The sequence below is a fragment of the Bacillus sp. NPDC060175 genome (assembly GCF_042728695.1).
In the GTDB taxonomy this organism is placed as follows: domain Bacteria; phylum Bacillota; class Bacilli; order Bacillales; family Bacillaceae_G; genus Bacillus_A.
Genome location: NZ_JBHWYR010000030.1, coordinates 11,117 through 58,417, shown reverse-complemented (window position 1 = coordinate 58,417; position 47,301 = coordinate 11,117). Strand labels below are relative to the sequence as shown.

Annotated in this window: 59 protein-coding genes, 1 rRNA gene, 1 pseudogene and 2 other annotated features; all 61 genes and pseudogenes read left to right on the top strand. The window is 39.4% G+C overall.

The window, feature by feature from the left end:
• Positions 1 to 103: ribosomal RNA gene (rrf, locus tag ACFWDE_RS16315) — 5S ribosomal RNA — on the top strand; the annotation flags it as partial.
• Positions 104 to 314: 211 nt separating this feature from the next.
• Entirely contained in the window at positions 315 to 776 is a 462-nt protein-coding gene (gene ctsR / locus ACFWDE_RS16310; protein ID WP_002029353.1) for a transcriptional regulator CtsR, read from the top strand.
• A 169-nt stretch (positions 777 to 945) separates the two neighbouring features.
• Complete coding sequence (mcsA, locus tag ACFWDE_RS16305) at positions 946 to 1,494, top strand: protein-arginine kinase activator protein McsA (RefSeq protein ID WP_002159618.1); 549 nt, start codon at positions 946 to 948, stop codon at positions 1,492 to 1,494.
• 4 nt (positions 1,495 to 1,498) lie between these two features.
• Complete coding sequence (gene mcsB / locus ACFWDE_RS16300) at positions 1,499 to 2,563, top strand: protein-arginine kinase McsB (RefSeq protein ID WP_377893338.1); 1,065 nt, start codon at positions 1,499 to 1,501, stop codon at positions 2,561 to 2,563.
• A gap of 22 nt (positions 2,564 to 2,585) precedes the next feature.
• Positions 2,586 to 5,021, top strand: a complete 2,436-nt coding sequence (clpC, locus tag ACFWDE_RS16295; protein ID WP_215554956.1) for an ATP-dependent protease ATP-binding subunit ClpC — start codon at positions 2,586 to 2,588, stop codon at positions 5,019 to 5,021.
• Positions 5,022 to 5,115: 94 nt separating this feature from the next.
• The gene (gene radA, locus ACFWDE_RS16290; RefSeq protein WP_002159617.1) at positions 5,116 to 6,492 is read left to right on the top strand and encodes a DNA repair protein RadA; all 1,377 of its coding nucleotides are present in this window, start codon (positions 5,116 to 5,118) and stop codon (positions 6,490 to 6,492) included.
• A 3-nt stretch (positions 6,493 to 6,495) separates the two neighbouring features.
• The gene (gene disA / locus ACFWDE_RS16285; RefSeq protein WP_000392162.1) at positions 6,496 to 7,569 is read left to right on the top strand and encodes a DNA integrity scanning diadenylate cyclase DisA; all 1,074 of its coding nucleotides are present in this window, start codon (positions 6,496 to 6,498) and stop codon (positions 7,567 to 7,569) included.
• Positions 7,570 to 7,729: 160 nt separating this feature from the next.
• Positions 7,730 to 8,833 (top strand): PIN/TRAM domain-containing protein, encoded by a 1,104-nt coding sequence (locus ACFWDE_RS16280; protein ID WP_002063406.1) that lies wholly within the window; start codon positions 7,730 to 7,732, stop codon positions 8,831 to 8,833.
• A 16-nt stretch (positions 8,834 to 8,849) separates the two neighbouring features.
• Positions 8,850 to 9,530 carry a 2-C-methyl-D-erythritol 4-phosphate cytidylyltransferase gene (ispD, locus tag ACFWDE_RS16275; protein WP_002204581.1) on the top strand — a complete coding sequence of 227 codons (681 nt, stop codon included), beginning with the start codon at positions 8,850 to 8,852 and terminating at the stop codon, positions 9,528 to 9,530.
• Between the two features lie 113 nt (positions 9,531 to 9,643).
• Positions 9,644 to 10,120 carry a 2-C-methyl-D-erythritol 2,4-cyclodiphosphate synthase gene (gene ispF / locus ACFWDE_RS16270; protein WP_000488386.1) on the top strand — a complete coding sequence of 159 codons (477 nt, stop codon included), beginning with the start codon at positions 9,644 to 9,646 and terminating at the stop codon, positions 10,118 to 10,120.
• Between the two features lie 89 nt (positions 10,121 to 10,209).
• Positions 10,210 to 11,667, top strand: coding sequence for a glutamate--tRNA ligase (gene gltX, locus ACFWDE_RS16265; RefSeq protein ID WP_002113298.1), 1,458 nt, complete (start codon positions 10,210 to 10,212; stop codon positions 11,665 to 11,667).
• 47 nt (positions 11,668 to 11,714) lie between these two features.
• Positions 11,715 to 11,960, top strand: a binding site (T-box leader).
• Positions 11,961 to 12,090: 130 nt separating this feature from the next.
• Positions 12,091 to 12,756 (top strand): serine O-acetyltransferase, encoded by a 666-nt coding sequence (gene cysE, locus ACFWDE_RS16260; protein WP_002113299.1) that lies wholly within the window; start codon positions 12,091 to 12,093, stop codon positions 12,754 to 12,756.
• Positions 12,737 to 14,134, top strand: a complete 1,398-nt coding sequence (gene cysS / locus ACFWDE_RS16255; RefSeq protein WP_002091500.1) for a cysteine--tRNA ligase — start codon at positions 12,737 to 12,739, stop codon at positions 14,132 to 14,134. The genes cysE and cysS overlap by 20 nt, the downstream gene beginning before the upstream one ends.
• A gap of 2 nt (positions 14,135 to 14,136) precedes the next feature.
• Positions 14,137 to 14,544 (top strand): Mini-ribonuclease 3, encoded by a 408-nt coding sequence (locus tag ACFWDE_RS16250; protein ID WP_002204579.1) that lies wholly within the window; start codon positions 14,137 to 14,139, stop codon positions 14,542 to 14,544.
• Positions 14,541 to 15,284, top strand: a complete 744-nt coding sequence (rlmB, locus tag ACFWDE_RS16245; RefSeq protein ID WP_002091503.1) for a 23S rRNA (guanosine(2251)-2'-O)-methyltransferase RlmB — start codon at positions 14,541 to 14,543, stop codon at positions 15,282 to 15,284. The genes ACFWDE_RS16250 and rlmB overlap by 4 nt, the downstream gene beginning before the upstream one ends.
• Before the next feature lie 3 nt (positions 15,285 to 15,287).
• On the top strand, positions 15,288 to 15,800 hold the full coding sequence (locus ACFWDE_RS16240; protein ID WP_070140529.1) for an NYN domain-containing protein: 513 nt from the start codon (positions 15,288 to 15,290) through the stop codon (positions 15,798 to 15,800).
• Positions 15,801 to 15,867: 67 nt separating this feature from the next.
• Entirely contained in the window at positions 15,868 to 16,527 is a 660-nt protein-coding gene (locus tag ACFWDE_RS16235; protein ID WP_002009799.1) for an RNA polymerase factor sigma-70, read from the top strand.
• A gap of 128 nt (positions 16,528 to 16,655) precedes the next feature.
• Positions 16,656 to 16,802, top strand: a complete 147-nt coding sequence (gene rpmG / locus ACFWDE_RS16230; RefSeq protein WP_012260172.1) for a 50S ribosomal protein L33 — start codon at positions 16,656 to 16,658, stop codon at positions 16,800 to 16,802.
• A 23-nt stretch (positions 16,803 to 16,825) separates the two neighbouring features.
• Positions 16,826 to 17,005: a preprotein translocase subunit SecE gene (secE, locus tag ACFWDE_RS16225; protein WP_002009797.1), complete on the top strand. Its 180-nt coding sequence runs from the start codon at positions 16,826 to 16,828 to the stop codon at positions 17,003 to 17,005.
• A 131-nt stretch (positions 17,006 to 17,136) separates the two neighbouring features.
• Positions 17,137 to 17,670, top strand: coding sequence for a transcription termination/antitermination protein NusG (gene nusG / locus ACFWDE_RS16220; RefSeq protein WP_002009795.1), 534 nt, complete (start codon positions 17,137 to 17,139; stop codon positions 17,668 to 17,670).
• A gap of 168 nt (positions 17,671 to 17,838) precedes the next feature.
• Complete coding sequence (gene rplK, locus ACFWDE_RS16215) at positions 17,839 to 18,264, top strand: 50S ribosomal protein L11 (protein ID WP_002159610.1); 426 nt, start codon at positions 17,839 to 17,841, stop codon at positions 18,262 to 18,264.
• Positions 18,265 to 18,444: 180 nt separating this feature from the next.
• Entirely contained in the window at positions 18,445 to 19,137 is a 693-nt protein-coding gene (gene rplA / locus ACFWDE_RS16210) for a 50S ribosomal protein L1 (protein ID WP_002009792.1), read from the top strand.
• A 49-nt stretch (positions 19,138 to 19,186) separates the two neighbouring features.
• Positions 19,187 to 19,332: a sequence feature (ribosomal protein L10 leader region), on the top strand.
• A 39-nt stretch (positions 19,333 to 19,371) separates the two neighbouring features.
• Positions 19,372 to 19,872 carry a 50S ribosomal protein L10 gene (gene rplJ / locus ACFWDE_RS16205; protein WP_341307904.1) on the top strand — a complete coding sequence of 167 codons (501 nt, stop codon included), beginning with the start codon at positions 19,372 to 19,374 and terminating at the stop codon, positions 19,870 to 19,872.
• A 67-nt stretch (positions 19,873 to 19,939) separates the two neighbouring features.
• Positions 19,940 to 20,299 (top strand): 50S ribosomal protein L7/L12, encoded by a 360-nt coding sequence (gene rplL / locus ACFWDE_RS16200; protein ID WP_002091507.1) that lies wholly within the window; start codon positions 19,940 to 19,942, stop codon positions 20,297 to 20,299.
• Between the two features lie 76 nt (positions 20,300 to 20,375).
• Complete coding sequence (locus ACFWDE_RS16195; RefSeq protein WP_016103300.1) at positions 20,376 to 20,975, top strand: class I SAM-dependent methyltransferase; 600 nt, start codon at positions 20,376 to 20,378, stop codon at positions 20,973 to 20,975.
• Between the two features lie 292 nt (positions 20,976 to 21,267).
• Positions 21,268 to 24,798, top strand: coding sequence for a DNA-directed RNA polymerase subunit beta (gene rpoB, locus ACFWDE_RS16190; protein WP_002091509.1), 3,531 nt, complete (start codon positions 21,268 to 21,270; stop codon positions 24,796 to 24,798).
• A 37-nt stretch (positions 24,799 to 24,835) separates the two neighbouring features.
• A complete protein-coding gene (rpoC, locus tag ACFWDE_RS16185) occupies positions 24,836 to 28,447 on the top strand; it encodes a DNA-directed RNA polymerase subunit beta' (RefSeq protein WP_377893333.1) in 3,612 nt (1,203 codons plus the stop codon).
• A gap of 113 nt (positions 28,448 to 28,560) precedes the next feature.
• Positions 28,561 to 28,809 (top strand): 50S ribosomal protein L7ae-like protein, encoded by a 249-nt coding sequence (locus tag ACFWDE_RS16180; protein ID WP_000121833.1) that lies wholly within the window; start codon positions 28,561 to 28,563, stop codon positions 28,807 to 28,809.
• A 114-nt stretch (positions 28,810 to 28,923) separates the two neighbouring features.
• On the top strand, positions 28,924 to 29,346 hold the full coding sequence (gene rpsL / locus ACFWDE_RS16175) for a 30S ribosomal protein S12 (RefSeq protein ID WP_001142341.1): 423 nt from the start codon (positions 28,924 to 28,926) through the stop codon (positions 29,344 to 29,346).
• 29 nt (positions 29,347 to 29,375) lie between these two features.
• Positions 29,376 to 29,846 (top strand): 30S ribosomal protein S7, encoded by a 471-nt coding sequence (rpsG, locus tag ACFWDE_RS16170; RefSeq protein WP_002091511.1) that lies wholly within the window; start codon positions 29,376 to 29,378, stop codon positions 29,844 to 29,846.
• A gap of 206 nt (positions 29,847 to 30,052) precedes the next feature.
• A complete protein-coding gene (fusA, locus tag ACFWDE_RS16165) occupies positions 30,053 to 32,131 on the top strand; it encodes an elongation factor G (RefSeq protein ID WP_215554963.1) in 2,079 nt (692 codons plus the stop codon).
• Positions 32,132 to 32,248: 117 nt separating this feature from the next.
• Positions 32,249 to 33,439: an elongation factor Tu gene (gene tuf, locus ACFWDE_RS16160; RefSeq protein ID WP_002091518.1), complete on the top strand. Its 1,191-nt coding sequence runs from the start codon at positions 32,249 to 32,251 to the stop codon at positions 33,437 to 33,439.
• 400 nt (positions 33,440 to 33,839) lie between these two features.
• Entirely contained in the window at positions 33,840 to 34,148 is a 309-nt protein-coding gene (gene rpsJ / locus ACFWDE_RS16155) for a 30S ribosomal protein S10 (RefSeq protein WP_001040595.1), read from the top strand.
• A gap of 34 nt (positions 34,149 to 34,182) precedes the next feature.
• The gene (gene rplC, locus ACFWDE_RS16150) at positions 34,183 to 34,815 is read left to right on the top strand and encodes a 50S ribosomal protein L3 (protein WP_000160209.1); all 633 of its coding nucleotides are present in this window, start codon (positions 34,183 to 34,185) and stop codon (positions 34,813 to 34,815) included.
• A gap of 25 nt (positions 34,816 to 34,840) precedes the next feature.
• Positions 34,841 to 35,464 carry a 50S ribosomal protein L4 gene (gene rplD / locus ACFWDE_RS16145; RefSeq protein WP_001127261.1) on the top strand — a complete coding sequence of 208 codons (624 nt, stop codon included), beginning with the start codon at positions 34,841 to 34,843 and terminating at the stop codon, positions 35,462 to 35,464.
• Positions 35,464 to 35,754, top strand: a complete 291-nt coding sequence (gene rplW / locus ACFWDE_RS16140) for a 50S ribosomal protein L23 (RefSeq protein WP_001205557.1) — start codon at positions 35,464 to 35,466, stop codon at positions 35,752 to 35,754. Before rplD ends, rplW begins: the two co-directional genes overlap by 1 nt.
• Positions 35,755 to 35,782: 28 nt before the next feature.
• Complete coding sequence (rplB, locus tag ACFWDE_RS16135) at positions 35,783 to 36,613, top strand: 50S ribosomal protein L2 (RefSeq protein ID WP_002091520.1); 831 nt, start codon at positions 35,783 to 35,785, stop codon at positions 36,611 to 36,613.
• 60 nt (positions 36,614 to 36,673) lie between these two features.
• A complete protein-coding gene (gene rpsS / locus ACFWDE_RS16130) occupies positions 36,674 to 36,952 on the top strand; it encodes a 30S ribosomal protein S19 (protein ID WP_000124452.1) in 279 nt (92 codons plus the stop codon).
• Positions 36,953 to 36,969: 17 nt separating this feature from the next.
• On the top strand, positions 36,970 to 37,311 hold the full coding sequence (rplV, locus tag ACFWDE_RS16125; protein ID WP_002009773.1) for a 50S ribosomal protein L22: 342 nt from the start codon (positions 36,970 to 36,972) through the stop codon (positions 37,309 to 37,311).
• Positions 37,312 to 37,314: 3 nt separating this feature from the next.
• Positions 37,315 to 37,974 carry a 30S ribosomal protein S3 gene (gene rpsC, locus ACFWDE_RS16120; RefSeq protein WP_341307900.1) on the top strand — a complete coding sequence of 220 codons (660 nt, stop codon included), beginning with the start codon at positions 37,315 to 37,317 and terminating at the stop codon, positions 37,972 to 37,974.
• Between the two features lies 1 nt (position 37,975).
• A complete protein-coding gene (gene rplP / locus ACFWDE_RS16115) occupies positions 37,976 to 38,410 on the top strand; it encodes a 50S ribosomal protein L16 (RefSeq protein ID WP_215554965.1) in 435 nt (144 codons plus the stop codon).
• Positions 38,400 to 38,600, top strand: coding sequence for a 50S ribosomal protein L29 (gene rpmC, locus ACFWDE_RS16110; protein WP_002091523.1), 201 nt, complete (start codon positions 38,400 to 38,402; stop codon positions 38,598 to 38,600). Before rplP ends, rpmC begins: the two co-directional genes overlap by 11 nt.
• Positions 38,601 to 38,620: 20 nt before the next feature.
• The gene (rpsQ, locus tag ACFWDE_RS16105) at positions 38,621 to 38,884 is read left to right on the top strand and encodes a 30S ribosomal protein S17 (RefSeq protein WP_002091526.1); all 264 of its coding nucleotides are present in this window, start codon (positions 38,621 to 38,623) and stop codon (positions 38,882 to 38,884) included.
• Positions 38,885 to 38,927: 43 nt separating this feature from the next.
• Positions 38,928 to 39,296, top strand: a complete 369-nt coding sequence (gene rplN, locus ACFWDE_RS16100) for a 50S ribosomal protein L14 (RefSeq protein WP_002063420.1) — start codon at positions 38,928 to 38,930, stop codon at positions 39,294 to 39,296.
• A 38-nt stretch (positions 39,297 to 39,334) separates the two neighbouring features.
• Entirely contained in the window at positions 39,335 to 39,646 is a 312-nt protein-coding gene (gene rplX, locus ACFWDE_RS16095; RefSeq protein ID WP_000558201.1) for a 50S ribosomal protein L24, read from the top strand.
• A gap of 26 nt (positions 39,647 to 39,672) precedes the next feature.
• Positions 39,673 to 40,212: a 50S ribosomal protein L5 gene (gene rplE / locus ACFWDE_RS16090; RefSeq protein ID WP_002091528.1), complete on the top strand. Its 540-nt coding sequence runs from the start codon at positions 39,673 to 39,675 to the stop codon at positions 40,210 to 40,212.
• Between the two features lie 33 nt (positions 40,213 to 40,245).
• Positions 40,246 to 40,431, top strand: coding sequence for a 30S ribosomal protein S14 (gene rpsN / locus ACFWDE_RS16085; RefSeq protein WP_001085700.1), 186 nt, complete (start codon positions 40,246 to 40,248; stop codon positions 40,429 to 40,431).
• A gap of 29 nt (positions 40,432 to 40,460) precedes the next feature.
• The gene (gene rpsH / locus ACFWDE_RS16080) at positions 40,461 to 40,859 is read left to right on the top strand and encodes a 30S ribosomal protein S8 (protein ID WP_002091529.1); all 399 of its coding nucleotides are present in this window, start codon (positions 40,461 to 40,463) and stop codon (positions 40,857 to 40,859) included.
• Between the two features lie 32 nt (positions 40,860 to 40,891).
• Positions 40,892 to 41,431, top strand: a complete 540-nt coding sequence (rplF, locus tag ACFWDE_RS16075) for a 50S ribosomal protein L6 (RefSeq protein ID WP_002091531.1) — start codon at positions 40,892 to 40,894, stop codon at positions 41,429 to 41,431.
• A gap of 31 nt (positions 41,432 to 41,462) precedes the next feature.
• The gene (gene rplR, locus ACFWDE_RS16070) at positions 41,463 to 41,825 is read left to right on the top strand and encodes a 50S ribosomal protein L18 (protein ID WP_002009761.1); all 363 of its coding nucleotides are present in this window, start codon (positions 41,463 to 41,465) and stop codon (positions 41,823 to 41,825) included.
• Positions 41,826 to 41,846: 21 nt separating this feature from the next.
• The gene (gene rpsE, locus ACFWDE_RS16065; protein WP_002063426.1) at positions 41,847 to 42,347 is read left to right on the top strand and encodes a 30S ribosomal protein S5; all 501 of its coding nucleotides are present in this window, start codon (positions 41,847 to 41,849) and stop codon (positions 42,345 to 42,347) included.
• Between the two features lie 13 nt (positions 42,348 to 42,360).
• Positions 42,361 to 42,543: a 50S ribosomal protein L30 gene (gene rpmD, locus ACFWDE_RS16060; RefSeq protein WP_001085231.1), complete on the top strand. Its 183-nt coding sequence runs from the start codon at positions 42,361 to 42,363 to the stop codon at positions 42,541 to 42,543.
• Between the two features lie 33 nt (positions 42,544 to 42,576).
• A complete protein-coding gene (rplO, locus tag ACFWDE_RS16055) occupies positions 42,577 to 43,017 on the top strand; it encodes a 50S ribosomal protein L15 (RefSeq protein ID WP_002009754.1) in 441 nt (146 codons plus the stop codon).
• Positions 43,017 to 44,318: a preprotein translocase subunit SecY gene (secY, locus tag ACFWDE_RS16050; protein WP_002091534.1), complete on the top strand. Its 1,302-nt coding sequence runs from the start codon at positions 43,017 to 43,019 to the stop codon at positions 44,316 to 44,318. Before rplO ends, secY begins: the two co-directional genes overlap by 1 nt.
• Before the next feature lie 54 nt (positions 44,319 to 44,372).
• On the top strand, positions 44,373 to 45,023 hold the full coding sequence (locus ACFWDE_RS16045; protein ID WP_002091536.1) for an adenylate kinase: 651 nt from the start codon (positions 44,373 to 44,375) through the stop codon (positions 45,021 to 45,023).
• Positions 45,023 to 45,769, top strand: a complete 747-nt coding sequence (map, locus tag ACFWDE_RS16040; RefSeq protein ID WP_002091537.1) for a type I methionyl aminopeptidase — start codon at positions 45,023 to 45,025, stop codon at positions 45,767 to 45,769. The genes ACFWDE_RS16045 and map overlap by 1 nt, the downstream gene beginning before the upstream one ends.
• 68 nt (positions 45,770 to 45,837) lie before the next feature.
• A complete protein-coding gene (infA, locus tag ACFWDE_RS16035; protein WP_001029884.1) occupies positions 45,838 to 46,056 on the top strand; it encodes a translation initiation factor IF-1 in 219 nt (72 codons plus the stop codon).
• A gap of 35 nt (positions 46,057 to 46,091) precedes the next feature.
• Complete coding sequence (gene rpmJ / locus ACFWDE_RS16030; protein ID WP_000868344.1) at positions 46,092 to 46,205, top strand: 50S ribosomal protein L36; 114 nt, start codon at positions 46,092 to 46,094, stop codon at positions 46,203 to 46,205.
• A gap of 21 nt (positions 46,206 to 46,226) precedes the next feature.
• Positions 46,227 to 46,592, top strand: a complete 366-nt coding sequence (rpsM, locus tag ACFWDE_RS16025; protein ID WP_002091539.1) for a 30S ribosomal protein S13 — start codon at positions 46,227 to 46,229, stop codon at positions 46,590 to 46,592.
• 24 nt (positions 46,593 to 46,616) lie between these two features.
• Positions 46,617 to 47,006, top strand: coding sequence for a 30S ribosomal protein S11 (rpsK, locus tag ACFWDE_RS16020; RefSeq protein WP_002009745.1), 390 nt, complete (start codon positions 46,617 to 46,619; stop codon positions 47,004 to 47,006).
• A gap of 180 nt (positions 47,007 to 47,186) precedes the next feature.
• Positions 47,187 to 47,301, top strand: a pseudogene (locus ACFWDE_RS16015) (DNA-directed RNA polymerase subunit alpha); the annotation flags it as partial.

Genomic DNA, 47,301 nt, shown 5'->3' with positions numbered 1-47,301 from the left:
GCAGAGAGGTCACACCCGTTCCCATACCGAACACGGAAGTTAAGCTCTCTAGCGCCGATGGTAGTTGGGACCTTGTCCCTGTGAGAGTAGGACGTCGCCAAGCAACTAAAACACGAGTCATTTGACTCGTGTTTTTTCGTGTTTCTTTTTATAATTCATAGTAATTTAAAAAATCTTTACTTAAAGAATCGTCCTTTTGATTAAAGACAGGGAAATGTGGCTAGGATAGTGAATAAGCAAAAGAGTTGCAAATTTTTTTAATACGTATATAATTATAGTCAAAGATAGTCAAAGTCAATAAAGGTGGCGGATAAATGAGAAATATATCTGATATCATTGAGAAATATCTAAAGCAAGTTATTGACTTAAGCAATAATAATGCGATTGAAATCAAGAGGAATGAGGTCGCTGATCGATTCGATTGTGTGCCGTCTCAAATCAATTATGTAATCAATACCCGTTTTACGTTAGAAAGAGGATTCGTAGTAGAAAGTAAACGAGGTGGAGGAGGTTACATTCGCATTATAAAAGTCAAACTGCATGATGATATAGACATTATTGATCAAATGCTTCATATGATTGATCATAGCGTTGCACAAGGAAATGCAGAAAGCATGATTATACGTTTAATAGAAGAGGGTATTATAACAAATCGTGAAGCTAAACTTATGTTAAGCGTACTAGATCGTTCTGTATTATTAATGGATGTTCCTTCTCGAGATGAACTTAGGGCTCGAATATTATGCGCAATGTTAAGAACACTGAAATATAAATAAATATAACTTTTGTTAAGAATAATAACTAAGATAATGCAGTTTAATATTGTAGGAATTTTGAAAGATGACATGTGCTTTTACTAAATGGATTAAGGAAAGAGAACAATCTAGTAATGTATGAAAAGTATCATGAGATAGATCGTTCCTGTTGTAAAGGTGGGGGATAGCGATGACTTGTCAAAACTGTAATATAAGACCAGCAACTTTACATTATACAAAAGTAATCAACGAAAAAAAGGCGGAAGTTCATCTTTGTGAGCAATGTGCAGAACAAAGTGGCTATACGTCTTTCTTTCAATCGCCGCAGTCTAATTTTTCATTCCATGACCTATTAGCCGGATTATTGCATGGTGAACCAGCAATGTTTGAAGAAGGGCAAGATGCATTTTCAAATACAAATATATCAAGATGTCCAAATTGTAAGATGACATATGAACAATTTACAAAAGTGGGACGCTTTGGATGTGCTTCTTGTTACGATACATTTAAGGGGCATTTAAAACCATTGTTAAAACGTCTTCACGGTGGGCATACAGATCATTGTGGAAAAATTCCTGAACGTATAGAAGGAAATATCTACTTAAAGAAAGAATTAGATGAACTAAAACTCAATCTGAAACAATATGTACAGAAAGAGGAATTTGAGAAAGCGGCTGAAGTACGAGATAAAATTCGATGTCTTGTAAATCAGCTTAGTGAGCATAGAGAGGGGGAATAGTTCTATGTCACTGGACAGAATCATGAATGAAGCGATTAGTCCATGGATGAAGGGGGATGGCCCTGATTCTGATATTGTTTTAAGTAGTCGAATTCGTTTGGCTCGTAATTTTAAAAAATATCAATTCTCTACTATGCAAAACGAGGAAGAAGCTAAACAGATTCATGAGTTATTAAAGAAGAAGTTTATAAATAAACCTGTAGAACCTTTTGGGGAGTTTGAACTATTAAAAATGAATGAATTAAATCCTCTCCAAAGGAGAGTTTTAGTTGAGAAGCATTTAATTAGTCCGAATCTTGCAGGAACAGAATACGGAGCATGCCTACTATCAGAAAGTGAACATATAAGTATCATGCTTAATGAAGAGGATCATGTTAGGATTCAGTGCCTATTTTCGGGTTTACAGTTATCAGAGGCGCTTCAAAGTGCCAATCAAATAGATAACTGGATCGAGGAACAGGTTGAATATGCTTTTGATGAATCGCTTGGATATATTACGAGTTGCCCCACTAACGTCGGTACAGGATTAAGGGCTTCGGTAATGATTCATTTGCCGGGACTGGTTTTAACGAAAAGAATTAACCGTATTATACAAGTAATTCAAAAATTAGGGTTAGTAGTAAGAGGAATATACGGTGAAGGTAGCGAAGCGTTAGGTAATATATTTCAAGTGTCAAATCAAATGACACTAGGGAAATCAGAAGAAGATATTATTGCAGATTTAAAGAGTGTCATTCAACAAATCATCCATCAAGAAAAAATGGCTAGAGAATTAATTGTACAAAATTCAAGTATTGAGCTTGAAGATAAAGTATATCGTTCTTACGGAATACTAGCTAACAGTCGTTTAATTCAATCTGCAGAAGCAGCCACTTGCTTATCAGATGTACGACTTGGTATTGACTTAGGATATATACAAGGTATATCGAGAAATATTTTAACTGAGTTAATGGTTCTTACTCAGTCAGGCATTTTGCAACAATATGCAGGAGGACCTCTAGGACCAGAAGAAAGAGATTATCGAAGAGCAACCTTAATCCGTGAGCGATTACGAATTGAACAAAATTAAGCGCAAGTAGGAGGCGATTTCTATGATGTTTGGAAGATTTACAGAACGAGCACAGAAAGTATTAGCTTTATCTCAAGAGGAAGCAATTCGCATTGGGCATAATAATATTGGAACAGAACATATTTTACTTGGGCTTGTACGCGAAGGTGAAGGAATTGCAGCAAAAGCGTTAATTGCTCTTGGATTAAGTCCAGAGAAAGTTCAAAAAGAGGTAGAAGCATTAATTGGACGTGGAACGGAAGCTTCTCAAACAGTACATTACACACCTCGTGCTAAAAAAGTTATTGAGTTGTCTATGGACGAAGCTCGTAAATTGGGCCATTCCTACGTTGGAACAGAACATATTTTACTTGGTTTAATCCGTGAAGGTGAAGGTGTAGCAGCACGTGTTTTAAATAATTTAGGTGTAAGCCTAAACAAAGCAAGACAACAAGTGTTACAACTCCTTGGAAGTAATGAAGCTAGTTCAGGTCACCAAGGTGGTTCATCAACAAATGCGAATACACCTACACTTGACAGTCTAGCACGTGATTTAACAGTTGTTGCACGTGAAAATCGTTTAGATCCTGTTATTGGACGTGGTAAAGAAATTCAACGTGTAATTGAAGTGTTAAGCCGTAGAACAAAAAACAATCCAGTATTAATTGGAGAACCTGGTGTAGGTAAGACAGCAATTGCGGAAGGATTAGCACAGCAAATTGTAAATAATGAAGTTCCTGAAACTTTAAGAGATAAGCGTGTTATGACATTAGATATGGGTACAGTTGTTGCTGGAACAAAATATCGTGGTGAATTTGAGGATCGTTTAAAGAAAGTGATGGATGAGATTCGCCAAGCTGGTAACATCATTCTATTTATTGATGAGCTTCATACATTAATTGGTGCAGGAGGGGCAGAAGGTGCAATTGATGCATCGAATATTTTAAAACCATCTTTAGCACGTGGTGAATTACAATGTATTGGTGCAACAACTTTAGACGAATATCGTAAATATATTGAAAAGGATGCGGCATTAGAAAGACGTTTCCAACCAATTCATGTTGATGAACCAAACTTAGAAGAATCAGTTCAAATTTTAAAAGGTTTACGTGACCGTTATGAGGCGCATCACCGCGTATCTATTACAGATGATGCAATCGATGCGGCTGTAAAACTTTCAGATCGTTACATTACAGACCGTTTTTTACCTGATAAAGCAATCGATTTAATTGATGAGGCTGCATCAAAAGTACGCTTACGTTCTTATACAACACCACCAAACTTAAAAGAGCTTGAAGTGAAGCTTGAGGAAATTAGAAAAGAAAAAGATGCGGCTGTACAAAGCCAAGAATTTGAAAAAGCTGCTTCCTTACGTGATATGGAACAACGTTTACGTGAAAAGTTAGAAGATACAAAGCGTCAGTGGAAAGAGAAACAAGGACAAGAAAACTCAGAAGTAACAGTAGAAGATATTGCAAATGTCGTTTCCACATGGACACGTATTCCAGTTTCTAAACTTGCACAAACAGAGACAGATAAATTATTAAACTTGGAATCAATTTTACATGATCGTTTAATTGGGCAGGATGAAGCAGTTGTAGCTGTGGCCAAAGCTGTTCGTCGTGCGAGAGCGGGATTAAAAGATCCGAAACGTCCAATTGGCTCATTTATTTTCCTAGGACCGACTGGTGTAGGTAAAACAGAACTAGCGAGGGCGTTAGCGGAATCTATGTTCGGTGATGAGGATGCAATGATCCGCATTGATATGTCTGAGTACATGGAAAAGCATTCTACCTCTCGTTTAGTTGGATCTCCTCCAGGATATGTTGGATATGAAGAAGGTGGACAATTAACAGAGAAAGTTCGTCGTAAGCCATATTCAGTTGTCTTATTAGATGAAGTAGAGAAAGCTCATCCTGACGTGTTTAATATTTTACTACAAGTATTAGAAGATGGCCGTTTAACAGATTCTAAAGGACGTACAGTTGATTTCCGTAATACAATTGTTATTATGACGTCTAATGTTGGTGCAGACGCATTAAAACGTAATAAACATCTTGGATTTAACGTACAAGATGAGAGCCGCGATTATTCAGATATGAAAGGTAAAGTAATGGATGAATTGAAAAAAGCATTTCGTCCAGAATTCTTAAACCGTATTGATGAAATTATCGTGTTCCATATGCTTGAGAAAAAACATATTCAAGAAATTGTAACTCTTATGGTGAATCAGTTAGTGAATCGCTTAAAAGAACAAGAGATTGAATTGCACTTAACAGAAGGAGCAATTTCAGCAATTGCTGATAAAGGATTTGATCGAGAGTACGGTGCTCGTCCGCTTCGTAGAGCAATTCAAAAACATGTAGAAGATAGACTATCAGAAGAACTGTTAAAAGGTGCTATTGAGAAAGGGCAAAAAGTTATCTTTGATATAGAAGGAGAATCATTTGTCATTCATAGTGCGGAAAAGGTAAAATAAGTATAGACAAACAAAGAGGGCTACGCGATAGCCCTCTTTCTTGTACGAGAAGGATAAACGTTTGTAGATGAAAGTGAAGTGAACTATAAAAGATATGGCTAAAAAGAAAACAAAATTCACATGTCAAGAGTGTGGTTATCAGTCGCCAAAATATATGGGGAAATGTCCTGGGTGTGGTAAATGGAATACGCTTGTTGAAGAGATGGAACCAGTTGTATCATCAAGGCGCCTTAATTATGTCAATGCAATTCAATCAGAAGTAACAAAACCAAGACGCTTAACAGAGGTAGAAACAAATTCTGAGGCGCGTATTGAAACGAAATTTCAAGAGTTTAACCGTGTACTTGGTGGCGGGATTGTAGATGGATCTTTAGTACTTATTGGTGGAGACCCTGGGATTGGAAAATCAACATTGTTATTACAAATTTCATCGCAATTAGCAGATTCTTCATATGATGTACTATACATATCAGGTGAGGAGTCAGCAAAGCAGATTAAACTTCGTGCAGATCGTTTGCATGTAAAGGGTAGTAATCTATTTGTTGTAGCAGAAACTGATTTACAACGAATTGCAGCACACATTGAAGAGATGAATCCAGCTTTTGTTGTTATTGACTCCATTCAAACGATACATTTACCTGAAGTGACGTCAGCCCCAGGAAGTGTAGCGCAAGTACGTGAATGTACAGCGGAATTAATGAAGCTTGCAAAGACGAAAGGGATTCCTATTTTTATCGTCGGACATGTGACGAAAGAAGGGGCAATTGCAGGACCACGTATGCTAGAACATATGGTTGATGCAGTTCTTTACTTTGAAGGAGATCGTCACCATACATATCGTATTTTGCGAGCTGTGAAGAACCGTTTTGGTTCCACAAATGAAATGGGTATCTTTGAAATGAAGGAACTAGGTCTTGCAGAAGTACTAAATCCTTCTGAAATTTTCCTTGAGGAACGTCCAGTTGGAGTTGCAGGATCCACAGTGGTTGCTTCAATGGAAGGAACAAGACCGGTTTTAGTAGAAATACAAGCATTAATCTCCCCTACTAGTTTTGGAAATCCTCGAAGAATGGCGACGGGAATTGATCATAATCGCGTTTCACTTATTATGGCAGTGCTAGAAAAAAGAACAGGTTTATTGTTGCAAAATCAAGACGCATATTTAAAAGTCGCGGGTGGCTTGAAATTAGATGAACCAGCAATCGATTTAGCTGTTGCCTTAAGTATTGCTTCAAGTTTCAGAGATAAAGCTACTGCACCAACCGATGCGGTAATAGGAGAAGTAGGCCTAACTGGAGAAATAAGAAGAGTATCAAGAATTGAACAACGTGTACAAGAAGCAGCAAAATTAGGATTTCAACGTGCTATTATTCCTAGAAAAAATTTGGGAGGATGGACAATTCCAGATGGGATTGAGGTAGTAGGTGTTTCTAATTTAGGAGAGGCGCTTCGTTTGACATTAGGAGGCTAGGCTATGGAGGAAAACAAGCAACGTGTCAAAAGTATGATTAATATTCTACAGCTTGTTGCCCCAGGAACACCACTACGCGAAGGGATAGATAACGTACTTCGTGCACAAACTGGAGGGCTAATTGTTCTTGGGTATAATGAGCAGATTAAAAGTATTGTAGATGGAGGATTTCACATTAATTGTGCATTCTCACCGGCTAGTTTATATGAATTAGCAAAAATGGATGGGGCACTTATTTTAAATGAAACTGGGAGCAAAATTTTAATTGCAAATGCACAATTAGTTCCAGATCCATCCATTGATTCTATTGAAACAGGTATGCGTCACCGAACGGCAGAGCGTGTAGCAAAGCAGACGGCTAGCCTTGTTGTGGCTATTTCACAAAGACGTAACGTAATTACACTATATCAAGGGAACTTACGTTATACACTAAAAGATATAGGTGTAATTTTAACAAAGGCAAACCAAGCTATTCAAACGTTAGAAAAATATAAAGCTGTATGGAATGATGGGATTACGAATTTGGGCATTCTAGAATTTGAAGAGGTCGTTACAATGTCCGAGGTAGTTCACGTTTTACATAGTGTTGAAATGGTACTGCGTATTAAAAATGAAATAGTGAGCTACATTCATGAGTTAGGAACGGAAGGGAGGTTAATTCGTTTACAACTTACAGAATTACTAGCCGACTTAGAAGCAGAGGCAGCGTTATTAATTAAGGATTATTATCAAGAAAAAACGCAGGATCACCATCAAATTTTGAAAAAGTTACAAGATCTTGCAAATACACAGCTTTTAGAGGATAGCGATTTAGTTAAATTGCTCGGCTATCCAGGGCAAATGAGCTTAGAAGAAAGCGTGACACCGAGGGGATACCGAATCGCAAGCAAAATTTCTCGTGTTCCACCACTTATCATTGAAAATTTAATTAATCGATTTAAAACATTGCAAGGTGTTTGTCGTGCAACTATTAATGAATTGGATGATGTGGAAGGAATTGGGGAAGTTAGGGCGAAGAAAATACGGGAGGGCCTAAAAAGAATTCAAGAGCATCTCTATATGAGTAGACACAATTAAGAATATTACATTGATTCCATAATATAACGACACTAGAACATTTTTGTTATATGATATGGTATATTGGTAAATAAAACTATTTACAAAAAAACACGTCCGCTTTTGCATTCGGCGTTTTGATTAGCAAAACAATGGTTAATAATGAGTAGGAGGTGGTTGGATGTTAAAAAGGATCGTACAGCTCTTCTTTTTAGTGATCGGGGGAGCGTTAGGGATTTTTCTAATCCCAAAAGTTATTAATGTATTGGACGTCGGTGCTGTTCCTTTGCTTGAGGGATCGTACGTTCGTGCAATTATTGGTGCAATTATTTTATTTTTAACAACATTTTGGCTTGTGGATTATATTGTTCAACTTATTAAACATATCGAAGAAGCCCTTGTAAAGGCACCGGTAGCGGATGTTTTATTTGGTACATTAGGGTTGATCTCTGGTCTTATTGTTGCATATTTAATTTTGATACCAATTCGTGAATTCACGATTCCAGTCATTAGTACAGTATTACAAGTGTTCTTTACTCTTTTACTTGGTTATTTAGGATTCCAAGTAGGATTTAAAAAGAGAAATGAATTGCTAGGATTATTTACATTACCCCAGCGTGGAGGTAAGAAGAAAAACAATAGCGAGAACGAAGAGGTAGAGGTAGAAAAATCTACAACTCATTGGAAAATTCTCGATACAAGCGTAATTATTGATGGACGTATTGCGGATATTTGCCAAACGAAGTTTTTAGAAGGAACAATTGTGATTCCACAATTCGTATTAGAAGAGCTTCAGCATATTGCCGATTCTTCTGATGCTTTAAAGCGTAATCGTGGTCGCAGAGGATTAGACATTTTAAATCGTATTCAAAAAGAGCTACCAATTCCGGTGGAAATTTATGAAGGCGATTTTGAGGATATCCAAGAGGTGGATAGCAAGCTTGTAAAGTTAGCTAAAATCACTGGTGGAACTGTTGTAACAAATGATTTCAACTTAAACAAAGTTTCTGAATTACAAGGAGTAACAGTATTAAACATTAACGATTTAGCAAATGCAATTAAACCAGTCGTACTCCCTGGCGAAGAATTAAGTGTTTATGTTGTGAAAGATGGTAAAGAACAAAATCAAGGTGTGGCATATTTAGATGATGGCACGATGATTGTAGTAGAAGACGGTAGAGAATATGTCGGTTCGCAACTTAATGTACTAGTTACAAGTGTGTTGCAAACATCGGCTGGTCGTATGATTTTCGCAAAACGTAAATTATTAGAAAAAGCATTATAAGTAGAGGATTATTAATATGTATACGTTAATTATTCCAGCAGCGGGTCAAGGGAAACGGATGGGTGCTGGCAAAAACAAGTTGTTCTTACTTATAAATGGAGTACCTATCATTGTGCATACATTACGTGCTTTTGAAAAAGATAAAGCATGTAAACGTATTATCATGGCAATTAACGAAGAGGAACGTCCTTATTTTGAGGAGTTAATGCAGAAGTACCCGGTTGAAAAGCAGGTGCAATTTATTCAAGGCGGGGCCGAAAGACAAGATAGTGTGTATAATGCTCTTCAGTATGTGAGCGGAGTTGAGTATGTTCTCGTACACGATGGTGCGCGCCCGTTCGTAACGAATAAGATGATGCAAGATGTATTAACTGTAGCAGAGAAATATGGTGCTTCCATTTGTGCAGTGCCAGTGAAGGATACAATTAAGAAAGTAGAACAGGGTGTTGTTGTTGAAACGGTAGAACGTTCTCAGCTTAAAGCGGTTCAAACACCGCAAGGATTTTCTGTTCCTCTTTTATTAGAAGCTCATAGAAGTGCAAAGCAAAGTTGTTTTCTTGGTACAGATGATGCAAGTCTCGTAGAACGTGTCGGGAAGCAAGTAGGCGTAGTAGAGGGGAGTTACTATAATATTAAAGTGACGACTCCAGAGGATTTACTAATTGCTGAAAGTTTCCTTCATGTTCAGAAGAAATAGAAGTGATGGTATTATAGTAAAGAAAAGCTCGGCAGTTGCCGAGCTTTTCTTTATAGAGATAGCAATATAATATAGAATTCATAAAGTAGTTTAGATTGAGGAGGATGTAAAGAATGTTTCGAATTGGACAAGGTTTTGATGTACATGAATTTGCGGAAGGTAGGCCGTTAATTATCGGCGGAATTACAATTCCTCATGAAAAAGGATTAATCGGTCACTCGGATGCAGATGTATTGTTACATACGATTGCTGACGCATGTCTAGGAGCAATTGCAGCAGGAGATATTGGAAAACATTTTCCTGATACAGATCCTGCCTTTAAAGATGCGGATTCAGCTGTATTGTTACAAAAGGTTTGGGAATTTGTGCGTGAACAAGGTTATGAGCTAGGGAACCTAGATTGTACAATTATTGCCCAAAAGCCAAAAATGGCACCGCATATTGAAAGCATGCGTAAACGTATTAGTGAACTACTAGAAACGTCTATTGATAATATTAATGTAAAGGCAACAACAACAGAAAAATTAGGATTTACAGGTAGAGAAGAAGGGATTGCTTCTCAAGCGGTTGTTTTATTACAGAAAAAATAGTGGTTTTTAATTCGTAAGATGGATAATCACGTTTTTTTGGTGTACAATTATAGAATGTGTTGACATTAAGATTGGAAGGTGTACCAATTATGGAAAAGCAAGTGAGAGTGCGCTATGCGCCAAGTCCAACAGGACACTTACATATCGGAAATGCGCGTACGGCATTATTTAATTATTTATTTGCTCGTCATCAAGATGGTAAATTTATTATTCGTATTGAAGATACTGATGTGAAACGTAATGTTGCTGGTGGAGAAGAAAGCCAATTAAAATACTTGAAATGGCTCGGTATGGACTGGGATGAAGGTGTTGATGTTGGTGGTGAATTTGGACCATATCGTCAAACAGAGCGTTTAGATATTTATAAAAAATTATATGAAGATTTATTAGAGCGTGATTTAGCTTACAAATGTTATATGACAGAAGAAGAGCTAGAGGCAGAGCGTGAAGGACAAATCGCTCGTGGTGAAACACCGCGTTATGCAGGAAACCACCGTGATTTAACTGAGGAGCAAATTAAAGGATTTGAGGCTGAAGGCCGTATTCCAAGTATTCGCTTCCGTGTGCCGGCTGATAGCGACTACACGTTTAAAGATATCGTAAAAGATGAAGTTGCATTCCATTCAAATGATTTTGGTGATTTCGTTATCGTGAAAAAAGATGGAATTCCAACTTATAACTTTGCGGTAGCGGTAGATGATCACTTAATGGAGATTACACACGTACTTCGTGGTGATGATCATATTTCAAACACGCCAAAACAAATGATGATTTATGAAGCTTTCGGTTGGGATATTCCGAAGTTCGGTCATATGACTTTGATTGTAAACGAAAGCCGTAAAAAGCTAAGTAAGCGTGACGAATCTATTATTCAATTTATTGAGCAATATAAAGAGCTTGGATATCTTCCAGAAGCAATCTTTAACTTTATTGCATTACTAGGTTGGTCACCAGTAGGTGAAGAAGAAATCTTCTCTCAAGATGAGTTTATCAAAATGTTTGATGCAGCTCGTTTATCAAAATCACCTGCATTATTTGATTCTCAAAAACTAAAATGGATGAACAACCAATATATGAAAAAACAAGATTTAGATACGGTTGTTGAACTAAGCTTACCGCATTTAGTGAAAGCGGGTCGCGTAGGTGAAAACTTAAGCGAACAAGAACAAGCATGGGTTCGTGATGTAATTGCTTTATATCATGACCAAATGAGCTTTGGAGCTGAAATTGTAGAGCTTTCTGAAATGTTCTTTAAAGATCATGTTGATCATGAAGAAGAGGGACAAGAAGTATTGAAGGGTGAACAAGTACCTGAAGTACTTCGTACATTTGCCGATCAATTAGAAGCTTTAGAAGCAATGGAGCCAGCAGCAGTTAAGGCGGCTATTAAAGCAGTTCAAAAGGAAACAGGACATAAAGGTAAAAACCTATTTATGCCAATCCGTGTTGCTACTACTGGACAAACACATGGTCCAGAGCTTCCTAACGCTATTGCTCTTCTTGGAAAAGAAAAAGTTTTAAATCGTATTCAAAAAGTAATTGGTTAACATTTTCTAGGTTTAGCAATATAATAAGTATACCTAAAATCTAATAAGGAAAAGCGACGAGAAGGAGAAGTAGAAAATCAGGCTTTTTACAGAGAGAACCACCCTTAGGCTGGAAGTGGTTTATAAGCGGATTTTTGAAATGCCCCTTCGAGTCTTCTGTTGAACAGCGAAGTATTTCGCGGAACGTCTTAGGGCGCAAAGTAAACAGAAGCGGTGTAAACCGTTATCATGGATGAGTTTGAGGCTTCTTTAGCCTAAACAGAGTGGAACCGCGCTTAAAAGGCGTCTCTGTCTATATGACAGAGGCGTCTTTTTTTTATACCATGTAAATGGGTGTGAGTATAAGTTTTATCCTCTTGTATAAAGATTTAGGGGAAGTTAGTTCACTCGAAAAAAGCAGCCCATAAAGGGGAGGGAACATCGATGTTTAAGAGGCTTCGGGAAGATATTGAAGTCGTTTTTGAACAGGATCCAGCGGCACGAAGTTATTTTGAAGTCATTTTAACTTACTCTGGATTACATGCAGTTTGGGCCCATCGAATTGCACATGCTTTTTATAAAAGGAATTTTTTCTTTATGGCACGTTGGATTTCGCAAGTTAGTCGTTTTTTTACTGGCATTGAGATTCATCCAGGAGCAACTATTGGTCGTCGTTTTTTCATTGATCATGGAATGGGGGTTGTAATTGGAGAAACGTGTGAAATTGGCGAAAACGTAACAATTTATCAAGGTGTCACATTAGGTGGTACAGGTAAAGAAAAAGGAAAGAGGCACCCTACAATTCAGGATAATGTATTAATTGCAACAGGTGCTAAAGTACTAGGTTCTATTACTGTTGGAGAGAATTCTAAAATTGGTGCAGGATCTGTCGTGTTGAAGGAAGTTCCTGCGCATTCTACAGTTGTAGGTATACCTGGCCGAGTCGTTATTCAAAATGGAGTAAAGATTGGTCAAGAATTAAATCATTCTGATCTTCCGGATCCGATTTTTGATAAATTAAAGGTTATGGAAGCAGAACTTGATAAATTGAGAAAGCAACTCGAAGTAAAGGTAGAAAGGAAGGATAAAAATGACTATTCACATTTATAATACGTTAACGCGTCAAAAAGAAGAGTTTATGCCATTAGAAGAAAATAAGGTAAAGATGTATGTGTGCGGACCTACAGTGTATAACTACATTCACATTGGGAATGCAAGACCACCTATGGTATTTGATACAGTACGCCGTTACTTAGAATATAAAGGATATGATGTGCAGTATGTATCTAACTTTACTGACGTGGATGATAAATTAATTAAGGCGGCAAATGAATTAGGTGAAGATGTGCCAACAATTGCAGATCGTTTTGTTGAAGCTTACTTTGAAGATGTAACGGCACTAGGTTGCAAACATGCAACGGTTCACCCACGTGTAACGGAAAATATGGATATCATTATTGAATTTATTCAAGAACTTGTGAATAAAGGGTATGCATATGAATCAGAAGGTGATGTGTACTTTAAAACGAAAGAATTCGAAGGTTACGGTAAATTATCACATCAACCAATTGCAGACTTACGTCACGGTGCACGTATTGAAGTAGGAGAAAAGAAACAAGACCCTCTTGACTTTGCTTTATGGAAAGCTGCGAAAGAAGGAGAAATCTTCTGGGAAAGCCCTTGGGGGAAAGGACGCCCAGGGTGGCATATTGAATGCTCAGCAATGGCGCGTAAATATTTAGGGGATACAATTGATATTCATGCTGGTGGTCAAGATTTAGCATTTCCTCATCATGAAAATGAAATTGCGCAGTCTGAGGCGTTGACAGGAAAAACATTTGCACGTTATTGGATGCATAATGGATATATTAATATTAATAACGAGAAGATGTCTAAGTCGCTTGGAAACTTCATTTTAGTTCACGATATCATTAAACAATATGATCCGCAGTTAATCAGGTTCTTTATGCTGTCGGTACATTACCGTCACCCAATTAACTTTAGCGAAGATTTATTGCAAAGTACGAATAATGGACTAGAAAGAATTAAAACAGCTTACGGTAACTTAAAGCATCGTATGGAAAGTAGTACAGATTTAACGGACCATAATGAAAAATGGTTAGCTGAAATGGAAAAGTTCCAGGTTGCATTCGAAGAAGCGATGGATGATGATTTCAATACGGCTAATGCGATTACTGAATTATATAACGTAGCAAATCACGCAAATCAATATTTGTTAGAAGAACATACTTCTAAAGTTGTAATTGAAGCGTATGTAAAACAACTTGAAACATTATTTAGTATTTTAGGATTAGAATTAGCACAAGAAGAGTTGCTTGACGAAGAAATTGAAGCACTAATCCAAAAGCGTATTGAAGCTCGTCAAAATCGTGACTTCGCATTATCTGATCAAATTCGCGATGATTTAAAAGGACGTAATATTATTTTAGAAGATACCGCTCAAGGTACAAGATGGAAAAGAGGATAAGAATGATTGATGCAAAGCAATTGAACAGCTTAGCGTTAGCATATATGGGTGATGCGGTATATGAACAATATATCCGCTATCACCTCCTTCAAAAAGGGAAAGTTCGCCCTAATCAATTACATCGCTTAGGGACGGGCTTTGTTTCGGCAAAAGCACAGGCGAAAGTTGTTTATCATTTATTAGAGACGGCATTTTTGACAGAAGAGGAAGAGGCGGTATTAAGAAGAGGGCGTAATGCGAATTCGGGTACTGTTCCGAAAAATACAGATGTACAAACATATCGACACAGTACAGCCTTTGAAGCGCTAATCGGTTATCATCACTTGTTGAATAATCGTGAAAGATTGGACGAGATTGTATATAAGGCGATTGACGTTTTGGAAGAAAAGGAAGGGAGCACATCATCATGAGTAGTGAATATATTATCGGACGTAACCCTGTAATTGAAGCTTTAAGAGCGGGGCGAGATATTAATAAAATTTTGGTAGCGGAAGGTGCTGCCAAAGGACAAGTGCAGATTGTACTAGCATTAGCAAAAGAGAATAAGGTTATTTTGCAACACGCACCAAAGAAGAAATTAGATCAATTGGTTGAGGGAAATCATCAAGGTGTAATTGCTCAAGTAGCTGCATATCAATATGCTGAGTTAGAGGATTTGTTTAAATTAGCAGAAAAACGTAATGAAGATCCGTTCTTCTTAATTTTAGATGAAATTGAAGACCCGCATAACTTAGGTTCTATTATGCGTACCGCGGATGCAACAGGGGCTCATGGGGTTATTATTCCCAAAAGAAGAGCGGTGGGACTTACAGCGTCAGTTGCGAAAGCGTCGACTGGGGCAATTGAATATATTCCTGTTGCACGTGTAACAAATTTATCGCGTACAATTGATGAATTAAAAGAACGTGGACTTTGGATTGCTGGTACAGATGCCAAAGGGAAAACAGATTACCGTAATTTAGATGGTAATATGCCAATCGGACTAGTAATTGGTAGTGAAGGAAAAGGTATGAGTCGTATTATTGGTGAAAAGTGTGATTTCCTAATTACTTTACCGATGGTCGGTAAAGTTACATCCTTAAATGCTTCAGTAGCCGCAAGTTTGTTAATGTATGAGGTATATCGTAAACGTCACGAAATTGGTAAATAAAAAATGGACGATATTTTAATCGTTGACGGTTACAACATTATCGGGGCTTGGGGAGACTTGAAGAAACTGCGGGATGTAGATTTACAATCATCAAGAGACGCACTTATTGATAAGATGGCGGATTATCAAGGCTATACAGGCACAAAGGTAATGATTGTCTTTGATGCCTATACAGTCTATGGTATTGAAAAAAAGATGAAACAATCGCGGGTGGAAGTAATATTCACGAGAAAGAATCAAACTGCAGATGAAAAGATAGAGCAACTTGCGATTGAGCTTAGAAATATAAATACACAAATATACGTTGCAACTTCGGATTATACGGAGCAGTGGATTATATTTGCGCAAGGTGCACTTCGAAAATCTGCGCGTGAATTAGAGTTAGAAGTGCAAGCGATGGAACAACAAGTAAGAAGGCGTACAAAAGACACGAAAGAAAAGCAACCCGCCATGCGAAAGATATTTAGTGAAGATATTACAGAAAAATTAGAAAAATTAAGAAGAGGAGAGCGTTGAAGCATTGACGCTCTTTATCTTTTTACTGTATAATATTGCTAAATATATAGCGGTCGGAGGGATCAAGGTGGAAGCAGGCTTCGTAAGTGTAGGCGACGTTACATTTCGTGATTTAGAGGATGAGGCAATCGTTGAGTTAGTTCGAAAAGGTAATACTGACGCTCTAGAATATTTAATTCACAAATATAAGAACTTTGTTCGCGCGAAATCAAGATCTTATTTCTTAGTGGGTGCCGATCGAGAAGATATTGTTCAAGAAGGCATGATTGGATTGTTTAAAGCCATTCGTGATTATAAAGGGGACAAGCTGTCTTCGTTCAAAGCATTTGCTGAACTGTGTATCACTCGACAAATTATTACCGCTATTAAAACAGCAACAAGGCAAAAACATATTCCGTTAAATTCGTATGTGTCTTTAGACAAGCCAATTTACGATGAGGAATCTGATCGAACATTATTAGATGTTATTTCGGAATCGAAAGTAACTGATCCAGAAGAGATGATTATCAGTCAGGAAGAATATACAGACATAGAATCAAAAATATCTGAATTATTAAGCGATTTAGAAAGAAAAGTGCTCTCTTTATACTTAGATGGTCGTTCCTATCAAGAAATTTCAGAACAGTTAAACAGGCATGTGAAATCTATTGATAACGCATTGCAGCGTGTAAAAAGGAAATTAGAAAGATATATGGAGATGAGAGAGAGTACAACTTTAAATTCATAGCAAGTGCCGCAGGTGTAAAATAATTCACCTGTTTTCTTTTTGTTAAGAGAGTGAAAGTCATGACATTGACATTGTCTTTTGTTGTATGATACATTTTTAGGGACAATGTTACAAGGTTGGTGTAACTAATGAGGAAAAAAGTTGTACTCTCATGTGAAGAGTGTAAAAATCGAAACTACTCTACGATGAAAGATACGAGCTCAGTAGAGCGACTTGAGATAAAGAAGTTTTGTAAAACATGCAATAAGCATACAGTTCACAAAGAAACAAAATAAATAATACACTGGAGGTCCCGTAGATGCGTTTAACGAACTTTTTCGGCGATGTAGGTCGCGAAATGAAAAAAGTAAGTTGGCCTAAAAAAGATGAATTACTCCGCTCAACAACGACTGTTATTGCGACAGTTGTGTTCTTTGCGATTTTCTTCGCAGTGGTTGATATGGGCATTTCTTCTTTAATTCGGTTAATTCTTGGTTAATTCTTGAATAAGAAGCACTTATCCATGATATAATGTTATTTATAAGAACTGTGTAAAAGCCCGGTGAACGGGTTTTTTCATTTGCGCAAAAAAATGTACGTCAGGGAGGGAAGGACGCTCGTCCTAAATGAATGGAAAAAAGTTGGTATGTTGTCCATACTTATTCTGGATATGAAAATAAAGTAAAGGCAAACCTAGAGAAACGTGTAGAATCAATGGGTATGCAAGATAAAATTTTCCGTGTTGTTGTCCCGGAAGAAGTAGAAGTAGAAATGAAAAATGGTAAAGAAAAAATAACGAAAAGAAAAGTGTTCCCAGGTTACGTATTAGTAGAACTAATCATGACTGACGACTCTTGGTATGTTGTTCGTAATACGCCAGGTGTAACAGGTTTTGTTGGTTCTTCTGGTTCAGGATCTAAACCATCGCCTCTATTAGAAGAGGAAGTTGTTACCATCATGAAGCATATGGGAATGGACAATGAAGTGGTTGATTTCGAATTTGAACTTCATGAAACAGTGCGTGTAAATGAAGGGCCATTCGCGGATTATACGGGTGCGATTGAAGAAATTGATGTGGAAAAGAAAAAAGTTAGCGTGCTTGTAGACATGTTTGGTCGCGAGACTCCGGTTGAACTTGATTTCCATCAAATTGAAAAATTATAAAATGAAACTTGAAATGAATTGTAAAAAGTGATAATATCTTTTAAGTCAGTACGTCTTCGGTAACGGAGACGTTTTTTGAAAAAGATTTTATCATTATGATAAAATATGAAGTGGGAGGGCAAATCACTGCCCAATTGACCACATCACGGACTTAAGGAGGTGTGTCTCGTGGCTAAAAAGGTAATTAAAATAGTAAAACTTCAAATTCCTGCAGGTAAAGCTAATCCAGCTCCGCCGGTTGGTCCAGCATTAGGACAAGCAGGTGTTAACATCATGGGCTTCTGTAAAGAGTTTAACGCTCGTACAGCTGATCAAGCTGGTCTTATCATCCCTGTTGAAATTACGGTATTTGAGGACCGTTCATTCACTTTCATTACTAAAACTCCTCCTGCTGCTGTTCTTCTTAAGAAAGTAGCTGGTATTGAGTCTGGTTCTGGTGAACCAAACCGTAATAAAGTGGCAACTGTTAAGCGTGATAAAGTACGCGAAATCGCTGAAACTAAAATGCCTGACCTAAACGCTGCTAGCGTAGAAGCTGCAATGCGTATGGTTGAAGGTACTGCGCGCAGTATGGGCATCGTTATCGAAGACTAATTCGATTTGTTTTTTGTAAAAAAGGTTGCGGGTCTGGAATTCCAATTCGCAACCTTTATTATCGTAAATGATTATCATTTTTAAATAAATGGATGGGCGCACATCCTCGGGGGTTCCCGGAATGAAGGCGTAAACGTGGGAGGTTATTCCGCTAAAACCACATTCAAGGAGGAAACAAACATGGCTAAAAGAGGTAAAAAGTACGTTGAAGCTGCGAAGCTTGTTGATCGTGCATCTGCTTACTCTGCAACAGAAGCAGTAGAATTAGTAAAGAAAACAAACACAGCTAAATTTGATGCAACTGTAGAAGCTGCATTCCGTTTAGGTGTTGACCCTAAGAAAGCTGACCAACAAATTCGTGGTGCAGTTGTTCTTCCACACGGTACTGGTAAAGTACAACGTGTATTAGTATTCGCTAAAGGCGAAAAAGCAAAAGAAGCTGAAGCTGCTGGCGCTGAATTCGTAGGCGATGCTGATTACATCGGTAAAATCCAAAAAGGTTGGTTCGATTTCGATGTAGTAGTAGCAACTCCTGACATGATGGGTGAAGTTGGTAAACTTGGTCGTGTATTAGGACCTAAAGGTTTAATGCCAAACCCTAAAACTGGAACAGTTACTTTCGATGTAACTAAAGCTGTTAACGAAATCAAAGCTGGTAAAGTTGAATACCGCGTTGATAAAGCTGGTAACATCCACGTTCCAATCGGTAAAGTATCTTTCGAAGATGCTAAATTAGTAGAAAACTTCAAAACAATTGCTGACACGCTACAAAAAGCTAAGCCAGCTGCTGCAAAAGGTACTTACATGAAGAACGCAACTGTTGCTTCTACAATGGGACCTGGCGTACGCGTAGACGTTTCTACACTTGCGTAAAAATTGGAAGTTGACTTCATAAAGAAGTTTTAATATAATCATTTATGTTGTGAATTTTAATAGTGTACCGTAGACAGTAGGAGTCGATTCGACTTAATTTCCTACCTAGGTGTTAATATACGAAGCGGAATCTTTTTTCTGTGACTATATGCCTCCATGTCTACAAGTTGGGCATGGAGGTTTTTAGTGCACTTTCGGTACATCTTCTATATAATCTACAGGAGGTGTAATAACATGAGCAAAGTAATCGAAACTAAACAACAAGTTGTAACTGAAATCGCTGAAAAACTTCGCGCGAGTAAATCTACAATTGTTGTTGACTACCGTGGTTTAACAGTTTCTGAAGTAACAGAATTACGTAAAAACTTACGTGAAGCTGGCGTTGAGTTCAAAGTTTACAAAAACTCTTTAACTCGTCGTGCTGCAGAGTCTGCTGAAATGGCTGAGTTAAACGAATTCTTAACAGGACCAAACGCAATCGCGTTCAGTAACGAGGATGTAGTTGCTCCTGCGAAAGTATTAAACGACTTCGCTAAAAATCATGAAGCTTTAGAAATTAAAGCGGGCGTAATCGAAGGTAAACTTGTGACACTTGATGAGGTTGAAGCTATCGCTACTCTTCCATCACGTGAAGGCTTACTTTCTATGCTTCTTAGCGTTCTTCAAGCTCCAATCCGTAATCTTGCACTTGCTACTAAAGCAGTTGCAGATCAAAAGGAAGAGCAAGGCGCTTAATTTTTTAAAAGATAATTATTTGTTATCTATAAAACAATACAAACCTATTTAAGGGAGGATATTTACAATGACTAAAGAACAAATCATTGAAGCAGTTAAATCTATGACTGTATTAGAACTTAACGACTTAGTAAAAGCTATCGAGGAAGAATTCGGCGTAACTGCTGCTGCTCCTGTAGCTGTAGCTGGTGGCGCTGGTGAAGCTGCTGCTGAGCAAACTGAATTTGACGTAGTACTTGCAAGTGCTGGCGCTCAAAAAATCAAAGTTATCAAAGCTGTACGTGAAATCACTGGTCTTGGCTTAAAAGAAGCTAAAGAATTAGTTGACAACACTCCAAAAGCAATCAAAGAAGGCGTTACTAAAGAGGAAGCTGAAGAAATGAAAGCTAAACTTGAAGAAGTTGGCGCTGTTGTAGAAGTTAAGTAATTAACTTTTGGTGCTTTAAAAAAAGCTCGCTCTCATGCGAGCTTTTTTTTTAACTGTAAAGAAAAGAGGTGGCCATATGGCAGACCATTATTTTTCTAACGACCCTTCTAGTAAAAGTGATCGTAAACGATGGGAATTTACACTTCGTGAATCTCGATTTACTTTTTTATCTGACCATGGGGTGTTCTCGAAAAACGAAGTGGACTTTGGTTCTCGTCTTTTAATTGAAGCGTTTCAAATGCCAGATGTTAAAGGTAATGTGTTAGACGTAGGATGTGGGTACGGTCCAATCGGTTTGTCGTTAGCGAAAGAGTTTCAAGATCGTGAAATTCACATGGTGGATGTGAATGAAAGGGCCTTGGGACTTGCAAAAGAAAATGCCGCTAATAACAGAATTGAAAATATACGTATTTTGCAAAGTAGTGTCTATGAAAATGTAGATGGCAAGTATGCTGCTATTCTATCTAATCCTCCAATTCGTGCTGGTAAAGATATCGTGCATGAGATTTTAGAAAAGGCTGTGGAGTATTTAGTTTCAGGTGGAGAACTGTGGATTGTTATTCAAAAGAAACAAGGTGCGCCATCTGCGCTGAAAAAACTAGAAGAAGCATTTTCTGAAGTTGAAGTTGTAGAAAAGAAAAAAGGATATTATATCATAAAATCAAAAAAGCGTTGACGGTTATTTTTGGCTATGTTAACATTATACAATGCCAATATATGATTTTCTGCGTTGAGAAAGATGTATATTTTTGTTTCTCTTGGAAAAGATAGTAAAATCAGCAGATTATGAAACAGAATGATGGTTTTCTTATAGAAGCCATTTTTCTTTTTTGAGCAGATAGAAAGACTCAACGTATCTATCTTTAAGAGAAAAAAACTACGCTAATAGCAGTAGTTGTATTTATTTGTGATTTTTGCACAAATTTTTTTGTGCATTTATAATACTCATGATTTGAGGGGTGAAGCAGTTGACAGGTCAACTAGTTCAATACGGACGCCACCGCCAACGAAGAAGTTATGCCCGTATTAGTGAAGTATTAGAGTTACCAAATCTTATCGAAATTCAAACCTCTTCTTATCAGTGGTTTCTTGATGAGGGTTTGCGAGAAATGTTCCAAGACATTTCTCCGATCGAAGACTTTACGGGAAATCTATCGCTTGAATTTATCGACTACAGCTTAGGTGAACCTAAATACTCTGTAGAAGAATGCAAAGAGCGTGATGTGACGTATGCAGCACCACTTCGTGTAAAAGTGCGTCTAATCAACAAGGAAACTGGTGAAGTAAAAGAACAAGATGTGTTCATGGGAGATTTCCCACTCATGACAGAGACTGGAACATTCGTAATTAACGGTGCAGAACGTGTTATCGTTTCCCAGTTAGTTCGCTCTCCAAGCGTATACTATAGTGGCAAAGTGGATAAAAACGGAAAACGTGGTTTTACTGCTACTGTAATTCCAAACCGCGGGGCTTGGTTAGAGTATGAAACAGATGCTAAGGATGTTGTATATGTGCGTATTGACCGTACGCGTAAACTTCCTGTAACTGTTTTGTTACGCGCATTAGGGTTTGGCTCTGATCAAGAAATCACCGAGCTTTTAGGTGATAACGAATACTTAAGCAATACGTTAGAAAAAGACAACACAGATAGCACAGAGAAAGCATTGCTTGAAATTTATGAGCGTCTACGCCCTGGTGAACCACCAACAGTAGAAAATGCAAAGAGCTTACTTGTGTCTCGTTTCTTTGATCCGAAGCGCTACGATTTAGCAAATGTAGGTCGCTATAAGATCAACAAAAAGCTACACATTAAAAACAGATTGTTTAACCAACGTTTAGCTGAAACACTGGTGGATCCAGAAACTGGTGAAATTTTAGCGGCAGAAGGAACAGTCTTAGATCGTCGTACACTGGATCGTATTCTACCTTACTTAGAGAAAAACATTGGATTCAAAACAGCGAAACCAATGGGTGGAGTGGTAGCAGGCGAAGTTGAGCTGCAATCTATTAAGATCTATGCTCCAGAATCAGAAGGCGAACGATCTATAAACGTAATTGGGAATGCAAATATTACTCGTGATATAAAAAACATCACACCAGGTGATATTCTTGCTTCTATTAGCTACTTCTTTAACTTGCTATATAAAGTAGGGGATACAGATGATATTGACCACTTAGGAAATCGTCGTCTGCGTTCTGTAGGAGAGTTACTACAAAACCAATTCCGTATCGGTCTTTCTCGTATGGAACGTGTTGTTCGTGAGAGAATGTCGATTCAAGATACAAATGCAATTACACCACAAGCGTTAATTAACATTCGCCCGGTTATTGCATCTATTAAAGAGTTCTTCGGAAGTTCTCAGTTATCTCAGTTCATGGATCAAACAAACCCATTAGCAGAGTTAACTCACAAACGAAGACTATCTGCATTAGGACCCGGTGGTTTAACGCGTGAGCGCGCAGGCTTTGAAGTACGTGACGTTCACTACTCTCACTATGGTCGTATGTGTCCAATCGAAACACCAGAGGGACCAAACATCGGTTTGATTAACTCATTATCTTCGTTTGCGAAAGTAAATGAGTTTGGTTTCATTGAAACGCCATACCGTCGTGTTGACCCAGAAACTGGTCTTGTAACAGGGCAGGTTGATTATTTAACAGCAGATGAAGAAGATAACTATGTTGTAGCCCAAGCGAATATGAAATTATCTGAAGTAGGGGAATTCCTTGATGAAGATATCGTAGCTCGTTTCCGTGGTGAAAACATTGTCACAAATAAAGAACGCATCGACTACATGGATGTATCTCCAAAACAAGTAGTGTCGGCAGCGACAGCTTGTATTCCGTTCTTAGAAAACGATGACTCTAACCGCGCACTTATGGGAGCGAACATGCAACGTCAGGCGGTTCCGTTAATAAATCCGGAATCTCCGATTGTAGGTACAGGTATGGAGTACGTATCAGCAAAAGACTCAGGTGCTGCAGTAATCTGTAAACAGCCTGGTGTTGTTGAGCGCGTAGAAGCACGTGAAGTTTGGGTACGTCGCTATGTAGACGTTGACGGTCAAACAGTAAAAGGCGACTTAGATCGCTACAAAATGCAAAAATTCATTCGTTCTAACCAAGGAACTTGCTACAACCAACGTCCAATCGTAAGTGTTGGAGACCAAGTTGTAAAAGGTGAAATCCTTGCGGATGGTCCTTCTATGGAACTAGGTGAACTAGCGCTTGGACGTAACGTGCTTGTTGGCTTTATGACATGGGACGGTTATAACTATGAGGATGCGATCATCATGAGTGAGCGCCTTGTAAAAGATGATGTGTACACTTCTATCCATATTGAAGAATATGAATCAGAAGCTCGTGATACGAAGCTTGGACCAGAAGAAATTACACGTGATATCCCGAATGTTGGAGAAGATGCACTTCGTAATCTTGACGAGCGCGGTATTATTCGCGTCGGTGCTGAAGTAAAAGATGGAGATCTACTTGTTGGTAAAGTAACGCCAAAAGGTGTAACAGAATTAACGGCAGAAGAACGTCTATTACATGCAATCTTCGGTGAGAAAGCACGTGAAGTACGTGATACATCACTACGTGTACCACACGGTGGTGGCGGTATTATCTTAGACGTAAAAGTGTTTAACCGTGAAGATGGCGATGAATTGCCACCAGGCGTGAATCAACTTGTACGTGCATATATCGTTCAAAAGCGTAAAATTTCTGAAGGTGACAAAATGGCCGGTCGTCATGGTAACAAAGGTGTTATTTCCCGTATTTTACCGGAAGAAGATATGCCTTACTTACCAGATGGTACGCCAATCGATATCATGTTAAACCCATTAGGGGTACCATCTCGTATGAATATCGGTCAGGTATTAGAGCTTCATCTTGGTATGGCAGCAAGATACCTTGGTATTCACATTGCAACACCGGTATTCGATGGTGCTCGTGAGGAAGATGTATGGGGCACAATTGAAGAAGCTGGTATGGCAAATGACGCGAAAACAATCCTGTATGATGGACGTACTGGTGAGCCATTCGATAACCGTGTATCTGTTGGTGTCATGTATATGATCAAACTTGCGCACATGGTTGACGATAAGCTTCATGCTCGTTCTACTGGACCATACTCACTTGTAACGCAGCAACCTCTTGGAGGTAAAGCTCAGTTCGGTGGACAGCGTTTCGGTGAGATGGAGGTTTGGGCACTTGAAGCTTATGGTGCCGCTTATACTCTTCAAGAAATCTTAACAGTGAAGTCTGATGATGTTATTGGACGTGTTAAGACGTATGAAGCAATTGTTAAAGGTGAAAATGTTCCAGAACCAGGCGTTCCTGAATCATTCAAAGTATTGATTAAAGAACTGCAAAGTTTAGGTATGGACGTTAAAATGATGTCGATCAATGATACAGAAATTGAAATGCGTGATACGGAAGATGATGATCATCAATCAGCAGATAAATTGAATGTTGAAGTTGAGACAACTAAGGAATAATTGGGATAACCTGTAGACTAAAAGGGAGGTAGGCCCCTTGATAGATGTAAATAACTTTGAATATATGAAGATTGGACTTGCTTCACCTGACAAGATTCGTTCTTGGTCATACGGTGAAGTTAAGAAACCAGAAACAATTAACTATCGTACGTTAAAGCCTGAAAAAGATGGCTTGTTCTGTGAGCGTATTTTCGGACCACAAAAGGACTGGGAATGTCATTGCGGAAAATATAAACGTGTACGTTATAAAGGTGTAGTTTGTGATCGATGTGGCGTTGAAGTAACGCGTGCAAAAGTTCGTCGTGAACGTATGGGTCATATCGAATTAGCTGCTCCTGTATCTCATATTTGGTATTTCAAAGGTATCCCGAGCCGCATGGGACTTGTCTTAGACATGTCCCCTCGCGCGCTTGAAGAAGTAATTTATTTCGCTTCTTATGTTGTAACAGAAAGTGGAGATACACCACTTGATAAGAAGCAATTACTTTCTGAAAAAGAATACCGTGCATATCGTGATCGATATGGCAGTACATTCCATGCTGCTATGGGTGCAGAAGCGATTAAAAAATTACTGCAAGACATCGATTTAGATAAAGAAGTAGACTTCTTAAAGGAAGAATTAAAAACAGCACAAGGACAACGCCGTACTCGTGCTATTAAACGTCTAGAAGTATTAGAAGCATTCCGTAACTCTGGAAATCACCCATCTTGGATGATCTTAGAGGTTCTTCCAGTTATCCCACCAGAACTACGCCCGATGGTACAGTTAGATGGTGGACGTTTTGCTACTTCTGACTTAAACGACTTATATCGTCGTGTAATTAACCGTAACAACCGTTTAAAACGTCTATTGGACTTAGGTGCACCAAGCATCATCGTTCAAAACGAAAAACGCATGTTACAAGAAGCTGTAGACGCATTAATCGATAATGGTCGCCGCGGCCGTCCAGTTACTGGACCAGGTAACCGTCCATTAAAATCACTATCTCACATGCTTAAAGGTAAACAAGGACGTTTCCGTCAAAACTTATTAGGTAAACGTGTTGACTACTCTGGCCGTTCTGTAATCGTTGTAGGACCGAACTTAAAGATGTACCAATGTGGATTGCCGAAAGAAATGGCACTTGAATTGTTTAAACCTTTCGTTATGAAAGAGTTAGTTGGAAAAGGATTAGCACACAACATTAAGAGTGCTAAACGTAAAATCGAGCGTGTACACCCTGAAGTTTGGGACGTTTTAGAATCTGTGATCAAAGAGCATCCAGTACTTCTAAACCGCGCACCAACACTTCACCGTCTTGGTATCCAGGCGTTTGAACCTACACTAGTAGAAGGTCGTGCAATCCGTCTTCACCCACTTGTATGTACTGCATACAACGCGGACTTTGACGGTGACCAAATGGCGGTTCACGTTCCGTTATCATCAGAGGCACAAGCAGAAGCTCGTATTCTTATGTTAGCGGCACAAAACATCTTGAATCCAAAAGACGGAAAACCAGTTGTTACTCCATCTCAGGATATGGTATTAGGTAACTATTACTTAACACTTGAGCGCGAGGGTGCAATCGGTGAAGGTATGGTCTTCAAAGATGCAAACGAAGCAATACTTGCATACCAAAATGGATATGTACATCTGCACACACGTGTTGCAGTTGCTGCGAGTTCGGTAAATAATGTAACGTTTACTGAAGAGCAAAAGAGTAAGCTTCTATTAACAACAGTTGGTAAATTAATATTTAACGAAATCTTACCAGAGTCGTTCCCTTATATTAATGAACCAACAAACTCAAACCTTGAAAAAGAAACACCAGCGGAATATTTCGTTGAAAAAGGTGCGAACATTAAAGAAATTATTGCTAGTCGCGAAGAAGTGGCGCCATTTAGCAAGAAAATCCTTGGTAATATTATTGCGGAAGTATTCAAACGTTTCCAAATTACGGAAACATCTCGCATGCTTGACCGTATGAAAAACTTAGGATTTAAATACTCTACAAAAGCTGGTATTACAGTTGGGGTATCAGACATTCTTGTATTAGGCGAAAAAAATGAAATTCTCCATGAAGCACAAGCAAAAGTAGATAATGTAATTAAACAATTCCGTCGCGGTTTAATCACGGAAGAAGAACGTTACGATCGCGTTATCTCTATTTGGAGTAATGCAAAAGATGTTATCCAAGGAAAACTGATGAAATCCTTGAATAAACGCAACCCAATCTTCATGATGAGTGATTCCGGTGCCCGTGGTAACGCATCGAACTTTACTCAGCTTGCTGGTATGCGTGGTCTGATGGCCAATCCATCTGGTCGTATCATTGAGCTTCCGATCAAATCAAGTTTCCGTGAAGGTTTAACAGTGCTTGAGTACTTCATCTCTACGCATGGTGCGCGTAAAGGTCTTGCCGATACAGCACTTAAAACTGCCGATTCTGGTTACTTAACACGTCGTCTTGTAGACGTTGCACAAGATGTAATTGTTCGTCAAGATGATTGTGGAACAGATCGTGGTTTACTAATTGGTGCGATTAAAGAGGGTAATGAAGTTATTGAGTCACTATATGATCGTCTTGTTGGACGTTTTGCGAGAAAAACTGTAAAACATCCTGAAACAGGTGAAGTATTAATTACTGAAAATCAATTAATTACTGAAGATATTGCTCATATCGTTGAAAAGTCGGGTGTTGAAACTGTAAATATTCGTTCAGCGTTTACGTGTAATACTCGCCATGGTGTATGTAAGAAGTGTTACGGTCGCAACTTAGCAACTGGTACAGACGTAGAAGTAGGAGAGGCGGTAGGTATTATCGCAGCTCAATCTATCGGTGAGCCAGGTACACAGTTAACGATGCGTACGTTCCATACAGGTGGGGTTGCCGGAGATGATATCACACAAGGTTTACCTCGTATCCAAGAGATCTTCGAAGCTCGTAATCCGAAAGGTCAGGCAGTTATCAGTGAAATCGACGGTGTTATCGCAGCGATCAACGATGTTAAAGATCGCCAAGAAGTAGTTGTACAGGGTGAAGTTGAAGCTCGTACGTATGCTATTCCTTACGGTGCTCGTCTGAAAGTAACTCTAGGACAGCCAATTAGCCACGGTAAAGAGTTAACAGAAGGTTCTATTGATCCGAAGGAATTACTAAAAGTAACGGATATTACAGCAGTTCAAGAATACTTATTACGTGAAGTTCAAAAAGTATACCGTATGCAAGGGGTAGAAATTGGTGACAAACACGTAGAAGTAATGGTACGTCAAATGCTACGTAAAGTTCGTGTAAGTGATGCGGGTGAAACAGATGTATTACCAGGAACATTACTAGACATCCATCAGTTTACTGATGCGAATGCGAAGGTGTTACTGAAAGGTAAACAACCAGCAACAGCTAGACCGGTTCTACTTGGTATTACTAAAGCTTCACTTGAAACTGATTCGTTCTTATCTGCAGCATCGTTCCAAGAAACAACTCGTGTTCTAACAGATGCAGCAATTAAGGGTAAACGCGATGAGCTTCTAGGATTGAAAGAGAATGTTATTATCGGTAAGCTTGTTCCTGCTGGAACAGGTATGAATCGTTATCGCCAAGTGGATCTTGTAAAAACAACACAAGATAACATGAATGTAGAAAACGATGAAGTTTATGTGGAACAGTAAAATTTTCCGTCGTAAATTTTGTATAAAAACAGCTAATCCTAGTTGACATTGTATGAGACAAAATGTTACTATAATCAAGGTTGCTCCTGAACGATGCTTTGGAGGATATTTATATGTCTTATCAAAAAGTGTCAAATGCTGAAAATGTAGTCGTTGGTCATAAACGAACATTGGAAGCAATCAAAAATGGTATAGTTAAAGAAGTTGTTATTGCGGAAGATGCTGATGTGCGGTTAACCCATGTTATCATTCGTACTGCCTTGCAACATAACATACCCATAACCAAAGTTGAATCAGTTCGTAAGCTTGGAAAAGTTTCGGGGATTCAAGTGGGAGCTTCAGCAATAGGAATAATAAGTTAAAACTGTTTTTGTGAGGAGAGAGCATTTGCTCTTCCTTGCAAAAACTTTGTTTTCAACTAATAATGAACCACCTGGATATGTGGTCATACAAACATGCGAAGGGAGGATAAACAAATGCCTACTATTAACCAATTAGTGAGAAATGGTCGTACTGATAAAGTATGGAAGTCTAAATCACCTGCGTTAAACAAAGGTTTTAATTCTTTAAAGAAAAAATCAACTGATATCTCTGCACCTCAAAAACGTGGTGTGTGTACTCGTGTTGGTACAATGACTCCGAAGAAACCTAACTCAGCGTTACGTAAATACGCTCGTGTACGTTTAACAAATGGTATTGAAGTTACAGCTTACATCCCAGGTATCGGTCATAACCTACAAGAGCATAGCGTAGTATTAATTCGCGGTGGTCGAGTAAAGGATTTACCAGGGGTACGTTACCACATCGTTCGTGGTGCGCTTGATACAGCTGGTGTTGACAAACGTATGCAAGGACGTTCTAAATATGGTACTAAGCGACCAAAACCTGCTAAAAAATAATAAACTTATAATGAAAGGAGGAACTCAATATGCCTCGTAAAGGACCTGTTGCGAAACGTGACGTGTTACCAGATCCAATGTACAATTCTAAGCTTGTAACACGCCTAATCAACAAAATGATGGTTGACGGTAAAAAAGGTAAATCTCAAACAATTCTTTATAACGCTTTCGATATCGTTCGTGAACGTTCAGATAAAGAACCAATGGAAGTATTCGAGCAAGCTCTTAAGAACATCATGCCTGTTCTTGAAGTACGCGCTCGTCGTGTTGGTGGTGCTAACTACCAAGTTCCGGTTGAGGTTCGTCCAGAACGCCGTACAACTTTAGGTCTTCGCTGGTTAGTAAACTATGCTCGTCTTCGTGGTGAAAAAACTATGGAAGAGCGTCTAGCTTACGAAATCTTAGATGCATCTAACAACGCTGGTGCAGCTGTTAAGAAACGTGAAGACACTCATAAAATGGCAGAAGCTAACAAAGCATTTGCTCATTACCGTTGGTAGGATTCAACGTAAAATAAAAGTAAGCATAAACCGCTTTATTTGTCGCTTATGGAAGTGTGGAGAGGGAGAATGCCTCTCCCTTTCGTTGGGCGCTCGTTTTACATAATGAGGGTACTGGACACTGGCATATGTAACAATATAAAGTGGCTTTTTTGCTACTTAAAATAAAATAATCCAATCCATATATGGAAGGAGCAAGACACCAAATGACTAGAGAGTTCTCTTTAGGAAACACTCGTAATATTGGTATCATGGCTCACATCGATGCTGGTAAAACAACAGCAACTGAGCGTATTCTGTATTACACAGGACGTATTCATAAAATCGGTGAAACTCATGAAGGTGCATCTCAGATGGACTGGATGGAGCAAGAGCAAGAACGTGGTATCACAATTACTTCTGCTGCAACTACAGCACAATGGAAAGGTCACCGTGTAAATATCATTGACACTCCAGGACACGTAGATTTCACAGTAGAAGTAGAACGTTCTTTACGCGTACTTGATGGTGCAGTAGCAGTACTTGATGCACAATCTGGTGTAGAACCACAAACAGAAACTGTTTGGCGTCAGGCTACTACTTATGGTGTACCTCGTATCGTATTCGTTAACAAAATGGATAAGATTGGTGCAGATTTCTTATACTCTGTAGGAACAATCCACGATCGTTTACAAGCAAACGCACATCCAATTCAGTTACCAATCGGTGCTGAAGACGAGTTCAATGGTATCATTGACCTTGTTGAAGAGTGTGCTTACATGTACAGTAACGATTTAGGAACAGACATCGAGCGTGTTGAAATTCCTGAAGAGCACAAAGAATTAGCTGAAGAATACCGTGGAAAACTTATTGAAGCGGTAGCTGAGCTTGATGAAGAAATGATGATGAAGTACCTAGAAGGTGAAGAAATCACTGTAGAAGAGCTTAAAGCTGGTATCCGTAAGGCTACAACTTCTGTTGAATTCTTCCCAGTAATCTGTGGTTCTGCATTCAAAAATAAAGGTGTTCAAATTCTGTTAGACGCAGTTATTGACTACCTACCATCTCCATTAGATGTACCTGCTATTAAAGGTACTCTTCCGGATACAGAAGAAGCTATCGAGCGTAAGTCTAGCGATGAAGAACCATTCGCAGCTCTAGCATTCAAAATCATGACTGACCCTTATGTTGGTAAATTAACGTTCTTCCGTGTGTACTCTGGTGTGTTAAATGCTGGATCATACGTGAGAAATTCAACTAAAGGTAAGCGTGAGCGTGTAGGTCGTATCCTACAAATGCACGCTAACAGCCGTGAAGAGATTTCAACAGTTTACGCTGGTGATATCGCTGCTGCTGTAGGTTTAAAAGATACTACTACTGGTGATACTCTTTGTGACGAGAAGAGCCTTGTTATCCTTGAGTCTATGGAATTCCCAGAGCCAGTTATCTCTGTAGCTATCGAACCGAAATCTAAAGCTGACCAAGATAAAATGGGTACAGCATTATCTAAGCTTTCTGAAGAAGATCCAACATTCCGTGCTCACACTGACCAAGAAACTGGCCAAACAATCATCGCTGGTATGGGTGAACTTCACCTTGATATCATCGTTGACCGTATGCGCCGTGAATTCAAAGTGGAAGCAAACGTTGGTGCTCCTCAGGTAGCATATCGTGAGACTTTCCGCGCTGCTGCGAAAGTTGAAGGTAAGTTCGCTCGTCAATCTGGTGGTCGTGGACAATTCGGTCACGTTTGGATTGAGTTTGAACCTAATGAAGAAGGTAAAGGATTCGAATTCCAAAACAAGGTTGTCGGCGGTGTAGTTCCACGTGAATACATCCCAGCTGTTGGAGCGGGTCTTGAAGACTCACTTAAAAATGGTGTACTAGCTGGTTATCCACTAGTTGACATTAAAGCTGCGTTAGTTGACGGATCTTACCATGATGTTGACTCCTCTGAGATGGCGTTCAAAATCGCTGCATCTATGGCGCTTAAAGCTGCGGTTTCTAAATGTAGCCCAGTAATTCTTGAGCCAATGATGAAAGTTGAAGTTGTAATTCCTGAAGAGTACATGGGTGACATTATGGGTGACGTAACATCTCGTCGTGGCCGTGTAGAAGGTATGGAAGCTCGCGGTAACGCACAAGTTGTTCGCGCTATGGTTCCACTTTCTGAAATGTTCGGTTATGCAACGGCATTACGTTCTAACACTCAAGGACGCGGAACATTCTCAATGACATTTGATCATTATGAAGAAGTACCGAAGTCTGTTTCAGAAGAAATTATTAAAAAAAATAAAGGTGAATAATTGATTTTTATCGATTGTTCAAGTATAACTACTTATGTAAGCTTAGAAAGTGAGGCTTATGTCTCGCTTTCTAGTCTAAATATAAAATAACCTATATAAACTAAGGAGGAATTTAGAATGGCTAAAGCTAAATTCGAACGTTCTAAACCCCATGTTAACATCGGTACAATCGGCCACGTTGACCATGGTAAAACTACATTAACTGCTGCGATCACTACAGTTCTTGCAAAAGCTGGTGGTGCTGAAGCACGCGGATACGATCAAATCGACGCTGCTCCAGAAGAAAGAGAGCGCGGAATCACAATCTCAACTGCACACGTTGAGTACGAAACTGAAACTCGTCACTATGCACACGTTGACTGCCCAGGTCATGCTGACTATGTTAAAAACATGATCACTGGTGCTGCTCAAATGGACGGCGGTATCTTAGTAGTATCTGCTGCTGATGGCCCAATGCCTCAAACACGTGAGCACATCCTTCTTTCTCGTCAAGTAGGTGTTCCTTACATCGTTGTATTCTTAAACAAATGCGACATGGTAGACGACGAAGAATTATTAGAATTAGTTGAAATGGAAGTTCGCGACCTATTATCTGAATACGGATTCCCAGGCGACGATATTCCTGTAATTAAAGGTTCTGCTCTTAAAGCTCTTCAAGGAGAAGCTGAGTGGGAAGAAAAAATCATCGAATTAATGGCTGAAGTTGATGCTTACATCCCAACTCCAGAACGTGAAACTGACAAACCATTCTTAATGCCTATCGAGGATGTATTCTCTATCACAGGTCGTGGTACAGTTGCAACTGGTCGTGTTGAGCGTGGAATCGTTAAAGTTGGTGACGTAGTAGAAATCATCGGTCTTGCTGAAGAGAATGCTACTACAACTGTAACTGGTGTAGAAATGTTCCGTAAGCTTCTTGACCAAGCTCAAGCTGGAGACAACATCGGTGCTCTACTTCGTGGGGTTGCTCGTGAAGACATCCAACGTGGACAAGTTCTTGCTAAAACTGGCTCTGTAAAAGCACACGCTAAATTCAAAGCTGAAGTTTTCGTATTATCTAAAGAAGAAGGTGGACGTCATACTCCATTCTTCGCTAACTACCGTCCACAGTTCTACTTCCGTACAACTGACGTAACTGGTATCATCCAATTACCAGAAGGTACTGAAATGGTAATGCCTGGTGACAACATCGAAATGACTATCGAACTTATCGCTCCAATCGCTATCGAAGAGGGAACTAAATTCTCTATTCGTGAAGGTGGACGTACAGTAGGTTACGGTGTAGTTGCTACAATCGTTGCTGAGTAGTCTTTAATTAGATTATTAAAAACTCAAGGGATTCTCCCTTGAGTTTTTTTATTGCTTATTACTATAGAAGAAAGAGATGCATTTTCTATTTTTGGATGAGTTTCTTCTATAGTATATAAAACGAAAGTAACACCCAAAAACTGTAAGTTAAATAAGAGTAGATGAAAACTTGATATTCTTTAAAGTGCCATGTATAATAGCAAAAGTAGAGAAAAGCAGATGCAAACAAAAAGATGCTTGCATCTAGACGAATAACATTGTATAATAGACAATGTTGGTCTTTGACTGCGATGAAGTGGAAGGTTGCTGACACACCCGGCCGCTTTGCCATGGCATGGTGTGGGGAAATTTCCATGGAGAAGGTCTATTTTAGAAATAGGCGAACGAAGGAGGGAAAATAATGGCAAAAGAAAAAATTCGTATCCGTTTAAAAGCTTATGATCACCGTATTCTTGATCAATCAGCTGAGAAAATTGTAGAAACAGCTAAGCGTTCTGGGGCAACAGTTTCTGGTCCGATCCCATTACCAACTGAGAAGACTATTTACACAATTCTTCGTGCTGTTCATAAGTACAAAGATTCTCGTGAACAATTCGAAATGCGCACGCACAAACGTCTAATCGACATCGTGAGTCCTACTCCGCAAACAGTAGATTCATTAATGCGTTTAGACTTACCATCTGGTGTAGATATCGAAATCAAATTATAAATTATATAACTTAAAAATGTAGGAGGTGTAACTCATGACCAAAGGAATCTTAGGAAGAAAGATCGGTATGACTCAAGTATTTGCTGAGAACGGTGAGTTAATCCCAGTAACGGTAATCGCTGCTAATCCAAACGTTGTTCTTCAAAAGAAAACAACTGAAACTGATGGCTACAACGCAATTCAGTTAGGATTTGAAGATAAACGTGAAAAGTTAACTAACAAACCTGAACAAGGCCACACTGCTAAAGCATCTACAACTCCTAAGCGCTTCATTCGCGAAATCCGCGATGCAGACGTGGACGGATTAGAGGTTGGTCAAGAGGTAAAAGTTGAAGTTTTCGCTGCAGGTGAAATCGTTGACGTAACAGGAATTTCTAAAGGTAAAGGTTTCCAAGGTGTTATTAAACGCCACGGACAATCTCGCGGACCTATGTCTCATGGTTCTCGCTATCACCGTCGTCCAGGTTCAATGGGGCCAGTTGCTCCGAACCGTGTATTCAAAGGCAAAAAACTTGCTGGACGTATGGGTGGAGACCAAGTTACTATCCAAAACTTAGAAATCGTTCAAGTTGACACTGAGCGCAACTTATTACTAGTAAAAGGTAACGTTCCAGGTGCTAAGAAATCTCTTGTAGTTGTTCAAGGCGCTGTGAAGGTTAGCAAATAATTCACAATAGGAAGGAGGAATTCCAATGCCAAAAGTTACTGTATATAACCAAACTGGTTCACAGGTTGGTGAAATCGAATTAGCTGAAGCTATTTTCGGTATCGAACCAAATGAAGCTGTACTATTTGAAGCTGTAATGATGCAACGTGCATCTTTACGTCAAGGTACACATAAAGTAAAAACTCGCTCTGAAGTTCGTGGTGGTGGTCGTAAACCATGGCGTCAAAAAGGAACTGGACGTGCTCGTCAAGGTTCTATCCGCTCTCCTCAATGGCGTGGTGGTGGTACGGTATTCGGACCTACACCAAGAAGCTATGCGTACAAACTTCCTAAGAAAGTTCGTCGTTTAGCAATCAAATCTGCATTAGCTACTAAAGTAGTAGAGAACAACATTGTAGTTCTTGAAGACCTAGTGTTAAATGCACCAAAAACAAAAGACATGGTAGCAGTACTTAAAGGATTAACTGTTGAGAAGAAAGCTCTTATCGTAACTGCTGATGCAAACGAATCTGTAGAGTTATCTGCTCGCAATATCCCAGGAGTAACAGTAATCACTGCTGATGGCGTAAATGTGCTAGATGTGCTTCATCATGATAAGCTAATCATGACAAAAGCGGCAGTGGAAAAAGTAGAGGAGGTGCTTGCATAATGAGAGATCCTCGTGATATCATTAAGCGCCCAGTTATCACTGAACGTTCTATGGAAATGATGGCTGAAAAAAAATACACGTTCGACGTGGACGTTAAATCTAATAAAACAGAAGTTAAAGACGCGATAGAAGCGATCTTTGGTGTTAATGTAGACAAAGTAAATATCATGAACTACAAGCCGAAAGCAAAACGCGTTGGTCGTCACGCTGGTTTTACTAGCCGTCGTCGTAAAGCAATCGTTAAGCTAACTGCTGACAGCAAAGAAATCGAAATCTTCCAAGGCGTTTAATTCTTACTAAAGAAGGAGGGAAATTGAGATGGGAATTAAAAAGTATAATCCAACTACTAACGGTCGTCGTAACATGACTACGAATGATTTCGCTGAAATCACGACCGACAGACCGGAAAAGTCTTTACTTGCTCCTTTAAGCAAACAGGCTGGTCGTAATAACCAAGGTAAAATTACTGTACGTCATCAAGGTGGCGGACATAAGCGTCAATACCGTATCATCGACTTTAAGCGTAACAAAGATGGAATTCCAGGACGCGTTGCTACGATCGAATATGATCCAAACCGCTCTGCGAATATCGCATTAATTAATTACGTTGACGGTGAAAAACGTTACATTCTTGCTCCTAAAACTTTAGAAGTAGGTATGGAAATTATGTCTGGCCCTGAAGCTGACATTAAAATCGGTAACGCATTACCATTAATCAACATTCCAGTAGGTACTGTTGTTCATAACATCGAGCTTAAGCCTGGTCGTGGCGGACAATTAGTTCGTTCTGCTGGTACATCTGCTCAAGTACTTGGTAAAGAAGGAAAATACGTACTTGTACGTTTAACTTCTGGTGAAGTACGTTTAGTATTATCTGCTTGTCGCGCTTCAATCGGTCAAGTTGGTAACGAACAACACGAACTTATCAAAATCGGTAAAGCAGGTCGCTCTCGCTGGTTAGGTAAGCGCCCAACAGTTCGTGGTTCTGTAATGAACCCGGTTGATCATCCACACGGTGGTGGTGAAGGTCGCTCTCCAATCGGACGTAAGTCTCCAATGTCTCCATGGGGTAAACCAACTCTTGGATTCAAGACTCGTAAGAAAAACAAAGCGTCTGATAAATTTATCGTTCGTCGTCGTAAAAAATAATGGGATTGTAGTACGGTTCGCTTCAAGAACCGTACGCCAATCACGAAGGGAGGCACCAAAATGGCTCGTAGCTTAAAAAAAGGACCATTTGTCGATGATCACTTAATGAACAAAATGGAAAAATTAGTTGCATCTGAGCAAAAACAAGTTGTTAAAACTTGGTCTCGCCGTTCAACAATCTTCCCTCAGTTCATCGGACATACAATTGCTGTATATGATGGTCGTAAACACGTACCTGTGTACATCACTGAGGATATGGTTGGCCATAAGTTAGGTGAATTCGCACCAACTCGTACGTATAAAGGTCACCTTGCTGACGATAAGAAAACTAGAAGATAATGAGAGGAGGCACTTCAATGCAAGCTAAAGCAGTAGTGAGAACAGTTCGTATTGCTCCTCGTAAGGTTCGTTTAGTAGTAGACTTAATCCGAGGTAAGCAAGTGGGTGAAGCGATTGCTATCCTTAACCACACACCAAAAACTGCTTCTCCAGTTGTAGAAAAAGTTTTAAAATCTGCAATCGCAAATGCAGAGCACAATTATGAGATGGATATTAACAACCTAGTTGTTGAAAAAGTCTTCGTTGACGAAGGTCCAACGTTGAAACGTTTCCGTCCACGTGCAATGGGTCGTGCAAGCCAAATTAACAAACGCACAAGCCACATCACAGTTGTGGTATCAGAAAAGAAGGAGGGATAATCGATGGGTCAGAAGGTTAATCCAATTGGTCTTCGTGTCGGTATTATCCGCGACTGGGAATCTCGTTGGTTCGCTGAGAAAGATTATGCTACGTTATTACATGAAGACATCAAAATCCGTGAGTACATTGCTGTACGCTTAAAAGATTCTGCTGTTGCTAAAGTAGAAATCGAACGTGCAGCAAATCGTGTAAATGTTACAATTCACACTGCGAAACCTGGTATGGTAATTGGTAAAGGTGGTACTGAAGTTGAAGCGCTTCGTAAAGCTCTTAACCAATTAACAGGCAAGCGTGTACACATCAACATTTTAGAAGTTAAGAGAGCTGATCTTAACGCTAAATTAGTAGGCGAAAACATCGCTCGTCAATTAGAAAACCGTGTATCATTCCGTCGTGCACAAAAGCAAGTTATTCAACGTGCTATGCGTGCAGGAGCAAAAGGTATTAAAACACAGGTTTCTGGTCGTCTTGGCGGAGCTGATATCGCTCGTGCAGAATCTTACAGTGAAGGAACTGTTCCACTTCATACACTTCGCGCTGATATTGACTATGCAGCAGTTGAAGCTGATACAACATACGGTAAATTAGGCGTAAAAGTATGGATCTACCGTGGAGAAGTCCTTCCTACAAAAAAGAAAGCTTCTGAGGAAGGAGGAAAATAATATGTTAATGCCTAAACGCGTAAAATATCGTAGAGAGCATCGTGGTAAAATGCGTGGTCGTGCAAAAGGTGGAACTGAAATCGCTTTTGGTGAATTCGGTTTACAAGCACTAGCTGCTTCATGGATTACAAACCGTCAAATCGAAGCTGCTCGTCGTGCAATGACTCGTCAAATGAAACGTGGCGGTAAAGTATGGATTAAAATTTTCCCTTCTAAACCTTACACTGCAAAACCTTTAGAAGTACGTATGGGTTCCGGTAAAGGGGCACCAGAAGGCTGGGTAGCAGTAGTAAAACCTGGGAAAATTATGTTTGAAATTGCGGGTGTATCTGAAGAGGTAGCACGTGAAGCATTACGTCTTGCAGCTCACAAATTACCAATTAAATGTAAATTCGTAAAACGTGAAGTAAATGGTGGTGAATCTAATGAAAACTAATGATATTCGTGAATTAACCACTGCCGAAATCGAAACAAAAGTTAAAGCTTTAAAGGAAGAGTTGTTTAATCTTCGCTTCCAACTTGCTACAGGACAATTAGAGAATCCGACTCGCATCCGTGAAGTACGTAAAGCGATTGCTCGTATGAAAACTGTAGTTTGTGAAAGAGAGATCGGAATTAATCGATAAATTGAGGGGAGGTTTGCATAGTGAGCGAACGTAACCAACGCAAAGTTTATACTGGTCGTGTTGTTTCTGACAAAATGGACAAAACGATTACAGTTTTAGTTGAAACTTACAAAACTCATTCCTTGTACGGAAAACGTGTTAAGTATTCTAAAAAGTATAAAGCCCATGATGAGCAAAACCAAGCGAAACTTGGCGATATCGTTAAAATCATGGAAACTCGCCCGCTTTCTGCTACTAAGCGTTTCCGTTTAGTTGAAATCGTTGAAGAAGCGGTTGTTATCTAAATAGACGAATCGGAATTTTTAGTCCGAAGGGAGGTTTCATAACATGATCCAACAAGAATCTCGTTTGAAAGTTGCTGACAACTCTGGTGCCCGCGAACTTTTAACAATTAAAGTATTAGGCGGCTCTGGTCGTAAATATGCTTATATTGGTGATATTATCGTTGCTACGGTAAAACAAGCAACACCAGGTGGCGTTGTTAAAAAAGGTGACGTTGTTAAGGCAGTAGTGGTACGTACGAAGAGCGGAGCTCGTCGTCCGGACGGTTCTTACATTAAATTTGATGAAAACGCAGCGGTTATCATCAAAGACGATAAGAGCCCACGTGGTACTCGTATCTTCGGACCAGTAGCTCGTGAATTACGTGATAGCAACTTCATGAAGATCGTTTCTTTAGCTCCAGAAGTTCTATAATTTAAGGTATTGCCTTGCTAAGGAGGTGCAGAATTAAGATGCATGTAAAAAAAGGTGATAAAGTTCAGGTAATCACTGGTAAAGACAAAGGAAAACAAGGTGTTATCCTTGTGGCTTTCCCAAAGCAAAACCGTGTTATCGTTGAGGGTGTTAATATCGTTAAAAAACACTCTAAGCCATCTCAATTAAATCCACAAGGTGGAATTATTACGAAAGAAGCACCTATTCACGTTTCTAATGTTATGGTATTAGATCCGAAAACAGGCGAACCTACTCGCGTAGGCTTCAAAGTAGAAGATGGTAAAAAAGTGCGTATTGCAAAAAAATCTGGTGAATTATTAGATAAATAATTTTCTTAAGAAAGGAGGTCACTTCATTGAATCGCCTTAAAGAGAAGTTCCAAAAGGAAATTACTCCTGCTCTAATGAGCAAGTTTAACTATAAATCTGTGATGGAAGTACCGAAAATCGAAAAGATCGTAATCAACACTGGTGTTGGTGACGCGGTATCTAACTCAAAAGCTTTAGACAATGCAGTAGAAGAATTAACTCAAATCGCAGGTCAAAAACCTGTTGTAACTCGCGCTAAAAAATCAATCGCTGGTTTCCGTCTTCGTGAAGGTATGCCAATCGGTGCGAAAGTAACTTTACGCGGTCAGCAAATGTATGAGTTCTTCGATAAATTAGTATCAGTTTCTTTACCACGTGTACGTGATTTCCGTGGTGTTTCTAAGAAATCATTTGATGGTCGTGGGAACTACACATTAGGTGTTAAAGAGCAACTAATTTTTCCTGAGATTGATTATGATAAAGTAAGTAAAGTCCGAGGTATGGACATCGTAATCGTTACTACAGCGAAAACTGATGAAGAAGCTCGTGAACTTTTAACACAATTCGGTATGCCATTCCAAAAATAATGGAAGCCAACGCTAAGTAGAGGAGGCGAAAACGTGGCTAAAAAATCTATGATCGCGAAACAAAAGCGTACTCCTAAGTTTAAAGTACAAGAGTATACACGTTGCGAACGCTGCGGTCGTCCGCATTCTGTATACCGCAAATTTAAGCTTTGTCGTATTTGTTTCCGTGAACTTGCATATAAAGGTCAAATTCCTGGTGTTAAAAAAGCTAGTTGGTAAAACCCACAAATGGGAAGGAGGTAAAACACATGGTGATGACAGATCCAATTGCAGACATGCTTACTCGCATCCGTAATGCGAACATGGTACGTCATGAGAAATTAGAGGTTCCTGCTTCTAAAATCAAAAAAGAGATCGCTGATCTTTTAAAACGTGAAGGTTTCATTCGTGATGTAGAATACATCGGGGATAACAAACAAGGTATCCTTCGTATTTTCCTGAAATATGGTGCAAACAATGAACGTGTAATCACTGGATTAAAACGTATCAGTAAACCTGGCTTACGCGTTTACGCAAAAGCTGATGAAGTACCTCGTGTACTTAACGGATTAGGTATCGCTCTTGTTTCTACATCTAAGGGAGTAATGACAGACAAAGACGCTCGTCAATTACAAACTGGTGGAGAAGTAGTAGCATACGTTTGGTAATATATATTTAAAACGAACGGAGGTGTGACCACATGTCTCGTATTGGTAAAAAGATTCTTGAAATCCCTGCAGGTGTTACTATTACAGTTGCAGAAGACAATACTGTAACAGTAAAAGGCCCTAAAGGTGAATTAACTCGTACTTTCAAAACTAATATGTCTATCAAAATTGAAGAAAATACACTAACAGTTGAGCGTCCATCTGATCAGAAGGAACACCGTGCATTACACGGTACAACTCGTGCTTTAATCGGAAACATGGTTGAAGGTGTAACTACAGGTTTTGCACGCGGACTTGAATTAGTCGGTGTTGGTTACCGTGCTCAAAAACAAGGTGATAAACTTGTTTTAAGCGTAGGTTATTCTCATCCAGTAGAAATGACTCCAGAAGCAGGACTTGAAGTTGAAGTACCTGTACCAACTAAAATCGTAATTAAAGGTATCGACAAGCAACGTGTTGGCGAATTTGCTGCTAACATCCGTGCTGTACGTGCTCCTGAACCATATAAAGGTAAAGGTATTCGTTACGAAGGCGAAGTTGTTCGTCGTAAAGAAGGTAAAACTGCTAAGTAAACCCGTTAGGTGAAAGAAAGGAGTGACAAGAATGATCACTAAAGCTGCTAAAAATGCGACTCGTAAGAAAAGACATGCACGTGTACGTGCTAAACTTACTGGTACTGCAGAACGTCCACGTTTAAACGTGTACCGTTCTAACCAACATATTTACGCTCAAGTTATTGATGATGTAAATGGTGTAACATTAGTAAGTGCATCTACTCTTGATAAAGACCTTGCTCTTAACGGTACTAGCAATACTGAAGCTGCTACGAAAGTTGGAGAATCAGTTGCTAAGCGTGCTGTAGAGAAAGGCGTTAAAGAAGTAGTATTTGATCGCGGTGGTTACTTATACCATGGCCGTGTTAAAGCTCTAGCTGAAGCTGCTCGTGAGGCTGGATTACAATTTTAATGGTCAAAGGAGGGAAAATTGATGCAACGCATTGACCCAAGTAAATTAGAACTTGAAGAACGTGTAGTTACGATAAATCGTGTCGCGAAAGTTGTTAAGGGTGGTCGTCGTTTCCGCTTTGCTGCACTAGTTGTAGTTGGCGATAAAAACGGTCATGTTGGATTCGGTACTGGTAAAGCACAAGAGGTACCAGACGCAATCCGTAAAGCTATCGAAGACGCTAAGAAAAACCTAATCGCAGTACCATTAGTTGGTACAACAATTCCACATACAATCAACGGTCATTTTGGAGCTGGTGAAGTATTCTTAAAACCTGCTGCTGAAGGTACTGGTGTTATTGCTGGTGGACCTGTTCGTGCGGTACTAGAATTAGCTGGTGTACAAGATATTCTTTCGAAATCTCTTGGTACTAACACACCAATCAACATGATTCGCGCTACTGTGAACGGATTAAGCGAACTTAAGCGCGCTGAAGATGTTGCAAAATTACGCGGTAAATCTGTAGAAGAGCTACTAGGTTAAGGAGGGAAAACAAATGGCGAAAAAGTTAGAAATTACCCTCACTCGTAGTGTAATTGGTCGTCCACAAGATCAACGTGCGACGGTAGAAGCTTTAGGTCTTAAAAAGTTGAATTCAACTGTAGTTAAGGAAGAAACTCCTGCTATTCTTGGTATGATCAACAAAGTTTCTCACCTTATAACTGTAAAAGAAGCTTAAGGATAACTCATTAATATAAGGAGGTGCCTGGGAATGAAACTTCATGAATTAAAACCTGCAGAAGGTTCTCGTAAAGTACGTAACCGTGTGGGCCGTGGTATCGGTTCTGGTAACGGTAAAACTGCTGGTAGAGGTCATAAAGGACAAAACGCACGTTCTGGCGGCGGTGTTCGTCTTGGCTTCGAAGGTGGTCAAACTCCACTATTCCGTCGTTTACCAAAACGCGGCTTCACAAACATTAACCGTAAAGAGTTTACTATTGTAAACTTATCAACGTTAAATCGTTTTGAAGATGGTACAGAAGTAACACCTGAATTATTGCTGGAAACTGGCGTTATCAGCAAGTTAAACGACGGTGTTAAAATTCTTGCAAGCGGAGCAGTAGAGAAAAAATTAACTGTTAAAGCGCACAAGTTCTCTTCAAGTGCTAAAGAAGCAATTGAAGCAGCTGGCGGATCAGTTGAGGTGATCTAATGTTTCGTACAATCTCCAACTTTATGCGCGTTGCTGAGATAAGACGTAAAATATTATTCACTTTAGCGATGTTAGTCGTATTCAGGATTGGCACGTTTATCCCAGTGCCATTTACAAATGGAGACGTACTGAAAGCACAAGATCAATTAAATGCCTTAGGTATCCTAAATACATTTGGCGGTGGCGCCTTGAAGAACTTCTCCATCTTCGCGATGGGAATCATGCCGTATATTACAGCATCCATCATCGTGCAATTATTGCAGATGGATGTTGTTCCTAAATTTTCGGAATGGTCGAAGCAAGGCGAAATGGGCCGTCGTAAACTAACGCAATTCACGCGTTACTTTACAATTGTTCTTGCGTTTATTCAGGGGTTTGGTATGTCAATCGGTTTTAACGGTATGGTAGGTGGGCAATTAATTTTGAATCCAGGTTGGAGCACTTATTTATACATTGCTACGGTACTGACTGCTGGTACTGCATTTTTAATGTGGTTAGGTGAGCAGATTACATCTAAAGGTGTAGGTAATGGTATTTCCATCCTTATCTTTGGTGGTATTGCCGCGGCGATCCCAAGTGTTATATCTCAAGTGTATCAACAACAGTTTCAAAATATCGGAGATCAATTGTTCATGAGTATCGTTAAAGTTGCATTGATTTTACTAGCTGTGCTAGCAGTTATTGTTGGTGTTATTTTCATTCAACAGGCTGTTAGAAAGATCCCAATTCAATACGCGAAGCGTGTAACAGGAGGGAATGGGAATCATGCTGGAGCACAAAACACTCATTTACCACTTAAGGTAAATAGTGCGGGTGTTATTCCAGTCATTTTTGCTGTTTCATTCTTAATTACGCCTCCAACTATTGCACAGTTCTTCCCGAAACATGATGTATCGCAGTGGATTATTGCAAACTTTAACTATTCTCACCCAGTGGGAATGATCATATATGTTGCGCTCATTGTGGCCTTCACATACTTCTATGCATTTGTTCAGGTTAATCCAGAGCAAATGTCAGAGAATCTAAACAAGCAAGGTGGATATGTTCCAGGTATTCGTCCGGGTAAGAATACAGAACAATATCTAACAAAAATCTTGTATCGTTTGACCTTTGTGGGATCAATTTTCCTAGCAGCGATTGCAATCTTACCAGTTATCTTTACGAAATTGGGAAATCTTCCTCCATCTGCACAGATTGGTGGAACGAGTATGTTAATCGTTGTCGGCGTTGCTTTAGAAACAATGAAGCAGCTAGAAAGCCAATTAGTAAAACGCCATTACAAAGGGTTTATCAAGCAGTGAGTAAGTGGGAAGAATTATCTTCCCTACATGCTCATGTACTGAGGGGGAACAAGGATGAACTTAATTTTAATGGGGCTTCCTGGTGCTGGTAAAGGTACACAAGCCGAACAGATTGTTGCCAAGTATAACATCCCTCACATCTCAACGGGAGATATGTTCCGTGCAGCTATGAAGGCTGAAACTGAACTTGGTTTACAAGCAAAATCTTTTATTGATAAAGGTGCGCTTGTTCCAGATGAAGTTACAATCGGAATTGTTCGTGAACGTTTAAGTCAAGAAGACTGTATTAAAGGATTCTTATTAGATGGTTTCCCACGAACTGTTGCACAAGCATCAGCTCTTGAAGAGATTATGAAAGATCTTGGCAAAAAAATCGATTATGTTTTAAACATTAATGTGGATTCAGGGTTGTTATTAACACGCCTTACAGGTCGTCGCATTTGTAAAGAGTGCGGTGCGACTTACCACTTAGAATTCAATCCGCCAGCAAAAGCTGATGTGTGCGATAAATGTGGTGGCGAATTATATCAACGCTCTGATGACAACGAGGAAACTGTAGCAAATCGTTTAGATGTAAATATTAAGCAAACAAAACCTTTGCTTGATTTCTACGGGGAGCTTGGTTACTTAGAAAGCATTAATGGTGAGCAAGATATCAATAAAGTATTTGCTGATATCGATGTTCTCATCGGGTGCTTAGCGTAATGATCATCTGCAAAACTCCTCGCGAGATAGAAATCATGCGAGAAGCTGGCAGGATCGTTGCTTTAACTCATCAAGAGTTGAAACAACATATTACTCCAGGAATTACAACGAAAGAGCTCAATCAAATAGCGGAAAAGACGATTCGAAAATATGGTGCTACGCCATCTTTTAAAGGATATAACGGATTTCCGGGGAGCATATGTGCTTCTGTAAATGAAGAGCTTGTACACGGGATTCCAGGGAAGCGTAAGCTCGAAGAGGGCGATATCATCAGTATCGATATTGGTGCGAAATACAATGGGTACCATGGAGATTCTGCATGGACGTATCCAGTTGGAAACATTTCTGAATCTGTTCAAAAGTTACTTGATGTCACAGAAAAATCGTTGTATCTTGGTCTAGAACAAGTAAAACCAGGCGAAAGATTATCAAATATCTCACATGCGGTTCAAACCCATGCTGAAGAGAATGGATTCTCGATTGTTAGGGAGTATGTTGGTCACGGAATCGGGCAAGACTTACATGAGGACCCTCAAATCCCGCACTATGGTCCACCAAATAGAGGCCCTAGATTAAAGCCGGGAATGGTCATCTGTGTTGAGCCGATGGTGAATCAAGGAAGACGATATGTAAAAACACTATCTGATGACTGGACAGTGGTAACGGTAGATGGTAAATGGTGTGCCCACTTTGAGCACACGATTGCTCTTACAGAAGCAGGATACGAAATCCTTACCACTTTATAAGTAGCTGGCTCTCCGGGATTTCAGAGCAGTGTAAAATGTTACTGATTTGAAGAAGGGAGAACTATTGAATGGCTAAAGATGATGTAATTGAAGTCGAAGGTACCGTTCTTGAAACGTTGCCAAATGCTATGTTCAAAGTAGAATTAGAGAATGGGCATGTCGTATTGGCTCACGTTTCTGGTAAAATCCGTATGAACTTCATTCGTATTTTACCAGGAGACAAAGTTACGGTAGAATTATCTCCGTACGATTTAAATCGTGGTCGTATTACGTACCGTTTTAAATAATATAGCACTCCGTAATCTTTAAGGAGGTTCGAGACATGAAAGTAAGACCGTCAGTTAAACCAATCTGCGAAAAATGTAAAGTTATTCGTAGACGTGGAAAAGTAATGGTTATTTGTGAAAACCCTAAACATAAACAAAAACAAGGTTAATCAGAAGGAGGTGCATTCAGAATGGCACGTATCGCAGGTGTAGATATTCCTCGTGACAAGCGCGTTGTTATTTCTTTAACTTACGTATTCGGCATTGGTCGCCCAACTGCTGAAAAAATCATTACAGAAGCTGGTATTTCTTCGGAAGCACGAGTTCGTGATTTATCGGAAGATGAATTAGGACGTATCCGTGATATCATCGATCGTATTAAAGTTGAGGGAGACCTTCGTCGTGAAGTATCTCTTAACATTAAACGTCTAATGGAGATCGGTTCTTACCGTGGTCTTCGTCACCGTCGTGGTTTACCAGTTCGTGGTCAAAACTCTAAAAACAATGCTCGTACACGTAAAGGTCCACGTCGTACAGTAGCAAATAAAAAGAAATAATAAGTAAAGGAGGTTGAACTAACAATGGCACGTAAAACAAACACTCGTAAAAAACGTGTGAAAAAGAATATTGAAGCTGGTATAGCTCATATTCGTTCTACTTTCAACAACACAATCGTAACACTTACAGATACTCACGGTAACGCACTTTCTTGGTCTAGTGCTGGTGCACTTGGTTTCCGTGGATCTCGTAAATCTACTCCATTCGCTGCGCAAATGGCTGCTGAAGCTGCTTCTAAAGTTGCAATGGAGCATGGTTTAAAAACTTTAGAGGTTACTGTTAAAGGTCCTGGTGCTGGTCGTGAAGCTGCAATTCGTGCTCTTCAAGCGGCAGGTCTAGAAGTAACAGCAATTAGAGATGTTACTCCAGTTCCTCATAATGGATGTCGTCCACCAAAACGTCGTCGTGTGTAATTTTTCTGTATAGAATTTTCCCTTTTGTCTATAATGGATATGATGCATTATCGAGAAATTTCGTACAGAAACATCGCTTGTTGTGCACAATCGGGAACTGCCTAAGGGGGACTTTCGGTTAAACAGAGGTTCTTCCTTTGTTTAACCGGGGTTTCGACGTTTTGAAGGAGGGTTTAGTTAATGATTGAAATCGAAAAACCGAAAATCGAAACGGTTGAACTTAACGAAGATGCTAAGTATGGCAAATTCGTGATTGAACCGCTTGAGCGTGGATATGGTACTACTTTGGGTCACT

What these genes read in the sequence shown, in the direction of transcription:
- ctsR (WP_002029353.1), top strand. Translation starts at nt 315, where the DNA reads ATGAGAAATATATCTGATATCATTGAGAAATATCTAAAGCAAGTTATT.
- mcsA (WP_002159618.1), top strand. Translation starts at nt 946, where the DNA reads ATGACTTGTCAAAACTGTAATATAAGACCAGCAACTTTACATTATACA.
- mcsB (WP_377893338.1), top strand. Translation starts at nt 1,499, where the DNA reads ATGTCACTGGACAGAATCATGAATGAAGCGATTAGTCCATGGATGAAG.
- clpC (WP_215554956.1), top strand. Translation starts at nt 2,586, where the DNA reads ATGATGTTTGGAAGATTTACAGAACGAGCACAGAAAGTATTAGCTTTA.
- radA (WP_002159617.1), top strand. Translation starts at nt 5,116, where the DNA reads ATGGCTAAAAAGAAAACAAAATTCACATGTCAAGAGTGTGGTTATCAG.
- disA (WP_000392162.1), top strand. Translation starts at nt 6,496, where the DNA reads ATGGAGGAAAACAAGCAACGTGTCAAAAGTATGATTAATATTCTACAG.
- ACFWDE_RS16280 (WP_002063406.1), top strand. Translation starts at nt 7,730, where the DNA reads ATGTTAAAAAGGATCGTACAGCTCTTCTTTTTAGTGATCGGGGGAGCG.
- ispD (WP_002204581.1), top strand. Translation starts at nt 8,850, where the DNA reads ATGTATACGTTAATTATTCCAGCAGCGGGTCAAGGGAAACGGATGGGT.
- ispF (WP_000488386.1), top strand. Translation starts at nt 9,644, where the DNA reads ATGTTTCGAATTGGACAAGGTTTTGATGTACATGAATTTGCGGAAGGT.
- gltX (WP_002113298.1), top strand. Translation starts at nt 10,210, where the DNA reads ATGGAAAAGCAAGTGAGAGTGCGCTATGCGCCAAGTCCAACAGGACAC.
- cysE (WP_002113299.1), top strand. Translation starts at nt 12,091, where the DNA reads ATGTTTAAGAGGCTTCGGGAAGATATTGAAGTCGTTTTTGAACAGGAT.
- cysS (WP_002091500.1), top strand. Translation starts at nt 12,737, where the DNA reads ATGACTATTCACATTTATAATACGTTAACGCGTCAAAAAGAAGAGTTT.
- ACFWDE_RS16250 (WP_002204579.1), top strand. Translation starts at nt 14,137, where the DNA reads ATGATTGATGCAAAGCAATTGAACAGCTTAGCGTTAGCATATATGGGT.
- rlmB (WP_002091503.1), top strand. Translation starts at nt 14,541, where the DNA reads ATGAGTAGTGAATATATTATCGGACGTAACCCTGTAATTGAAGCTTTA.
- ACFWDE_RS16240 (WP_070140529.1), top strand. Translation starts at nt 15,288, where the DNA reads ATGGACGATATTTTAATCGTTGACGGTTACAACATTATCGGGGCTTGG.
- rpmG (WP_012260172.1), top strand. Translation starts at nt 16,656, where the DNA reads ATGAGGAAAAAAGTTGTACTCTCATGTGAAGAGTGTAAAAATCGAAAC.
- secE (WP_002009797.1), top strand. Translation starts at nt 16,826, where the DNA reads ATGCGTTTAACGAACTTTTTCGGCGATGTAGGTCGCGAAATGAAAAAA.
- nusG (WP_002009795.1), top strand. Translation starts at nt 17,137, where the DNA reads ATGGAAAAAAGTTGGTATGTTGTCCATACTTATTCTGGATATGAAAAT.
- rplA (WP_002009792.1), top strand. Translation starts at nt 18,445, where the DNA reads ATGGCTAAAAGAGGTAAAAAGTACGTTGAAGCTGCGAAGCTTGTTGAT.
- rplJ (WP_341307904.1), top strand. Translation starts at nt 19,372, where the DNA reads ATGAGCAAAGTAATCGAAACTAAACAACAAGTTGTAACTGAAATCGCT.
- rplL (WP_002091507.1), top strand. Translation starts at nt 19,940, where the DNA reads ATGACTAAAGAACAAATCATTGAAGCAGTTAAATCTATGACTGTATTA.
- ACFWDE_RS16195 (WP_016103300.1), top strand. Translation starts at nt 20,376, where the DNA reads ATGGCAGACCATTATTTTTCTAACGACCCTTCTAGTAAAAGTGATCGT.
- ACFWDE_RS16180 (WP_000121833.1), top strand. Translation starts at nt 28,561, where the DNA reads ATGTCTTATCAAAAAGTGTCAAATGCTGAAAATGTAGTCGTTGGTCAT.
- rpsL (WP_001142341.1), top strand. Translation starts at nt 28,924, where the DNA reads ATGCCTACTATTAACCAATTAGTGAGAAATGGTCGTACTGATAAAGTA.
- rpsG (WP_002091511.1), top strand. Translation starts at nt 29,376, where the DNA reads ATGCCTCGTAAAGGACCTGTTGCGAAACGTGACGTGTTACCAGATCCA.
- fusA (WP_215554963.1), top strand. Translation starts at nt 30,053, where the DNA reads ATGACTAGAGAGTTCTCTTTAGGAAACACTCGTAATATTGGTATCATG.
- tuf (WP_002091518.1), top strand. Translation starts at nt 32,249, where the DNA reads ATGGCTAAAGCTAAATTCGAACGTTCTAAACCCCATGTTAACATCGGT.
- rpsJ (WP_001040595.1), top strand. Translation starts at nt 33,840, where the DNA reads ATGGCAAAAGAAAAAATTCGTATCCGTTTAAAAGCTTATGATCACCGT.
- rplC (WP_000160209.1), top strand. Translation starts at nt 34,183, where the DNA reads ATGACCAAAGGAATCTTAGGAAGAAAGATCGGTATGACTCAAGTATTT.
- rplD (WP_001127261.1), top strand. Translation starts at nt 34,841, where the DNA reads ATGCCAAAAGTTACTGTATATAACCAAACTGGTTCACAGGTTGGTGAA.
- rplW (WP_001205557.1), top strand. Translation starts at nt 35,464, where the DNA reads ATGAGAGATCCTCGTGATATCATTAAGCGCCCAGTTATCACTGAACGT.
- rplB (WP_002091520.1), top strand. Translation starts at nt 35,783, where the DNA reads ATGGGAATTAAAAAGTATAATCCAACTACTAACGGTCGTCGTAACATG.
- rpsS (WP_000124452.1), top strand. Translation starts at nt 36,674, where the DNA reads ATGGCTCGTAGCTTAAAAAAAGGACCATTTGTCGATGATCACTTAATG.
- rplV (WP_002009773.1), top strand. Translation starts at nt 36,970, where the DNA reads ATGCAAGCTAAAGCAGTAGTGAGAACAGTTCGTATTGCTCCTCGTAAG.
- rpsC (WP_341307900.1), top strand. Translation starts at nt 37,315, where the DNA reads ATGGGTCAGAAGGTTAATCCAATTGGTCTTCGTGTCGGTATTATCCGC.
- rplP (WP_215554965.1), top strand. Translation starts at nt 37,976, where the DNA reads ATGTTAATGCCTAAACGCGTAAAATATCGTAGAGAGCATCGTGGTAAA.
- rpmC (WP_002091523.1), top strand. Translation starts at nt 38,400, where the DNA reads ATGAAAACTAATGATATTCGTGAATTAACCACTGCCGAAATCGAAACA.
- rplN (WP_002063420.1), top strand. Translation starts at nt 38,928, where the DNA reads ATGATCCAACAAGAATCTCGTTTGAAAGTTGCTGACAACTCTGGTGCC.
- rplX (WP_000558201.1), top strand. Translation starts at nt 39,335, where the DNA reads ATGCATGTAAAAAAAGGTGATAAAGTTCAGGTAATCACTGGTAAAGAC.
- rpsH (WP_002091529.1), top strand. Translation starts at nt 40,461, where the DNA reads ATGGTGATGACAGATCCAATTGCAGACATGCTTACTCGCATCCGTAAT.
- rplF (WP_002091531.1), top strand. Translation starts at nt 40,892, where the DNA reads ATGTCTCGTATTGGTAAAAAGATTCTTGAAATCCCTGCAGGTGTTACT.
- rplR (WP_002009761.1), top strand. Translation starts at nt 41,463, where the DNA reads ATGATCACTAAAGCTGCTAAAAATGCGACTCGTAAGAAAAGACATGCA.
- rpsE (WP_002063426.1), top strand. Translation starts at nt 41,847, where the DNA reads ATGCAACGCATTGACCCAAGTAAATTAGAACTTGAAGAACGTGTAGTT.
- rpmD (WP_001085231.1), top strand. Translation starts at nt 42,361, where the DNA reads ATGGCGAAAAAGTTAGAAATTACCCTCACTCGTAGTGTAATTGGTCGT.
- rplO (WP_002009754.1), top strand. Translation starts at nt 42,577, where the DNA reads ATGAAACTTCATGAATTAAAACCTGCAGAAGGTTCTCGTAAAGTACGT.
- secY (WP_002091534.1), top strand. Translation starts at nt 43,017, where the DNA reads ATGTTTCGTACAATCTCCAACTTTATGCGCGTTGCTGAGATAAGACGT.
- ACFWDE_RS16045 (WP_002091536.1), top strand. Translation starts at nt 44,373, where the DNA reads ATGAACTTAATTTTAATGGGGCTTCCTGGTGCTGGTAAAGGTACACAA.
- map (WP_002091537.1), top strand. Translation starts at nt 45,023, where the DNA reads ATGATCATCTGCAAAACTCCTCGCGAGATAGAAATCATGCGAGAAGCT.
- infA (WP_001029884.1), top strand. Translation starts at nt 45,838, where the DNA reads ATGGCTAAAGATGATGTAATTGAAGTCGAAGGTACCGTTCTTGAAACG.
- rpmJ (WP_000868344.1), top strand. Translation starts at nt 46,092, where the DNA reads ATGAAAGTAAGACCGTCAGTTAAACCAATCTGCGAAAAATGTAAAGTT.
- rpsM (WP_002091539.1), top strand. Translation starts at nt 46,227, where the DNA reads ATGGCACGTATCGCAGGTGTAGATATTCCTCGTGACAAGCGCGTTGTT.
- rpsK (WP_002009745.1), top strand. Translation starts at nt 46,617, where the DNA reads ATGGCACGTAAAACAAACACTCGTAAAAAACGTGTGAAAAAGAATATT.